This is a genomic window from [Phormidium] sp. LEGE 05292 (assembly GCF_015207735.1).
Classification (GTDB): domain Bacteria; phylum Cyanobacteriota; class Cyanobacteriia; order Cyanobacteriales; family Aerosakkonemataceae; genus Floridanema.
Genome location: NZ_JADEWG010000012.1, coordinates 1 through 57,671, shown reverse-complemented (window position 1 = coordinate 57,671; position 57,671 = coordinate 1). Strand labels below are relative to the sequence as shown.

General features: G+C 38.7%; 38 protein-coding genes and 1 tRNA gene. 15 read left to right on the top strand and 24 right to left on the bottom strand.

Going from position 1 to position 57,671, the window contains the following annotated elements; genetic code table 11:
• Nucleotides 1-268: 268 nt before the first annotated feature.
• Nucleotides 269-1,366, top strand: coding sequence for an NAD(P)H-dependent flavin oxidoreductase (locus tag IQ264_RS05695; protein WP_193979480.1), 1,098 nt, complete (start codon nucleotides 269-271; stop codon nucleotides 1,364-1,366).
• Nucleotides 1,367-1,521: 155 nt separating this feature from the next.
• Here IQ264_RS05695 and IQ264_RS05690 read toward each other — a convergent pair whose 3' ends face one another.
• From IQ264_RS05690 to IQ264_RS05675, 4 genes are all read right to left on the bottom strand, one after another.
• Nucleotides 1,522-2,574 (bottom strand): AI-2E family transporter, encoded by a 1,053-nt coding sequence (locus IQ264_RS05690; protein ID WP_193979478.1) that lies wholly within the window; start codon nucleotides 2,572-2,574, stop codon nucleotides 1,522-1,524.
• Entirely contained in the window at nucleotides 2,567-3,190 is a 624-nt protein-coding gene (locus tag IQ264_RS05685) for a DUF3611 family protein (protein WP_193979476.1), read from the bottom strand. Before IQ264_RS05685 ends, IQ264_RS05690 begins: the two co-directional genes overlap by 8 nt.
• A gap of 257 nt (nucleotides 3,191-3,447) precedes the next feature.
• On the bottom strand, nucleotides 3,448-3,705 hold the full coding sequence (locus IQ264_RS05680; protein WP_193979474.1) for a hypothetical protein: 258 nt from the start codon (nucleotides 3,703-3,705) through the stop codon (nucleotides 3,448-3,450).
• A 61-nt stretch (nucleotides 3,706-3,766) separates the two neighbouring features.
• Entirely contained in the window at nucleotides 3,767-5,491 is a 1,725-nt protein-coding gene (locus tag IQ264_RS05675; RefSeq protein ID WP_193979472.1) for an alpha/beta hydrolase, read from the bottom strand.
• A 222-nt stretch (nucleotides 5,492-5,713) separates the two neighbouring features.
• Here IQ264_RS05675 and IQ264_RS05670 point away from each other — a divergent pair, with 222 nt between their 5' ends.
• The 9 genes from IQ264_RS05670 to IQ264_RS05630 all read left to right on the top strand — a co-directional run bounded on the left by IQ264_RS05670 (nucleotide 5,714) and on the right by IQ264_RS05630 (nucleotide 17,310).
• Nucleotides 5,714-6,223 (top strand): DUF1269 domain-containing protein, encoded by a 510-nt coding sequence (locus IQ264_RS05670; protein ID WP_193979470.1) that lies wholly within the window; start codon nucleotides 5,714-5,716, stop codon nucleotides 6,221-6,223.
• A 138-nt stretch (nucleotides 6,224-6,361) separates the two neighbouring features.
• The gene (locus tag IQ264_RS05665; protein WP_193979469.1) at nucleotides 6,362-7,633 is read left to right on the top strand and encodes a methylglyoxal synthase; all 1,272 of its coding nucleotides are present in this window, start codon (nucleotides 6,362-6,364) and stop codon (nucleotides 7,631-7,633) included.
• A 194-nt stretch (nucleotides 7,634-7,827) separates the two neighbouring features.
• A complete protein-coding gene (locus IQ264_RS05660; protein WP_193979467.1) occupies nucleotides 7,828-9,360 on the top strand; it encodes an efflux RND transporter periplasmic adaptor subunit in 1,533 nt (510 codons plus the stop codon).
• Nucleotides 9,361-9,451: 91 nt separating this feature from the next.
• Nucleotides 9,452-12,877 carry an efflux RND transporter permease subunit gene (locus tag IQ264_RS05655; protein ID WP_193979465.1) on the top strand — a complete coding sequence of 1,142 codons (3,426 nt, stop codon included), beginning with the start codon at nucleotides 9,452-9,454 and terminating at the stop codon, nucleotides 12,875-12,877.
• Between the two features lie 57 nt (nucleotides 12,878-12,934).
• Complete coding sequence (locus tag IQ264_RS05650; RefSeq protein WP_193979463.1) at nucleotides 12,935-13,078, top strand: hypothetical protein; 144 nt, start codon at nucleotides 12,935-12,937, stop codon at nucleotides 13,076-13,078.
• Nucleotides 13,079-13,101: 23 nt separating this feature from the next.
• A complete protein-coding gene (locus tag IQ264_RS05645; RefSeq protein ID WP_193979461.1) occupies nucleotides 13,102-13,827 on the top strand; it encodes a potassium channel family protein in 726 nt (241 codons plus the stop codon).
• Nucleotides 13,824-14,087: a hypothetical protein gene (locus tag IQ264_RS05640; protein WP_193979459.1), complete on the top strand. Its 264-nt coding sequence runs from the start codon at nucleotides 13,824-13,826 to the stop codon at nucleotides 14,085-14,087. The genes IQ264_RS05645 and IQ264_RS05640 overlap by 4 nt, the downstream gene beginning before the upstream one ends.
• A 170-nt stretch (nucleotides 14,088-14,257) precedes the next feature.
• Nucleotides 14,258-15,544: a phosphopyruvate hydratase gene (gene eno, locus IQ264_RS05635; RefSeq protein WP_193979456.1), complete on the top strand. Its 1,287-nt coding sequence runs from the start codon at nucleotides 14,258-14,260 to the stop codon at nucleotides 15,542-15,544.
• A gap of 326 nt (nucleotides 15,545-15,870) precedes the next feature.
• Nucleotides 15,871-17,310 (top strand): PepSY-associated TM helix domain-containing protein, encoded by a 1,440-nt coding sequence (locus IQ264_RS05630; protein ID WP_193979454.1) that lies wholly within the window; start codon nucleotides 15,871-15,873, stop codon nucleotides 17,308-17,310.
• A 305-nt stretch (nucleotides 17,311-17,615) separates the two neighbouring features.
• Here IQ264_RS05630 and IQ264_RS05625 read toward each other — a convergent pair whose 3' ends face one another.
• Nucleotides 17,616-18,314, bottom strand: a complete 699-nt coding sequence (locus IQ264_RS05625) for a Uma2 family endonuclease (protein WP_193979452.1) — start codon at nucleotides 18,312-18,314, stop codon at nucleotides 17,616-17,618.
• Between the two features lie 110 nt (nucleotides 18,315-18,424).
• Between IQ264_RS05625 and IQ264_RS05620 the strand changes: the two genes are divergently transcribed.
• A complete protein-coding gene (locus tag IQ264_RS05620) occupies nucleotides 18,425-20,776 on the top strand; it encodes a glycoside hydrolase family 31 protein (protein WP_193979450.1) in 2,352 nt (783 codons plus the stop codon).
• A 64-nt stretch (nucleotides 20,777-20,840) separates the two neighbouring features.
• Nucleotides 20,841-21,104 (top strand): PQ-loop domain-containing transporter, encoded by a 264-nt coding sequence (locus IQ264_RS05615; protein ID WP_193979448.1) that lies wholly within the window; start codon nucleotides 20,841-20,843, stop codon nucleotides 21,102-21,104.
• Here the strand turns inward: IQ264_RS05615 and IQ264_RS05610 are convergent.
• The 6 genes from IQ264_RS05610 to IQ264_RS05585 form a co-directional block, all read right to left on the bottom strand.
• Nucleotides 21,082-21,621: a GAF domain-containing protein gene (locus IQ264_RS05610; RefSeq protein ID WP_193979446.1), complete on the bottom strand. Its 540-nt coding sequence runs from the start codon at nucleotides 21,619-21,621 to the stop codon at nucleotides 21,082-21,084. The genes IQ264_RS05615 and IQ264_RS05610 overlap by 23 nt on opposite strands.
• Nucleotides 21,622-21,631: 10 nt before the next feature.
• Nucleotides 21,632-22,066 (bottom strand): acyl-CoA thioesterase, encoded by a 435-nt coding sequence (locus IQ264_RS05605; protein ID WP_228061314.1) that lies wholly within the window; start codon nucleotides 22,064-22,066, stop codon nucleotides 21,632-21,634.
• Between the two features lie 71 nt (nucleotides 22,067-22,137).
• Nucleotides 22,138-22,299: a hypothetical protein gene (locus IQ264_RS05600; RefSeq protein WP_193979444.1), complete on the bottom strand. Its 162-nt coding sequence runs from the start codon at nucleotides 22,297-22,299 to the stop codon at nucleotides 22,138-22,140.
• A 221-nt stretch (nucleotides 22,300-22,520) separates the two neighbouring features.
• Nucleotides 22,521-22,736: a DUF2949 domain-containing protein gene (locus tag IQ264_RS05595; protein ID WP_193979442.1), complete on the bottom strand. Its 216-nt coding sequence runs from the start codon at nucleotides 22,734-22,736 to the stop codon at nucleotides 22,521-22,523.
• Between the two features lie 133 nt (nucleotides 22,737-22,869).
• Nucleotides 22,870-25,947: a PAS domain-containing protein gene (locus IQ264_RS05590; RefSeq protein WP_193979439.1), complete on the bottom strand. Its 3,078-nt coding sequence runs from the start codon at nucleotides 25,945-25,947 to the stop codon at nucleotides 22,870-22,872.
• Between the two features lie 195 nt (nucleotides 25,948-26,142).
• Nucleotides 26,143-26,862 (bottom strand): DUF928 domain-containing protein, encoded by a 720-nt coding sequence (locus IQ264_RS05585; RefSeq protein ID WP_193979437.1) that lies wholly within the window; start codon nucleotides 26,860-26,862, stop codon nucleotides 26,143-26,145.
• Between the two features lie 840 nt (nucleotides 26,863-27,702).
• Between IQ264_RS05585 and IQ264_RS05580 the strand changes: the two genes are divergently transcribed.
• Nucleotides 27,703-30,228, top strand: a complete 2,526-nt coding sequence (locus IQ264_RS05580; protein ID WP_228061319.1) for an EAL domain-containing protein — start codon at nucleotides 27,703-27,705, stop codon at nucleotides 30,226-30,228.
• Nucleotides 30,229-30,555: 327 nt separating this feature from the next.
• Here the strand turns inward: IQ264_RS05580 and IQ264_RS05575 are convergent, their stop codons facing one another.
• The 10 genes from IQ264_RS05575 to obgE all read right to left on the bottom strand — a co-directional run bounded on the left by IQ264_RS05575 (nucleotide 30,556) and on the right by obgE (nucleotide 53,922).
• On the bottom strand, nucleotides 30,556-33,486 hold the full coding sequence (locus IQ264_RS05575; protein WP_193979433.1) for an NHLP bacteriocin export ABC transporter permease/ATPase subunit: 2,931 nt from the start codon (nucleotides 33,484-33,486) through the stop codon (nucleotides 30,556-30,558).
• Between the two features lie 39 nt (nucleotides 33,487-33,525).
• Complete coding sequence (locus IQ264_RS05570) at nucleotides 33,526-35,706, bottom strand: NHLP family bacteriocin export ABC transporter peptidase/permease/ATPase subunit (protein WP_193979431.1); 2,181 nt, start codon at nucleotides 35,704-35,706, stop codon at nucleotides 33,526-33,528.
• A gap of 177 nt (nucleotides 35,707-35,883) precedes the next feature.
• Nucleotides 35,884-37,509, bottom strand: coding sequence for an NHLP bacteriocin system secretion protein (locus IQ264_RS05565; protein ID WP_193979429.1), 1,626 nt, complete (start codon nucleotides 37,507-37,509; stop codon nucleotides 35,884-35,886).
• A complete protein-coding gene (locus tag IQ264_RS05560; RefSeq protein WP_193979426.1) occupies nucleotides 37,506-40,118 on the bottom strand; it encodes a CHAT domain-containing protein in 2,613 nt (870 codons plus the stop codon). The genes IQ264_RS05565 and IQ264_RS05560 overlap by 4 nt, the downstream gene beginning before the upstream one ends.
• A 21-nt stretch (nucleotides 40,119-40,139) precedes the next feature.
• Complete coding sequence (locus IQ264_RS05555; RefSeq protein WP_193979425.1) at nucleotides 40,140-42,941, bottom strand: beta strand repeat-containing protein; 2,802 nt, start codon at nucleotides 42,939-42,941, stop codon at nucleotides 40,140-40,142.
• Nucleotides 42,942-43,128: 187 nt separating this feature from the next.
• Nucleotides 43,129-43,749 (bottom strand): Nif11-like leader peptide family natural product precursor, encoded by a 621-nt coding sequence (locus IQ264_RS05550; protein WP_193979423.1) that lies wholly within the window; start codon nucleotides 43,747-43,749, stop codon nucleotides 43,129-43,131.
• Between the two features lie 183 nt (nucleotides 43,750-43,932).
• Nucleotides 43,933-44,526: a Nif11-like leader peptide family natural product precursor gene (locus IQ264_RS05545; RefSeq protein ID WP_193979421.1), complete on the bottom strand. Its 594-nt coding sequence runs from the start codon at nucleotides 44,524-44,526 to the stop codon at nucleotides 43,933-43,935.
• Nucleotides 44,527-45,101: 575 nt separating this feature from the next.
• Nucleotides 45,102-48,512, bottom strand: a complete 3,411-nt coding sequence (locus IQ264_RS05540) for a type 2 lanthipeptide synthetase LanM family protein (protein ID WP_193979419.1) — start codon at nucleotides 48,510-48,512, stop codon at nucleotides 45,102-45,104.
• Between the two features lie 167 nt (nucleotides 48,513-48,679).
• Nucleotides 48,680-52,363 carry a PAS domain S-box protein gene (locus tag IQ264_RS05535; RefSeq protein WP_193979417.1) on the bottom strand — a complete coding sequence of 1,228 codons (3,684 nt, stop codon included), beginning with the start codon at nucleotides 52,361-52,363 and terminating at the stop codon, nucleotides 48,680-48,682.
• Nucleotides 52,364-52,887: 524 nt separating this feature from the next.
• Nucleotides 52,888-53,922, bottom strand: coding sequence for a GTPase ObgE (gene obgE / locus IQ264_RS05530; protein ID WP_193979415.1), 1,035 nt, complete (start codon nucleotides 53,920-53,922; stop codon nucleotides 52,888-52,890).
• Nucleotides 53,923-53,960: 38 nt separating this feature from the next.
• Here obgE and IQ264_RS05525 point away from each other — a divergent pair, with 38 nt between their 5' ends.
• Entirely contained in the window at nucleotides 53,961-54,131 is a 171-nt protein-coding gene (locus IQ264_RS05525) for a hypothetical protein (RefSeq protein ID WP_193979413.1), read from the top strand.
• Between the two features lie 448 nt (nucleotides 54,132-54,579).
• Here the strand turns inward: IQ264_RS05525 and IQ264_RS05520 are convergent, their stop codons facing one another.
• The 3 genes from IQ264_RS05520 to IQ264_RS05510 form a co-directional block, all read right to left on the bottom strand.
• Nucleotides 54,580-55,134, bottom strand: a complete 555-nt coding sequence (locus IQ264_RS05520) for a Dps family protein (RefSeq protein ID WP_193979412.1) — start codon at nucleotides 55,132-55,134, stop codon at nucleotides 54,580-54,582.
• A 274-nt stretch (nucleotides 55,135-55,408) separates the two neighbouring features.
• Nucleotides 55,409-56,821 carry a serine/threonine-protein kinase gene (locus IQ264_RS05515; protein ID WP_193979410.1) on the bottom strand — a complete coding sequence of 471 codons (1,413 nt, stop codon included), beginning with the start codon at nucleotides 56,819-56,821 and terminating at the stop codon, nucleotides 55,409-55,411.
• Between the two features lie 96 nt (nucleotides 56,822-56,917).
• Entirely contained in the window at nucleotides 56,918-57,322 is a 405-nt protein-coding gene (locus tag IQ264_RS05510) for a DUF4359 domain-containing protein (protein WP_193979408.1), read from the bottom strand.
• 116 nt (nucleotides 57,323-57,438) lie between these two features.
• Between IQ264_RS05510 and IQ264_RS05505 the strand changes: the two genes are divergently transcribed.
• A tRNA-His gene (locus tag IQ264_RS05505) sits at nucleotides 57,439-57,511 on the top strand.
• The last annotated feature ends 160 nt before the right edge of the window (nucleotides 57,512-57,671 follow it).

Below are 57,671 nucleotides of genomic sequence, written 5' to 3'. Positions count from 1 at the left end.
AACTCTTTATCTAATGCCTCTTTCCCCGGCATTGATGCGGTCGTTTGGTAAGTTTTATTTTATAACTATATTGCTTATTGGTAATATAAAAGGCTTTGAGAATAATTTTCAATAAGTAATTATGCTTAATATTCTAAGTAAATTGTTGCGCTTTAGCGCTAAAGCGCAACAACTTACCATCAATCAATAGCTTTTTAACTATTTAGCTGTAAAATCAATAAAAAGTATTTATACCCAAGCTAGCCGATCTATTCAACACTAGAAACTTATGCAAACATTACCTTCATTACAAATTGGTCAACACATTGCTCGTTACCCGATCGTCCAAGGAGGAATGGGTATTCGCATTTCTGGAGCAAATCTCGCCGCTGCGGTGGCTAATGCCGGAGGAATCGGGATCGTCTCAGCGGTAGGATTAGGGCTCAACTCGCCTTACTTCGACATTAACCAGCCGAACGCTAGACAGAGAAGAGAAGAGTTTTTTGCAGCGAATCGACTGGCGCTGATTGATGAAATCAAAAAAGCCCGCGAACTTAGCCCGAATGGAATTATCGGTGTCAATGTGATGGTAGCGGCACGAGATTATGAAACTTTGATTCGCACATCGGCAGAACAAGGGGTAAATTTAATTATTTCTGGTGCAGGTTTGCCGCTTCAGTTGCCGGAATACACTTTAGAATATCCAGAAGTGGCGTTAGTGCCGATCGTCTCCACCACTCGTGCAGCTAGGGTGATTTGCCGGAAATGGGAACAAAAGTACAAACGGCTGCCGGATGCCTTTGTCGTGGAAAATCCCAATAATGCTGGGGGACATTTAGGCGCGAAGTACGAAGAACTGGACGATCCAGCCTTAGAAGCAGAACAGGTGATTCCTGAACTGGTAAATTATTTGACTAACGAACTTGGTAAACAGATTCCAGTGATTGCAGCGGGCGGTGTTTGGGATCGGGCCGATATCGAGAGGATGCTAGAGTTAGGGGCAAGTGGGGTGCAAATGGGTACTCGTTTTATTACTACAGACGAGTGTGATGCTGATATTCGTTATAAAGAATTTCATTTGCACGCGCAACCGGAAGATGTAGTAGTAGTGAAAAGTCCAGTGGGATTGCCAGGACGGGCGTTACTAAACCCCTTTGTGGAAAAGGCAATGTCCGATTCTGCACCATCAGAAAAAGGATGTAAGTTAAACTGTTTACAAGTTTGCCGTTTCCGAGAAGCTGGAGAACTTTATTGCATTGTTCAGGCGTTGGACAAAGCAGCGCGGGGTGATGTGGAAAATGGTTTGGTTTTTTCCGGTAGTAATGCTGGACGTGCGGAACGGATTATACCTGTTGCTGAGTTGATGGCAGAGTTAGTCAGAGTTTGAAGCTAGTAACTCAAATCAGGATAGAAGTGAAGGCAAGATGAAAAACCAGAACCCTTGTTTTTACGGTTTTTCCCTTCTGCCTTCTGCCTTCTGCTATATATTAAGGTCAAGCCGCACTCTGAACACTAATCGTGAATTATTTAATCTAAAGTTTCTTAGTCTTCTTCTAGTTTTGGTTCTAATTTTAGTTCAGGACTATCTTTTTCATCAGTCCAAGTTGCAATCATAGCAGCAATCGGGATTGAGAGAAAAATACCCAAAACTCCAGCGACTCTTTCGCCGACAAATATGGCAAAAAATAACAATACTGGATGTAAATTCAGCGAATCTTTCATGATTTTGGGAGAGATAAAGTTATCTTGAATTTGTTGTAATACAATACAAGCTACTAAAACTTTTACCGCCATCCAAAAGCTTTGGGAAGATAATACTAATGTGGTGACTATCAGCACTCCCAAAGTTGCACCAATTCCGGGTATAGCGTCCATAATTCCGATAACTAGCGACAAAATTAAAGAATATCTAATTCCCAAAATATTGAATACAATTAAACTGGCAATGGTGAGAAATGCCATTAAGGTTAGTTGGGCGCGAAAGAAGCCTAAAAAGCTTTTTTGGGTTTTGTAGGCAAAGCGATCGCGTACATCCAAAGGTACTAGTTTTAAAACTGTATGCCAAATTCTGCTGCCATCAAATAACATATATAAACAAATGACAGCAATAATGATAAACAGAAGAAAATTGGAAAATAAAGCTTGTACAAAACCTAAGCCAGTAATTAAACCTGACTGGAGGGTTTTCAAAATTCTATCCAAATTTTCTTCTATTCTCAAATTTCTTAATGATGGGATAACAGGTTCAGCAGTATCGATAAATTCTTTAATTCTTGCTACCAATCCTTGTCCCTGATTTAAAATTTCTAAACCGACAGTGACAACAAAAGTTATTATCAATAATAAACTAACGAGAAAAACTACTGTTACAGCTATTTTTCGCGGAACTAAGCGAGAAAGCCAGTTAACTGGATAATTAAGTAAAGCTGCGGCAATTGACGCTGTAGTAAACACAAAAATCAGCGTACTAAAGTAAGTGATTAACTGTATAAATGCCCAACCACAAATAAACAGAAGCAAAAACATTAGTAAAGAACGAACTCGCGATGAGTTACTGAGTTGTTGCCAAATACTATTTTTAGGCGGTTCATTCATTGTCGTAGTTTTCCTTGATTTCCATAGCTGGGCGTTGGTTGACTCGATGTAACAACCAGAGGGAGACAATTAAGCCAATTATTTGGGCTGCGATCGCACTAATTACCGCTTGCAATCCCATCATTTGTAATGGCGTAATTGGCACTCTTGCCATCACAGCTGCCCCCTGAGTGGGAGTAAATATTGTAGATGATCCTTGAGGCAATGATAGTAGCTTAACCAACAAATTATTCACTTGGTACATAGCAACAATTACCGCAAAAATCATTCCCGCTAGATTCACAAGTAAGCCAATTGATAAAGTGCGAATTACTTCTACTCTAGAGGGACGTATATCAGGATTTGGTAATCTTTGCCCAATTCTCGTATAACGAAAACACCAATAGAGAGTGAAAATTAGGGCAATTAACGAAGCATAACCAAAAAAGAAGGCTACGCTTCCAGAACCACCCAATTTATTAGGATTTCTGGGAATAAACAGAAAAGATATTGCGAAACTAATGGGAATAAAACCAAAAAACATTTGTAACCAAAAACCTGTCCAGCCAATTAGTCGCATTTCTGTAGCAATGCGCCGCACACTTGGAGGAGAATTTGATTCAAGTAAGTTAAGCATTTGTTATTAATCAATGCTCTAGAAGTTAGGAAAGCATTCTACCTTGTTTACCTGGCAGATTTTACCATCTTGCAATGATATTTAATCAAATTTTACGATTGAGGAATAGTTAAGGAAGCTATAGGGGTGCGTTATTAACACACCCTACTAATACCAATTCTCTATGAAGATGCGCTTAATTCACCCCACCCCAAACCCCTCCCCGTCTACGGGGAGGGGCAATGATTAAGCAGAATTTTACGGAGAATTGGTATAACTTACATTCCTGGCGCGTCGTACTCTAATTCTCCTTTTTCTAGCTTTTCTTGCACTAAACTTCTGTACAATTCAATTTCCCGATAAAATTGATCGGTAGAAACTTTTCCATGAGCATAAATTTCTTTTTTAATGTTTTGATACTCATGGGAAGTAATTTTGCCATCTGCCATTGCTTTTTCAATGATACCTTTGAGTCTTTCTAGTTGTGCTAACTCTTCGGCAGTTGGTTCTTTAGCATTAGGACGATCGATTTCCATTTTTTCCTCCTAACTTCTTTAAAGTAATTTATCAAACAGTAATTTAACTAACAGATTACCGCTAACGGCGATCGGTAGTTACAGGTTTAGGAATGATTGGAATTGGTGGTTTGCCACCAAAAGATTGTTCTAATTGTTCGGGAGTTAAAGAACGAATTAGATCTAATTTAAGCGGTTCTCGACTAACAGATTGAGCATAAGCCGCATTAATAATATCTTTATATTCTGAGCGATCGTTGAGGTAAGCTTGCATAAAGGCTAGGCTTAAACCTTTAATATAATCTCGTGCTAATTTAGGGTCTCGACCAGACAATAAAAATCCCAAAGTGTTCGGTGCTGGTTGGTTATCTGTACCATCAAATTGATCGGCAGCAGCGTGTCCACTGGGAATAACCACTGATAGATATTTTTCGGGATTTTTCATCCAAATAAAAGGTTGAATTTGTTCTTGAACTACCGAAGTAATAATATCAGCACTACCACCTAAAATCATGGTCGGAATTTGAATATTACTCATACCTTCAGGCCCAAAAACTATACTAGTTAAGGGATTAAGTGCAATTACAGCTTTAATTCTCGGGTCTCTGAAATTCTCAGTTACAGGAGGCAAATCTGTTGCTAAACATTGTAAAAATATAGAAGCATTGAGACTGACTTTTCTGTTGCTACAAGCTTGCGCTATTCGGGCTTGATTGAATTTAGCTCCTGCCAATGCTAAAGCAGTATAACCTCCATAAGAATGTCCTATTACCCCAACTTGTTGCAGATTCATTTTTCCGGCTAATTCCCCTTGGGATAACCTTTCTAATTGATCGAGAGTATACTTAATATCTAATGGGCGATCGACAAATTCCATAGGATCGGTACTGCTGCTACCTATCCCTAAAAGAAAAGCTTCTCTCTTTGCCGCATCACTACCAATATGTTGCGGTAAAACAGCTACAAAACCATGAGAAGCTAAATGTTGCCCCAAATAAGCAAATCCTTTTGGATCGGAACCTAAACCATGAGAAATTACCACCACTGGTGCTCTTTGAGATAACCCTTCCGGGATGTATAACTCAACACGAAAACTATGTTGAGAATTAGTTCCCACTAAAGGTTGACGATTCCGAGTTAATTGTAATGTACGGTGGTAAAAGCGAAATCTTCCTGGTTTTGTCAAATTACCAAGTGAGGGAATATTAGGACTTGATTGTGCTTCTTGTTCTGTTGCTTGGGAAACAGCAGCTACAGCTGCTTTTTGATAATCAAAAAGTGTGGTAAACTGCGCTTGTAATTCTAATAATTGTCTAGCATCCATGTAAATTTCCGACGTAGGAAACTTTCGCATAATATTAACTATCGTCATCCCTTCTGGGTCAGCCGCTGATAAAATTAAAGCGGCTCGCAGGGCATGAAATCCATCTAATCTGCTTCCTGTGCGAATCACATTTCCTAATTTTTGCAGTACATCGACTCCAATTGGTGCGTATGTTAATTGGGACATTACTACAGGAGTAACATCGAAACGTCTTTGCAAGAATTTTCGGAAATTGGCTAACCCATCTTCTTTGAGGAACCTAGCATAAAAACTTAAATCTCGATCGACTTCGCCAGTTTTAGCAAATTTTTCCAAAGAATTTACTGGTAAGGAAAATTCAAATACGCCATAAGATATAACAATTTTTTCTGCACCTAAAACTGGTTTAGGTCTTAAGGCTGTTGCTCCAATACCTAAAGTAAAAACACAACAGATAGACAAAAAACTTAATAAATTTTTCTTTCTTTCTGTTGAACTAGCCACTGGCTTAACAGACTGAGGCTTTTTATTTCTTAAGGTGGATGATGTGATGAGAAACATACGATAAAAAATATAATGGCTTACATTACTATTGCACAATATCAGTAGTACACAGCTATTAACTTCACACAAACTTAAGAAAATAGTTGAGAAATTTTAAGCCAGGAACAAAAACTAGATTTTCAATCTTTGTTTTCCCCATTAAACAGGAGTTTTTTGAGCATCATGAGTGAATTAATTGTACTTGGTTTTGATGACGAGTATAAAGCCGAAGAAGCTCGTCTTACCTTAGCTAAAATGCAAGTTGAGCATTTAGTTGATTTAGAAGATGCCGCAGTAGTAGTTAAGAACAAAGAAGGCAAAGTTAAGCTCAAACAAGCAGTAGACTTAACAGCTACAGGGGCAATTAGTGGTAGCTTTTGGGGTTTGTTAATTGGGACTCTTTTCTTAATGCCGATTTTGGGTGCCGCAGTGGGTGCTGCTTCCGGTGCTCTTGGTGGTGCTTTATCTGACATTGGTGTTAATGACCAATTTATGAGAGAATTAGCACAGTCAATGCAACCTGGCACTTCGGCACTGTTTGTTTTAGTTAGAAAAGCAACACCCGAAAAGGTGTTACCAGAACTACAGAAATATAATGCCAAAGTATTGCGAACTTCTCTGTCTAATGATGCAGAAAAGAAATTGCAAGATGCTTTGAGTGGTACTAGCACTACTCCCGCTACTGCTTCCTAAGCTAACTTAAGAAGCAAGTTTCGGGTTGGCAAACATATTCTGCCAATCCGAATTTTGTTTTATAGATGGATTGCATATAATATAGGATAGAGTTTTTTATTTAGCAACTATAATATACTAAATTTACCAATATTAATTATGCCTGCAACAATTGCCTTAATTGCTCATGATGCCAAGAAAGATGATCTAGTTAACTTTGCTAGAAAACACGCACCTTTGCTAGGGCGTTACAAATTAATTGCCACAGCTAATACAGGAGAACGCATTGCCGCAGAAACCGGGTTGAATGTAGAAAAACTGGCTGCTGGTAGTAGGGGCGGAGATGTACAAATTGCCGCCGAAGTGGTAACAGGTAATGTGATTGCGGTGATCTTCTTAGTGGAGTCTTTTTATGTCCAACCTTATGAACCGAACGTACAGACAATTTTACAAGTTTGTCAGGTTCATAATGTTGCCATAGCGACTAATTTATCAACCGCAGAGGCGATCGCAACTTCCCTAGCCAAAACCTTAGTTGCCCATTTAATCTATAATCCCGTTGCTGGGCAAGGTAACGCCGAACAAGAGTTAACATTAATTCGGGAATTATTAGAACCACATTTACATTTACAAATTCACTTTACCGAACCAGAAGTCGATCCTGTTAGTTTGGCAGAAAGAGCGATCGCCACCAAAGCCGATATAATAATTGCTTCCGGTGGAGATGGCACAGTTTCCGCAGTTGCCGGAGCCTTAATTGGTAGTGGCATTCCATTAGGAATTATTCCCAGAGGAACTGCTAATGCCTTTGCCGTTTCTTTAGGAATTCCTAGATTATTACCAATTAGAAATGCCTGTCAAATCATCTTAGCCAACAACACTCGTACAGTAGACGTTGCTAGATGTAATGGCTTACCAATGATTTTATTAGCAGGCATAGGTTACGAAGCTGCAACAGTAGAAAGAGCTAGTCGAGAATTAAAAGATCAGTGGGGTGCAATGGCATACTTAATGGCAGGTTGGCAACTACTTGATGAATCAGTTCTCTTTGACACAGAAATCGAAACTGAAGAAGGAAAAAATTATAATTTTCAAGCAACAGCAATTACAATAGCTAATGCCGCACCACCAACTTCCGTATTAGCTCAAGGTGCAGGACAAGTAATATTTGATGATGGATTACTAGATGTTACGATCGCCACGCCGGAAAACAAATTAGACGCAGTTTCCGCCATGCTAAGAATGTTTGGTGCAGCAATTACTAGAACTGAATTTGAACATAAAAATGTCATTCATGGACGGGCTAAGTGGCTTAAATTAACCACAAATCCCCCGCAAAAAGTAGTAGTAGACGGAGAAATTATTGGTACAACACCGATCGAAGTTGAGTGTATTCCTGGTGGGTTAACAGTTTTAGCTCCCAAAGCTTGACACCCAAACCTCAAGTTCCTATAAAATTCATATCTTTATTCTTTACCCTAATTAGATCCCCAAATCTCTAGTGCAGTTGTATTAGAGTAACTGCAAGCTTGAGAAATTCTTTAAAATTATCTATACCGAGCAAAAAACTTGTATAATTCAATCCTGTTAATGGGGCATAGTGACAAATTTAATCAAAAATAAACATGACAAAACTTCATATTGCAACTACTACTACGAAAAAAGCTAATGTATCATTCCCGATTCAACTAATAAGTGCAGTCTTACTAGTTTCTCTAACAAGTACAGCCTGTAGTGAAAAGAAACAACCTGCCGCCACAGCAGGAGCACCACCAGCTGCGGTTCCTGTCAAATTGCTAAAAATAGAACCTACCAAGATAGAAGAAACAACCCAATACCAAGGTCAACTGCAAGCAGTAAAAAGAGTTTCATTAGCACCGCAAACCAGCGGTCGCATTCAACAAATAAATGTTACCCAAGGACAAAGCGTTAAAACTGGGGAACAAATAATGCTATTGAGTCCCGAAAAAAGTCAAGCAGATGTGCAAGGGGCACAAGCGCAAGTTCAAGCACAGAAAAGCAACTTAGCCAACGCCCAAGCCCAAGTCACAGGGCAACAAAGCAGCTTAGCAAATGCCCAAGCCCAAGTCAAAGCACAACAAAGCAACTTGGCAAATGCCCAAGCCAGAGTTACCGCCGCCCAAGCAGATGTAGCCCGTCAACAAGCACAAGTAGAAGCAGCGAGAGCCGAAATTCAAGCTAGGGAAGGAGAGTTGCGGCTAGCGCAGGTAAATTACGATCGCGCCAAATCCCTAGTCAATCAAGGAGCATTACCCAGACAAGAGCTAGACCAAAGAACAGCCCAACTAAATAATGCCAGAGCCGCCGTCAACGTTGCCCGACAACAACTAGTAGCCGCTCAAAAATCCTTAAGTAGTGCTCAAGCCAACGTTACAGCTGCTCAATCCACCGTAACTCAAGCCCAAGCCAACATCAGATCGGCCCAAGCTACCGTAACTCAAGCCGAAGCCAACATCAAAGCTGCTCAAGCTACCGTAGCTCAAGCCCAAGCAGGCGTATCCCAAGCCGAAGCCAATGTCAAAGCAGCAAACACAGCCCTGGGCTATAACAAAGTCGTTGCCCCCATTAATGGTGTAGTCGGGACTATTCCAGTCAGAGTAGGAGATTTTGTCAATACCGGACAGCAAGTTACAAGTATTATTCAAAACGACGCTTTTGAACTGCAAATTCCCGTTTCCGTGCAACGCACCCCGCAACTAAAATTGGGTTTACCAGTACAAATTATTAATCCACAAAATAACAAACCTGCCGTTATTGGAAGTATTAGCTTTATTTCACCGCAAATCGATCGAGCAAGCCAAACAATCTTAACTAAAGCTGTATTTCCTAACGTTAAAGATTATCTGAGAGATCAACTAACAGTAACAGCGAAAATTGTTTGGAACGAAGGCACAGGAATTTTAATTCCCACTGAATCTGTCACTAGAATTGGCAATCAACCTTTCGTATTTGTGGCACAGGAAAGTAAAGATAAGGACGGGAAATCACAAATGACCGTGAATCAAACAACCGTGCAATTAGGGCCAGTTCAAGGAAATAATTTTCAAGTCAAAGAAGGTTTACAAACAGGGCAAAGTATTGCTGTCAGCAATATTCTCAGATTAAGAAATGGTGTACCAATTACTCCCGAACCTTAAGTGCGATCGGATTTCGGCAATTAATCCCTAACAGCTAAATCGAGTTTTTACTCAAAACTCCAAACTCCAAACTCCAAACTCATTAAAAAACATGGCTGTATTCTCAATTTCAGATAACTTCATTAAACGACCAGTACTGACCACAGTTTGTACAATCCTCATTGTACTAATCGGTACTATTTGTATCCCACTATTACCCATCAACAACTTACCAGATATTGCACCAATTCAAATCCAAGTCAACGGCACCTACACTGGTGCTGATGCTCAAACAGTAGCAGACACCGTAACTACCACACTTCAAAGGCAAATTAACGGTGTTGAAGGTTTACAATTCATTACTTCTCAAAGCACCAGTTCTGGCGCAAGTTCGATTCAAGCATTCTTTGGTGTCGATACAGATAGAAACATTAACCAAGTTAACGTTCAAAACCAAGTAACCCTCGCCCAACCCCAATTACCAGATATAGTCAGACAAAATGGGGTAGCAGTAAGAGCATCATCAACTAGTATTTTGTTGGTCTATGGTTTCAACGCCGAAAACAACAAATATGACGATACTTTTATCAGCAATTACTTAGATTTGTACGTTACAGATACTCTGCGAAGAGTTCCAGGTGTAGGAGATTTGACGATTTTAGGTCAACGCCAATACTCCATGAGAATTTGGCTCGATCCTAATAGAATGGCAGCTAGAGGATTAACCCCACCTGATGTAATTTCCGCTTTGCAATCACAAAATGTGCAAGTAGGGATAGGTAGAATTGGTAGCCAACCCGCACCAGCCGATCAGTCATTTAGTTTTCCAGTGAGAGTGCAAGGAAGATTCCAAAATGAAGCAGAATTTGAAAACTTAATTATTCGATCGGAACCTAACGGCAGTTTACTAAGACTAAGAGATGTTGGACGAGCAGAATTAGGGGCAGAAAATTACGATTTACAAGCATTAGTAAATGGTCAACCTGGTATAGGTATTGCGATCTATCAATTACCAGGAAGTAACGCGGTAGATATAGCCGCAAAAATTAAAGAAATAATGGCGGGGTTAGAAAAATCTTTTCCCCCTGGATTAAAATCTCATTTAGTTTATGACATTACAGAGTTTATTGAAACTTCTTTACAAGAAGTGTTTAAAACTCTGATCGAAGCGATTTTGTTAGTAATTTTAATCATTTTTATCTTCTTACAAGATTGGCGAACTACGATTATTCCTGCTGTAGCAATTCCGGTGTCTTTGTTAGGGACAATGGGATTTACTTTAGCCTTTGGTTTTTCTTTGAACACCCTAACTATGTTTGCTTTGATTTTGGCAACAGGTTTAGTGGTAGATGATGGAATTGTGGTGGTAGAAGCAGTTGCGGGGAAAATGGAACAGGGAATGAGCCCGCGTCAAGCTGCTTTACAATCAATGAATGAATTAGGAGGGGCAGTTGTTTCTACTTCCTTAGTGTTGATAGCTGTATTTTTACCTGTGACGTTTTTCCCTGGTGCAACAGGGATTATGTATCAACAATTTGCCTTAGTTATTATCTTTTCCATTATCGTTTCTACCTTTAATGCCTTAACTTTTTCTCCAAGTATGGCAGCAATATTATTGCGAACTAAACAAGGAGAAGGTAGAGGGCCTTTAGCTTGGTTTTTCCGGCAATTTAACCGCGTGTTTGAGAAAATTATGGCGGGTTATGCCAAAGTTGTTAAACTTCTAATTAAGTTGAAATTAGTTGTTTTTGGTATTTTTATTGCTTTGTTAACAGGTACGGTTTTGCTTTATATGGCAGTGCCAAGCGGGTTTATCCCTGAAGAAGATCAAGGTTTGTTTTTGGGGATTATTCAATCACCGGAAGGAGTGGCTTTAAACTATACCAATAGAGTGGCAAATACAGTTTATCAAGAACTGAAAGAAGTACCGGAAGTAGAAGGATCGTTAATTGTAAGTGGGTTCGGTTTAGATGGTAGCGGGCCAAGTAGAGGCACGTTTTTTGTCAAGTTAACAAATTGGGCAGAAAGAACTAAAAAAGACCAAAGTGTGAGAGCAATTTTGGCGAAGTTAAATCGCAAATTTGCTCAAAATCAACAAGCAATTATTCAGGCATTTAACTTACCTCCTGTACCAGGATTTAGTGCTACGGGTGGTTTTGAGTTTCAGTTGCAAAATACATCGGGGGGACAATTAACTTTTGATCAATTCCTGAAAAGTGCGAATGAAATTATTGCTAAAGCAAACCAAAACCCGAATTTAAGTAGAGTTTTCACGCAGTTTACTGCTAATACTCCGCAGTTGGAAATTGATATTAACCGGGATAGATTAGCTAGTTTAAATATTGATTTTGTCCAAGCAATGACGACTTTAGGTACTTATATTGGCGGTCGTTATGTGAATGATTTTAGTATGGGACAACGGAATTACCGGGTGATGGTGCAAGCAGACGAACAGTTTCGGAGTAGGCCGGAAGATTTAGGACAGGTGTATGTACGATCGCGCAATAACCAGCTAGTCCAACTTAAAGAGTTCGCCACAATTAGAGAAATTGTTGGCCCATCAGTAATTTCTAACTTTAACTTATTTCCTAGTATTAAAATCCAAGGCAACCCAGCACCAGGTAGGTCTTCTGGAGAAGCAATTCAAGCGATGGATCAGGTGTTTCGATCGTTAGGAATTTCCGGTTTATCTTATGAATGGTCTGGACTAACTCGTGAGGAAATTCAATCAGGTGGTCAAGTTGCTATAATTATGGCTTTGGGTCTAGTTATTGTCTTCTTAGTATTAGCAGCACAATACGAAAATTACATTGATCCTGTAATTATTTTGCTCACAGTACCGATGGCAGTTTTCGGGGCAATGTTATTTATTTCTCTTGACCCTAGAGAGTTAGTCAACGATCTTTACTGCCAAATTGCTTTAGTAATGTTGATTGGGTTAGCATCGAAAAACGCAATTTTGATCGTAGAATTTGCCAACCAATCAAGAGAAAGTTTCGGGATGACTATTCCCCAAGCTGCGGCGAATGCGGCGAAGGAACGTTTTCGCCCAATTTTGATGACAGCTTGTTCAACTTTGGTGGGTTTTTGGCCTTTGGTTGTCGCTTCTGGTGCTTCCGCTGCTAGTCGTTGGTCTTTGGGAGTGGCAGTTTTTGGCGGGTTTTTTGTCGCCACTATTATGAGTTTCTTCTTAGTACCTGTTTTGTATGTGGTAATTAAGCAAGTGGCAGAATTTGTCTTTGGAGGGAAGAAGAAGAAAAGTAAGGTTGCACCAGTAACGGAAGCACCAATTGAAGGCAGAAGCGAAGAGGAACAAGAGAGTGAAGAAACACCTGCTAATGCTGTTAGTTCCGATGCAGATAGTCGAGGGTCTGTAGTATTGGGTAATGGCGACTCACCAACTATTTACTATCCACCATCAAATACTTCTTCAAGTGATACGACAATTCAACCAGAGGATCATCAGGAAATGCCTTCTTCTCCGGCTGCCGAAGATTCCGAAACAGTGAAGCCCCAAGGTGATAATAAACCCCTGTAAGTAATGGGTAGTGGGTAGGGCAAAAGTAACCTGCTACCTAGCATCAATTAGCAAAAATTGCCAGAAAGTAAAGTATTTATTAATGGTTTTATCGCCACTGTTCCAGTAATTATTGACTCTTGCATCAAATTTTGGATCTTTAGTTATTTGACAAGGTACTCACCTTCTGTTTCAGCTATTTTTGAAAGAATGAATTCTTAGGAGATGCAAAAAATGGGGGAATTATGCAATATAGCCAATTAAAAATTTTAACAAAAAATAAATACAATCGATTACTGTTTGTTCAGTTATTAGGTTTATTCATGTTTCCTTTGGTTCAGAATAATCAAATAGTAAACATTGTTTTTACGCTAGTCTTTTTCTTTAGTTTTTTAGGAACTATTATTTTAATAATTACCGAACTAGAACATAGTAAAAAATTTTTTTGCTGGTATTTAATACTGGCGTTAATAGCATTAATTTGTTATTTTATTGGATCGTTGAATTTATTTCTTCAAGACAAAATACTAGTTATTTTTACGATTAGTAATGTAATTGTATTGTTTTTTATGGCTATATCAATAAACTTAATTGTTCGAGAAATATTTCCGACTCGGAAGGTAACAGGCGACACCATTAAAGGCGGGGTGTGCGTTTACTTGTTATTGGGTTTATTATGGGATAATATTTATCAAATAATTTATAGTTTTAATTCTAACTCATTTAACGGAATAGCGAGTTCACATAGCCAAGCAGATCTGCTTTATTTTAGTTATATAACCTTAACTACTGTGGGCTATGGTGATATTACTCCAGTGACTAGTATTGCTAGAGTTTTAGCAAATTTAGAGGCAATTGTGGGAATAATGTATCCGGCTATTTATATTTCTAGATTGGTAGGAATTTACAGTAACGAACAGGGAAAATCCTCTGGAGAAGAAAAGTTAAAAGAAAAGGAGAAAAACAAATGAATTTGAAACTGATAGTTTTTTCCAGTTTAATAACTGCCATAATTGGAGCAATGTTAGGGTTTGGTGTGGGTAAAGTTTTCGGCCCAAAATATAGCAGTCAAATTTACCAAAATATCCCCGCCAAGTATGCTGTAGTAGGCGGTGTAGCGGGATTTATTATTGGTGGATGTCAAGAATCAATTAGACAGCTGAAAAAACAGCGAGATGAGGAAGAAGCGGAAGGCAGTGGTGCAGGGGTGCAGCGGCGCAGGGGAGAATAAATTAATTTGTAATTTGGCTTTGAGAGTAAAAGTATTTGTCAATACAGAATCGATCGCACCATGCAAACATAGATTAAAAGAATACAAAACTACTGATAAGGAAATCAATTATTCTGGTTTAATCGTTAAGCGGATAGTACCACTTGATATAAACAGAGGACATTGATTTTATGGTAGCGATCGCATCCATTCATGGCAGAGAAATTCTCGACTCTCGCGGCAACCCAACCGTTGAAGTTGATGTCGTCCTAGAAGATGGTAGCAAAGGACGGGCAGCAGTACCTTCTGGCGCTTCTACCGGAAGTCGGGAAGCTTTGGAACTAAGAGACTCAGAACCACGCTACCTGGGCAAAGGCGTACTCAAGGCGGTGAAAAATGTCAATGAAATCATCGCCCCTGCCCTCAAAGGCGCGGATGCCAGCGATCAAACAGCAGTTGATAACAAAATGCTGGAAATGGATGGCACTGAGTACAAATCTAACTTGGGTGCAAACTCGATTTTAGGTGTATCGATGGCAGTGGCAAGGGCGGCAGCAAATTCAGCAAAATTACCGCTTTATCGCTACTTAGGCGGCGATGATGCGGTATTACTGCCTGTACCTATGTTTAATATTCTCAATGGTGGAGCCCATGCTGATAATAACGTAGACTTTCAAGAGTTTATGATCGGCCCTGTGGGAGCACCAACTTTCAGCGAATCTTTACGCATGGGGGCAGAAATTTATCATGCGTTAAAGTCGATTTTGAAGAAAAAAGGTTACGGTACTGGAGTAGGTGATGAAGGTGGTTTTGCCCCTAGTTTGAAAAGCAACGTGGAAGCAATTGAGGTAATTTTAGAAGGGATTGACAAGGTAGGATTAAAAGCTGGGGAAGATGTGGCGATCGCATTAGATCCTGCTACTAGTGAATTGTACCGGGAAGAAGACGGCAAATACGAGTTTTACAAGTCTGATAAAAGTCGGAAAACTACCGAAGAAATGATCGATCTTTGGGAAAGTTGGGTAAACCAATATCCGATTATTTCTATTGAAGACGGTTTAGGCGAAAAAGATTGGTCAGGTTGGCAACTTTTGACCAAACGCTTAGGCGGTAGAATTCAGTTAGTAGGAGATGACGTATTTGTAACCAACCCGGCAATTATCCGAAAAGCGATCGCAGATGGCGTAGGCAACGCTGTTTTAATTAAAGTTAACCAAATTGGTTCTATTACTGAAACTTTAAACGCCATTAAAGAAGCTACTGCCGCCGGATATACTAACATGACAAGTCACCGTTCTGGCGAAACTCCTGATGATTTTATCGCAGATTTAGCTGTTGCTACTGGTTCAGGACAAATTAAAACTGGTGCGCCTTGTCGCGGTGAAAGACTGGCTAAATATAACCAACTACTTCGCATTGAAGAAGAGTTAGGAAGTAAAGCAGTTTACTCCGGTTGGTCGAAATTTAAAAAAGGGTAAGTGAGAGAAACAAGCAAAGAGAATTAAATTGACATACTCCCCCGTGAAGCATTGCTGTGACGGGGGATTCTTCCAAAGTCACCTTTTGGAATTACTGCTTTAACCATAGACAGAAACAGGTATAGCAAAAGGCAGAAGGCAGAAGGTAAGACAAAAGAAAATCAATGATTTGAGCATGATTTGGGCAATCAAGAATGGCTTAATCGCCTTGGCGGTTGCTATACTTCTCTGGATTTGAAATGGCTTTACAGCCTGTCTTTTGACATTTATTTAATTTCATGGACTTATAGTGATTAGTGCCTCTATCTTTACTTTGGCAAAAAGCAATGAGTAAAATTAACGCTGCTTTAAACTCATCACAAGTTGCTGAACCTCCCAGCAATCGCTTTTATCGCACGGTTTGGCGATGGCACTTTTATGCAGGTTTATTTGTGATTCCTTTCATGGTGATTTTGTCAATTACAGGCATAATTTACCTGTTTAAACCACAATTAGATGCTGCGATGTATCACGATCGAATGTTCGTGAAGCCTGCGGATGTAGCGATGCCTTATACTCAACAAGTGGCAGTTGTGCAACGAACTTATCCTGATGCCAAAGTAACAAAATTTACGCCCAGTGTTGCTGCTAACCGTAGTGCTGAAGTAACAATATCTACTAAAGATGAACGAACGTTAGCTATTTTTGTCAATCCCTATACAGCGAAAATTTTAGGGCAGCGGGATGAAAATAATAATCTCCAAGCGATCGCTCGTAAGATTCATGGTGAATTAGCGATCGGAAATTTGGGAGATTATTTAGTAGAACTTGCTGCTTGTTGGGGACTGGTGCTGCTGATTAGCGGATTGTATCTATGGTTGCCTCGTCACAGAGTAACTTTTTTGGGGACACTGATTCCGCGTCTATGGAGTCACAATCGGCGGGTGTTTTGGCGGGACTTGCACGCTGTTTCTGGATTTTATGGCATATTGCTGATTGGCTTCCTGATCGTTACTGGACTACCCTGGACAGGTTTTTGGGGACATACCTTTGCTCGTTTGACAAGCTACTATCCAGCCCAAATGTGGGATAATGTGCCTAAATCGACGGTACTCACAGGCTCACTCAATCAGCAGGGTAATCAAGTTGTGCCTTGGGCAGTTGAACAACTACCGATGCCTAAATCAAGTACACATGAACATGAGCATAATACAGGAAACCACGAAACATCTGCAAAACGAATCCCGGCTGACAAGTCGGTAAATTTAGATACTGTTGTGGCTTTAGCCAAAGCCAAAGGCGCACCCCCTGGATTTAGCGTGAGTTTTCCAGAATCCGAAACGGGAGTATATACAGTTTCGGCATTTCCAGACGATCCGACGCAAGAAGTCACTATGCACATCGATCGATACAGTGGTGCGGTACTAGCAGATGTGCGTTGGAAAGATTATGGGTTAGTACCCAAAGCAGTGGAAATGGGAATCTCTATCCATATCGGCAAATATTTTGGATTGAGTAATCAACTGTTGATGTTGATTGCATCATTAATTTTGATTGTGTTATCAGTTAGTGGTGGGGTGATGTGGTGGCAGCGTCGTCCTTTTAGAACAGGTTGGCTGGGTGCGCCTACAATGCCCGCCCATGTTCAGCAATCGATAGTACCTCTAACAATTGTCGCTGTTTTAGGGATTGTTTTTCCGCTTGTGGGGCTTTCACTCATTATTGTCCTGCTGTTGGATTATTTGGTATTGGCTCGTATTCCTGCCCTCAAGCGTATTTTTAATTGAGTTATATCAAGTTCGCTTGATTATCCATAATTCCCATTGTACCCTACCCCCATCCCCTCCCCGTAAACGGGGAGGGGTGTGATACTAAATCCGGGTTGATTACCCCCTTTATACTTAATCCAGATTGATGACTTTTTTTGAACCACGTTCGCGTAGCGTGCGCGTAGCGCGTAAGACACGGTAGCGTAGCGATTCGCGATAGCGAATTAGAACACGAAGAAAGAAGAAGAAAGAAACGAAAGAAGATAACGGGGGTAGTTAAGCCGGATTTGGTGTGACTAATGGTGTTCATCTGTGGTAATAAATTAAGAATTTGTGCTTGCATTTGCCAACTCTTGCACAAAAAAATTATGTTCTGCTGAACTCAAACCTGTTTGTAATACAGCTAAAACTTGCTGCATATTTCCTAACACTAATGCCGATACTGATAACCATAAACCAGGAAAAACTTGACTACAAATTACACCATTTTCATCAGGCATTAACGATACATAGTCACCATTTTGTAACCTAAACCAATCGATTTTTTGCTCAAATACTTGCCAAACAATATATTCCTGTACACCGTTGCGACGATAAGCACGTTTTTTATCTCTTAGATCGATCGCCGCAGTACTAGCCGCAATCTCAGCAATTAATTCTGGTGCGCCCTCAATATAACCATCTGCACTGAAGCGAGACTGCCCTCCTGATAAATGGTTAATTAATAATACTGCATCCGGTTGAGGTTCGTTATCTAAATCTAGTAACACTGTTGGATTATCACCCAGTCTCACTCCGGGAGTAGCGACTTTGTAATTTCCCAACCAAATCATTAAATCAGCGTGTGGTTCAGCATGAGGTTCAAATCTTAAGGGAGATGCCATGTAAACAATACCTTCTATTAATTCAGCTTTTTTTAAATGGGGCATAGCATGGTAACGGCGTTCAAATTCAGGACGGATTAAGCGATCGCCATTTTCCAAAGGTGGAATAGATAATCCTGCACGTAGCGGTTGAGACATGGTAATTTTACTGCATAAAAATCAATGTTGATTCTATTATCAACCTATCGATAGGTGATCGAATTCCCTGGTTGGTTGTTAGATGCTTTTAGCTGCTAATAATTTAAGTTATGCCACAATACTTCGGGCAATTACCCATAAATGAACAAGCATGGTCATCTATTGGGGCAGTGCAAACTGTCAAACGTGATGAACGTGGCGTTTTATGTGAGTGTGAAGGCGCAAGTTTGGCGATCGCTATCCTAGCACCTAACCTTGTCCGAGTAAAAATGTCACCCATGGGTGACATTTTTCCCCGTCGTTCTTGGGCAGTTACTAAGGACGATCGCGAATGGTCATCCGTTCAATTTGAAATTCGCGAAACACCAGAAAAAATCGTACTTGAAACCGACCAAATCCGAGTTTATATTCAACGCCAACCTTGTGCGATCGCGTGTTTTGATAAATATGACCGTCCCTTCGCTCATGATGCACAGTTAAACATGGGTTGGCGCATGGGTAGCGTTGCAGCTTGGAAAAAAATCGAACCTAACGAAAACTTTTATGGTTTTGGGGAACGCACAGGTTTACTCAATAAATTAAGTGAAATTAAAACTAATTGGACGGTTGATGCTTTAGATTACGGCATTCTTACCGATGAAATGTATCAAGCAATTCCCTTTTTTATTGCTTTGCGCCCGGATGAACAAGAAACAGGGTTTGCTTATGGTATTTTCTTTAACACTACTTTTTGGAGTCAATTTAATATTGGTGCCCAACAACCAGGAATTTTGCAGATGGGAACTCACGCGCCAGAGTTAGATTATTACATTATTTATGGCCCGGAAATTCCCGAAATTCTCCGCACTTACACCGAACTAACTGGACGAATGCCAATGCCGCCGAAGTGGTCTTTAGGATATCATCAATGTCGGTGGAGTTATGAATCAGAAACAGTAGTTAGGGAATTAGCAGAAGAATTTCGATCGCGCAAAATTCCCTGTGATGTAATTCATTTAGACATTGATTATATGCAGGGTTATCGGGTGTTTACTTGGAGTCCGAAACGTTTCCCGGAACCAGCAAAATTAATTGAAGATTTAGCAAATAATGGTTTTAAAACTGTCACCATTATCGATCCGGGTGTGAAGTACGAACCAGAAGCAGATTACCATGTTTTCGATCGAGGAATCGAACAAGATTGCTTTGTCAGAAAAGCTGATGGAAAACTGTTTCATGGTTATGTTTGGCCTGATAAAGCAGTATTTCCTGATTTTCTCAATCCTCATGTACAAAACTGGTGGGGAGACTTACAAAAATCTCTCACAGATATTGGGGTAGCGGGAATTTGGAATGATATGAATGAACCCGCTTTAGACGATCGACCTTTCGGAGATCCAGGTAATAAAATTTGGTTTCCTTTAGACGCACCCCAAGGGCCAAAAGATGAACGCACAACCCACACCGAAGCACATAATTTATATGGTTTATCGATGTCTAAAGCTTGTTTTCAAGGGTTGAAAAAACATCGGGAAAAACGTTCTTTTGTCTTGACGCGATCGGGTTTTGCTGGCATTCAAAAATGGTCTTCTGTTTGGATGGGCGATAATCAATCTTTGTGGGAACATTTGGAAATGTCCCTGCCAATGCTTTGTAACATGGGATTATCAGGAGTCGCATTTGTTGGTTGTGATATTGGCGGTTTTGCTGGCAATGCAACGGCGGAAATGTTCGCCCGTTGGATGCAAGTAGGTATGCTTTACCCATTAATGCGCGGACATTCAGCGTTAAGTACAGCAAGACATGAACCTTGGGTTTTTGGCGAAAGAGTAGAAAAGATTTGCCGAGAATATATCGAGTTACGCTATCAGCTAATTCCTTACATTTACACCCTGTTTTGGGAAGCTGCAACTACTGGCGCACCAATTTTAAGACCGCTACTTTATCATTATCCTAATGACCAGAAAACTTATCATCTTTACGATCAAGTATTACTCGGTTCTAATATCTTAGCTGCACCAATTTATCGACCTGGGGTGGAGTGTCGATCGGTCTACTTACCCGCAGGTATTTGGTATGATTGGTGGACGGGTGAAAAATATCAAGGTTCAACCCATATTTTAGCAGATGCACCATTAGAAAAAATGCCGCTTTTTGCGCGTGCAGGGGCAATAATTCCCATGTCTCCCGTCATGCAATATGTGGGAGAAAGGGCGATCGATCCTTTAACTTTACGAATTTACCCAGGTGCAAATAGCGAGTTAAGTTTCTATGAAGATGATGGGGAAAGTTTCGCTTACGAAAATGGCATTTATGCCACTACAAATTACAAAGTTTACCATCAAGAACAACAAATAATTGTAGAAATTGCCGCACGACAAGGAGAATGGAAACCACCAATTCGAGAAGTAATTGTACAAGTAGTTGGTGTTGGCGAACAGCGTTTTCAAGATGATGGAACTCCCAGAAGATTAACTTTCTAGTTCGTTGTTCCCACTTCAGTGGGAAAAGCGCCCAATCGCTTACAACAAAGTTTTTTGAGGTTGTATGAAGGAGATTGTTACTTTTTTATTCGGGTTGGGATTTTTGTTTAATGCCAGTTTGTTTATTCCCCAAGCAATTAGAATTTTGCGAACTAAAAGCGCCAAAGGTGTCTCTATAATTACTTTTCTTGGATTTAATTTAATCCAATTAAATAGTATTCTTTATGGTTACTACCAAAAGGATTTAATTTTGGCTTATGGTAATTTAATTAGTTTTATCTGTTGTGGAGTTGTTACCTGTTTAGCTATATTTTATCGTTATAGGTAGATTTTACATACTCAACAGCTAATGGAGTAATTTTTTTGGTAACTTCATCAATTACAAAATGATCAAATTCAGTCCAGATTCTCGGTTGTCCAAAAATAGCAGGCTGCAAAACTCTCCAAAATAAATTATTTTCACATAAATGGGCATGAATTAAGGCGCGATGCCCAAAGTTTTGACGTTCATAATCTTTGTTAAGTACTTCGGGGTTAGCTGTCTCGACATCTTCAACAAAAACCGAGGGTTTATTATGCAATCCAGCAGCAAATAATGGGTCTTCATCTGGTAATGATTCTGGATCTTTTTCCCAATCTGAACGAATAACTTCGGGATATTCGGAACTTCGCCGCCAACAGAAAGGGATTTTACCCATTTGGGTGTGAGGATTTCGTAAATATAGGAAAATTCGATCGCACTTCAACACCTCACCCAACGCAGGTAATAAAGCAGAAAAAACTGCTTCTGGTGTGTTGTTTTTGCTAAAAACTTCCTCTATTTCACTAGGTAAATTTTGCTGCATAACTAATCGTTTAATCTTGTTGCAAAAATGCTGTTAATACTTCTGATGGAATAGGTCGAGGTCGCATAGTTTCAACATCCACCCATACCCATAAAGCTTCCGCTTTTACAACTAAATCTTCTTCCCCCAAAAGGCGTATTTCATAATGCCTTCTGCTGCGAGTTCCCCGCATTTCTTTTACCCAAGTAGTAATTTCTAAAATATCGCCAGAAGCAGCAGGACGCAGATAATCAATTTCTACTCGCCGCATCACAAATACGCCGCCTAATTCTCGGTAAAGTGAAACTGTAAAACCTAAATGTTCGGAATGTTCGATCGCAGCTTGTTCTAAATAATGTTGATAAACCGCATTATTAACATGACCAAGGGCATCCATTTCATAATGTCTTACCCTTAGTTGGGTCGTAAATTTTTGCATAGTCATTAGTTGTTGGTCATTATTCATTAGTTAAGCAAATTAATACTATACTTTGACAAATGACAAATGACAAATGACCGATAACAAATGATAATAAACTAAATTAATAATTTTTTAAAGCTGTACTTAAATACTTTGGCTGATTGCCGCAACATAAGCAAGCGTCCATAAGGGGAATTATCGGTTTGCCACAAAATGCACAATTTCCGGCTAAAAAGTTGTTGATTGCCAGTTCGGACAAGTCGCCACAATTCAAACATCCCCAAAACTCATCAAGGCTTTTGACCGCAAAGGAGGTGCATTTGGGGCAAGTTTCTACTTTCCAAAATACTTTTTTCATAGTGAATTTAACTCTGCCGTTAGCAGCATATCACTATTTAATACATCTTCCCTAAGATAGATTTATTTTTTTTCGCTGATTTTATATTACTTTGATAATAAATTTTATCTACATCTCAAAGCAATATCAATAGTTGAGAATTTAGTAATGCAAAGACACGGGAGTTGCGGCTGTTTCTAGCCAATCAAAGATTTTTTCTAATTGATTGAGACTGACTAACCCATACTGCCAAAGTGTCATGGGTAAAGATGTGGTAGATTGTTCGCAGTGTTGCAAGGCTAGGGAAAGGGAGTTCGCGGGTATTTTCAACTCCTCTTGTAAAAAGTTAACTAGTTTTCTCAACCGAATCGCTTCCATTTTTTTATTTAAGTATATTTTGCTCAATAGGATTTTTTGGTTAGCTATCAATATAGGAAGCGATCGAGAAAAACTAGGGAAGACAATTATTTCAGAAAAAATAGATTTGTTTATCCTTAAAGATAGCATAATTTTAACTAAATCTTTCCGGATCGGTCAGGCTTTTTTGTGTAATTATTTGTTTTTGAACTTTTTGCTTCAGGGGGATTTCCAGAGTAAATTTTGTGCCTTCACCCGGTAGAGAACAACACCGCAAACTGCCTAAATGTTTTTCAACTACTACTTGATAACTAATTGCTAATCCTAAACCTGTACCTTTACCTACTGGTTTAGTAGTAAAGAAGGGATCAAAAATTCGCGCTTGAATTTCTGGCGACATTCCTGAGCCATTATCCTTAAAAGTAATCGCTATTCGCCCAGAATCAACTAATTTAGTAGTGATTTCAATTTGACTGGGCTTGGCTTTAATTTCAGTTAGCGATCGCTTTTTGTCTCGTTCTTCTAAAACATCAATAGCATTAGCCAGCAAATTCATAAATACCTGATTTAATTGTCCTGCATAGCATTCCACTAATGGCAATTTACCATAGTTTTTCACTACTAAAATTTCTGGATGTTCGGGTTTAGCTTTGAGCCGATTTTGCAGCAATTTTAAGGTGCTATCAATTCCATCATGAATACAAACTTTTTTGATTTGTGCTTCATCCATCCGAGAGAAATTCCGCAGCGACAGCACAATTTCTCTAATACGTTCCGCCCCTACTTTCATGGAATCGATAATTTTGGGCACATCTTCCATTAAAAAGTCTAAATCAATTGATTCAATTTTGGACTGGATTTTTGCTGTAGGTTCAGGATATTCCGTTTGATATAATTCCACCAATTCGAGTAAATCAGAAATGTATTGCTGTGCGGGGGTAATGTTCCCATAAATAAAGCTAACTGGGTTATTAATTTCGTGTGCGACTCCTGCTACTAATTGTCCGAGAGAGGACATTTTTTCTGATTGAATTAACTGAGTTTGGGTGCGTTGCAAGTCTTGTAATGCTTTTTCTAATTGTAAAGCCCTTTCTGAGGCAATTTTGGCGGATTTTTGGCTGTTGTGGTAAAGTTCGGCTTGGGATATGGCGATCGCTAAATTATCAGCTATCCCTAAAATTAATTCGATTTCACTTTCTTGCCAAACTTTTTTTCCTGTGTGATGAGAACAACTCAAAAACCCTACTTTACCACCATTGGTTTGAAAGGGAACTGTCAAAAGAGATCGACAATTAAAGGATTGTAGAAGTTGCTTTAGTTTCTGATCTCTAACTGCTTCTGTATCATCGACAATGATTATTTCTTGTCGCAAACTTTTCACAGCAATTGGTTTAATTAATGAGTCAGGATAAATACCCAAAAAACTAGGTAAACTGGGATTTCTGGCTTCTTTAACTGCTTGCCAAACTGCTGTTTCAGGTTGTTCAATATTTCCACAGTTGCTCAGAGAACCTAAAAAAGTTTCATTGTCTGATGCTAAGGAATTATCGCCTAAGTACCAGACAAATGTACAAGCGTCAATTTCAAATAATTCACGGACACTAGTCACTACTGTTTCTAAGATTGTATCTAAATCTAGAGAAGCCCGAATTTGTTCAGCAATTCTATTGAGCAGTTCTAGGCGATTTGCTGATTCTTCAATTGCTGATTCGGCTTGTTTGCGTTCAGTAATGTTTTGCAAAATTAGCAATCCAGCGAAGATTTCTCCTAATGAGTTTTTTACTGGTACAGCTTGTGTCAAGTAAATAGTATTGTAATAAGATATTTCATCTTTTAGCATTTCACCTGCTAAAGCTGCTTGGTAAAATTTAGCGAATAGTTGATATTCATTTGCAGGCCAAATATCATCAGGAAATTTGCCTTCTAAATCAGCTGGAGAAAGTCCAGCTTTCGCCAGTTCAGAACCACCTGTGACTAAAAAGCGGCGGTCGCGATCGAATAAAAATACCGATCCATTAGGAATATGTTCGATTAATGTGCGATAAAGTTCTTCACTTTTTCGCAGTGCTATTTCCTGTAGGCAGCGTTCTTCTTCTAGGCGTTTGCGTTCAGTAATGTCGATCGCATAGCCAATCATTCCCACAACTTCTCCTTGTTCGTTATTTTCCCAGGAAATGTTGACGAAAATATCAACAATTTCTCCTCCTTTACGACAAACTTTGAGTTCTCCTTCGTAAACACCTTGCTGTTGTAAAGTCGGAATAATTTGGGTTGCAAAATATTCCTGTTCTTCTGGTGGATAAAGAAAAGTTATCGACTTACCTATTGCCTCGGTTGCACTATAGCCATAGATACGTTCTGCTGCTTTATTCCAACGATTAACTATACCTTTAAGATCGGTAGTAATTACTGAATCAGATAATTGATCTAAAACTCTTGCTTGTTGTTTTAAAGTGACTTCTTGAAGTTTTTGCGTAGTAATATCCTGCGTAAAACCAACTAAACCAATAATGTTTCCTTGGGAGTCTCGCCAAACATTTTTGCGTGATAAAAAAACCTGCTGATGATTTTCATAATTGAAAGTTTCTTCGATAATTTGCGGTTCTCCTGTCTCCACGATCTGGCGATCGTTTTCTTGAATTTGTTGGGCAAATTCTAAAGGAAATATTTCTGTGTCATCTTTGCCGATAAAATCGCTGGCTGTTTTGCCAATATTGGTAGCTGCTACAGAATTAATTAATACATACCGCCCTTGAATATCTTTAACATAGAATATTTCTGGGATTGATTCGATTACGGTATGCAAGAGATTAGTGCTATTTTCAATTGCTAGGGGATCTTCTTGAGAAATCCCAATTATTCCCGCAATATTTCCTTGTTCGTCGCACCAAGGTTGAATTGTGGTGAGATAACTTTTTTCCCTTCCATTTACATGAAAAGTTTCGCGAATTATTTGCTGCTGATAATCATTAATTGTTTGCTGCTCTTTGTTAGTAAGGTTTGTGGCTATTTCTGTAGGAAATACTTGGTAAGTATTTTTACCGATTATTTCTTCTTTAGGTATTTGAAAATTTTCTACAACAGCCGAATTAGCTAATAAATAGCATCCAGAATTATCTTTAACCCAGATAGGAAAAGGCAGACTGTCAATAATTGTTTCCAAAAGTCCTTGAGTTTTCTTCAAAGCAGATAAAGCTTCTATTTCAAGACTCTCGGTTTTGCTGGGAACCATTACTACTGACCTCTGGTAAGTAAAAATTACTGGTAGTAAATTAATTAATAAATATTCACCTATGTTAATTAAATCAGTAGTAACTAAGTAAAAACAACCGCGATCGCACGGAAAACCCGTAAAGTCAAACTACGGGTTTACGTAATCGCGCATCAAAAAATCACAAAACTACCCTTTACTTTAGATGTCCAATAACTATTTGCTATATCCGACTAAAGGTTCTTGTGCCAGTTTTTGCAAATTCACAGAATTCAATAGCTGTTCCCATTTAGCTGCTACAGCTGTATCAGTAGGACGGGAACGACGTAACTCAGCTACAGTTGCCATAGCATCGTACCAGAGATTATTCGCTTTATAACTATCAGCAAGGTCTAAAGAAGCACCTTGTTTTAGTTTATTCTCTAAATCCTGGTTCACTGCGACTCGTTTAATAGAACCTTGCACATAAATATCCGATCGGCGATTTTCTCGATCGGGAACTATCGCAAAATACCAACGGTAAGTTTTGCCAACTTCCAGGGTTTTGGTTGGTTCATTTCCGGGAATTGTAATTCCAACTACTCCTGAATTTCCGTCAGTTGTAAACTGTGTTTCATATATCTGGCGTTCATTTTCGTCTATCAACACAAATTCCACCATTTGCGGCTTCTGAGTTTTAGGGACATAGAAAAAAAATGTGGGAGCTGCCGATCCAGTCAACCCTTGATTATTGTCTGGAACCAAAGCTACTACAGGTGTTTCAGAAATAAACATATCGGAACGGGTACCACCACCCACTCGTCTTCCTGGTAAACCTTCTCTCGCTTGGCTAACATCTTCTGCTAATACTTGTTTTGAGCCGCTACTGGAAAAAAAAGTGAATGTTGATAACAAACAAAGGGCTGCGATGATTTGAGGCAAAATTACGCTACGCATAGAAACCAATTGTTAAATGAAATAACTTTTATGGTTAATTGGAAAAACTTGTTCCCAGGTTAGTATTTTTCTGTGGAAACAGTCTTGTGTTCATTATAAGCACATTCTTCTGGCAAATGGTTCCGTAAAAACACACAATTGTTAATTTTGATTATTTCTGTATATTTACAAGATCGGCTAGCTCAAAACGGTAATAATTGCTATATTTTTCTATACAGGATTTCAGTTACATAATCCTTTACTAGTTACAACTTTATTTTCTATCATCTATCTTAAGGGACAAATTTTTACAATAGATAATTAATTGTTTCAATTTATCACCTACCTCGAATTTAAAAAAATTTGTAGGATTTAAATTTTATTAAGTTATTTGCCGCTCTTTTTAAAATTTTGATTAAGCTAAGTAAAATTTTTACTGATTTAGTTATCTAATAGTGTTACAAGTTAATAAAGAATCATAAAATAATTTTATCTATATGGGTATAAAATCTCTGGTAAAATTCTCTCTAAGATCTAAAATAAAGTAATAACCCAAGTAACTAGTAACTTGCGTAAGGTATGTTATTGCGCTGTCTTCGCTCTTATGACAACTAGGATAACGAGCGAAAACAGCAGAAAAACTTACCTAATCACAGGATTAATTATATAACTAGCAACTTGCGTTAATAGGGTGTAAGAGAGAAATAAAAAGGCGATCGCAAGAAATCCTTGTTGAGTTACGAAAATCCGCTTGAAAAGTGATACTTGGTAGTGCTTTTGCTTAATTTTGTGCCTGCTAAACTTTTTCAGAAACTACCTCAGCTATTGTCTAAAAACACCGTTCATGCTGGGGTCAAAAAATTGGCCTACAAATCATTTCTGATTTTTCAACAACCTGTTTTGATTACTAGCTTACTGGTTACGGGTTCGCTGTTAGCAATCAGACAGATGGAAATATTGCAGCCGTTGGAGTTAATGGAATTCGATCGCGCCACCCAATTAAAACCGGAGAAGAAGCCAGATCAGAGAATTTTGATTGTAGGAATTACCGACTCAGATATCCAAGCACAAAAGAAATGGCCTCTGTCAGATCGAACATTGGCTAGGCTAATAGCAAAGTTGCAATTGTCTCAACCAAAAGTTATTGGTTTAGATTTATACCGGGAAATACCGTATCCGCCCGGTCATGCTGAACTGGTTAAGGAATTACAAGCGCAAAATGTAGTCGTAATTACTAAATTAATAGATAGTGAAAATGAAAGTGTCAAGCCGCCTCCTAGTGCAGCAAAGCAACAAATTAGTTTTAATGATTTTGTACTCGATCCCGATGGAGTGATTCGGCGAAATTTTATATTTGCTAGCGTCAAAGGCGAAGCATACTACTCTTTTGGGTTACGAATCAGTTTAAAATATTTGCAAGAGCGTAATTTTGCTTTAAAAGCAGAGCCTCATCAGCTTAAATTGGGTGAGAAAGTTTTCCCCAATTTAGAGGCTGACTCTGGAGGATACCAAAATATTGATACAGGAGGTTATCAAATATTATTAAAATATCGAGCTAGAAGTCAAAATATAGCGCCCCAAGTAACATTAACTCAAGTTTTAAATGGAGAAGTAGATCCAGCTTTAGTAAAAAATAAAATAGTCATAATTGGTACGGTAGCACCCAGCCAAAAAGATCTACTTTTCACTCCTTATACGGCAACCGATCGCGATAAAGCCACCATGCCCGGAGTGCTGATTCATGCTCAGATGGTAAGTCAAATTATCAGCATTCTGGAAGATAATCAACCTTTATTTTGGTTTTGGCCTCAATGGTTAGAATGGTTTTGGATCTGGTGTTGGTCGCTCATAGGAGGAATAATAGTTTGGCGCTTTCGCCGACCATTATTCTTAGGAATTGCGACATTAACTGCGTTAGTAACTTTATTGACTGTTTTCTTTGTTAGTTTTTTGCAAGCAGGATGGGTGCCGCTAATAGTACCAGCATTGGGATTATTAGTTACAGGCAGTAGTGTAGCAACTTATAAGTTATTTCATGATACTTTTTATGATAGTTTAACTGGTTTACCAAATAGAAGTTTTCTTATCAAAAAAATAGAAAAAGAAATTACTCGCGCTCAACAAAAAGATAATTCTTTAGTTGCAGTAATATTTTTAGATCTGGATCGCTTTAACATGATTAATGATAATTTTACCCATCAAATTGGCGATCGATTATTAATTGCTGTAGCCAAAAGATTAAAATCTTGTCTAAGTCGTCAAGATACAGTAGCTCGGATTGGCGGCGATGAGTTTGCTGTCTTATTGACAAATATTAGTAATGTTACTCAGGCAAAATTGGTAGCCGATGAAATGCAACATCAATTGACTTTGCCATTTAAGCTGAAAGGTGAAGAAATATTTATTTCGGCTAGCTTTGGTATTGCTTTTAATCAGATAAGTTGCGAGCAATCTGATGATGTAGAATTATTAGTTAATCGCCAACCAGAAGAACTGTTGCGAGATGCTCATACGGCAATGTATCGGGCAAAATCATTGGGTAAAGCACGTTATGAAGTGTTTTCTACGGGTATGCGTAACCAAATAGTTTCGCGTTTGCATTTAGAAAATGATTTACGTAGAGCGATCGCTGCTTTAACTGCGGGAACGAGTCAAGAATTTATCGTTTTTTATCAACCAATTATATCATTTAAAACGGGTAGAATAGCAGGTTTTGAAGCTTTAATTCGTTGGCAACCTCCTGGTAAATTCATTTCCCCTGCTGAATTTATTCCTTTGGCTGAAGAAACTGGTTTAATTATTCCTTTGGGTGAATGGATTTTAAAAGAATCTTGCCGTCAGTTAAAAATTTGGCAAGAGCAATTTTCCCTGCAATCATCTTTATCCTTAAGTGTGAATCTTTCCACGCAACAGTTTTCTCAACCCGATTTAACTGAACGAGTTGAACAAATTCTCAAGGAAACAAAGGTAGATGGACATACTTTAAAACTAGAAATTACTGAAAGTATGGCAATGCAAGATGTGGAGATTACTATTGCTACTATCTTACGTTTAAAAGCTTTTAATTTACGTTTTAGTATTGATGATTTTGGTACTGGATATTCATCTTTGAGTTATTTACATCGCTTGCCTGTAGATACTTTAAAAGTCGATCGCTCTTTTGTGAGCAGGATGGAAGATAGTAGTGAAAATTTAGCGATCGTCGAAACTGTAATCATGCTCAGTCATAAATTAGGTATGGATGTAGTTGCTGAGGGAGTAGAAAAAGCCTCACAAATGGAAATATTGCGAGAGTTGGAATGTGAATATGGACAAGGATATTATTTTTCTAAACCACTAAATAGTGAAGCGGCAACGGCATTATTAGCTGAACAACCTCAATGGTAAATTGAAGGCAGAAGGCAGAAGAAAGTTTTGAGTTTTGTTAGCGTAGCGGTGCGTAGCACGTTTTGAGTTTTGAGTTAGGGAGCAAGTTTTAAGTTTTGAATTTTCCACTGTTATATGACTAATACCAAATCCGGGTTATTTACCCCCTATATCTCCTCCCTCTTTTCTCTGCGTCCTCTGCGTCCTCTGCGGTTCATTAATAAAGAGGGTTTTTCACCCGGATTTAGTATTACGCAAGTGTCTAATAAATATAATGAACCACAGAGGCACAGAGGACACAGAGGAAAGAAGGAAAAGATAGAGGGGATAATTAACCCAGATTTGGTATTACTCTAATTGTCGGGCTACTAATTTAGCAAATAGTCCTGGTTGATTTACTAATTCGGCAAAAGAACCGACTTGTAATATGCGACCTGATTCTAAGACGTAAATGCGATCGGCGTGGCGAATTGTACTCAAACGATGGGCAATAATTATTCTTGTAGCATTCATTTTTTCTAAGCTTTCTGTCACTATTGCTTGAGTGTTATTATCAAGATAACTGGTAGCTTCATCTAAGAGAATAATAGGTGGTTTAAAGATGAGCGATCGCGCAATTAATAACCTTTGTCTTTGTCCTCCAGAAAGATTTGTACCTCCTTCACTAACGATCGTTTGTATTCCCATTGGCATTTGTTCAATATCTTCAGCTAATCCCGCCATTCTTGCTGCTTCCCAAGCTTCTTCAACTGTAACTAATGCGCCACCAGTAATGTTTTCCAAAATTGAACCTTGGGTAACTCGACCATTTTGTAAAACTACTCCTAATTGTCGCCGCACTGCTTGTAAATCTAAATTAGCTAAATCTTGTCCATCATAATAAACTTTGCCATTTTGAGGAGTTTCAAAGCCTAATAATAAGCGAAAAATAGTTGATTTACCACTTCCAGAAGGGCCAACAATAGCGATAAATTCTCCTGGATTGGCGTGGATGTTTACTTCATGAAGAATAATTGGGCTATCTTCTCGGTAACGGAAAGTAATATTTTCTAATCTTATTTGTCCACTCAAAAGACCGGGATTAGCTCTGTGTTCATCAAATTCTAACGTGCCTTGTAAAATCGGTTGCGATCGCTCCCATAAAGGCGCAATTTCTATCAGTTTAATTAAAGTATTACTTAAAGAAGTCACCCCGCCAAAAAATATCCCAAAAGCAGAATTAAATGCTAGAAATGTTCCCAGTGTTAAGTTACTTTCGCCCGTTAGGGAACTTTGAATAGCTGAAAATCCAAACCAATATAATAAAATTAAACTAATTAAAGATAGTAATTCGTTGAGTACAGAAACGATATCATTAACTTGAATAATTTCCTTAGTTAATTGGTTTTGTTCGCTATATCTTTTTGCCCAAGCTGCAAAAGCCCGTGATTCTGCTACTGCTACTCGCAATTTAGGTACACCATTAATTAGTTGTACTACTAATCCTTGAATTTCGCCACTTAATTCCTCTTGCCGTCGCTCTTTACCTAATAACAGAAAACTAGAAATAATGGTTAAAATTACTGCTAGCAAAGTCACTGCTATAGCTACTAAAGTTAGTTTTAGGTCGTAAATAAACATTAATCCTAAATTTAACAAAGAAAATAAACCACTTAATAAAGTGCGTTGAGTAGCACCGCTAAAAATGCTATATATTTGGCTAATAGACATAATCCGTACTAGCAAATCGCCAGTGGTGAATTGCCTAATTAATGACGGATTTAATCTTAGTAATCTATCCCAAATAGCTATTTGAAGAGTGCTATTAATTCCGTTACTAACTCGTAAAGCAACTAATCCTTGATATAGATTAAATGCAGTTTTGCCAAAAGATACTGCTAATAAAGCTAATGCTAGTTGTAATAAAAGTAGGCGGTCGCCATCAGGAATTGCTTGATTAATTAAAATTGCTGTGGCTTGGGGAACCGCCATCCCCAAAATTGTACCCACAATTCCCACAATGATAATTTTAATTGTTTCAGTTTCATATCCTTTGATGCCAAATTTAAACACTTCAAATGCTTGATTAATTACTTGCGGTAAAGGACGATAAAATATATAAGCTTCTGAGGCTAAAGTAGAGGCAATATTTCTATTAACTAATGTGCGAGTGCGAGTTTCTGGATCGAACAAAAAATAACGATAACCTTTGCTTTTATCAACTAACAAAGCTACTGGACGCTTATCAGTGGTAAAAGCTAAAAGTGGGTTATATTCTTGTTTCCACCATTCCCCATTTAAGGAAACACGCCGGATGCGAATTTTCCAGGCTATGGCGATCGCCTCTACCGGATCTATTTGCTGTAAATTTACTGATTTAATTGGGTGACGAATTGGAATTTCCATTGCTCTAGCAACAGCCCCAGCAGCGATTAATAAAGGCGTTTCTTCTGGCTGTATTTGTTGCGGTTGTAAGGCGGAAGCTAAGGAATTAAAAGCATTTTCGGTTACTTGATGATTTAACAGTTGTAGTTGCTGAAATTGTTGAATTTCTGCTTCTAATTTCTGTTGATGTTTGATTTCAAGATAGCGGCAAGCATAAGAATGAAATAAAGCTAAACTCTGAGATAACTCTTCCGCAATTTCCACAGTTTTAATTATGTCAATTTCAACAAGATTAAGTGATTCTACCCAGGTAGAAGCAGCGAGGGGAAACGGGGGAGATTTAGGATCTAAGCTTAATTCTTCTATGCCCATCCAAGCTGTACTACCTTGATGAACTTTCACCCAAAAAATTGTTTTAGAAGATGCTTGTAGTACTTGCCCTTTAGATAATTTATCCGGGCTAGAATCTGTGGATTGTATTTGATTTTTTGAATTTGATATGCCCGGAGTAGCAACTAATTTACTGATGCGATCGATCCAACTTTCTAATAAAAGAATTACTTCTGTGTCACCTGCTGCTATCTGGGAAATTAAATCGGCAAAATCTAGTTCTAAAACTACACTTTCTTGAATAGCAACTGCTAAAAGTCCATAGTTAAAAGATGGAAAATTTTCGTCTAACTCTACATTTTCCGGTGTTTCTTCTCCCCATAAAGCAACACCAAATAATGCTTCTCCCGCACTAACACTAAACAGATAACGTCGATCGCCTATAGCTTCTCCTGCTACAATTTTGGTAACAAAAATCGCCATTGTACCAGCTTGAACTACCCAAACCTTCTGGGGATTATCTAGTAGTAAAGGTTGGTTGCCTTTAAAGTTATGCAGTAATTTAAATAAATCAGAATTTAACATCGCTAATAGCTATAAATTGCTAATAGCTAATAATTGTCATCAGCTAGTAGCTAATAGTAAGTTAGCATAAGTTCCTCCCTGTTGCTGTAATTCTTCATGGGTTCCTCTTTGGGCAACTTTACCTCTTTCCATGACAATAATTTCATCACAATCACGAATTGTGCTGAGGCGATGGGCGATGACAATGCAAGAACAACCACGTCGCCGCAGATTGCGATCGATAATTAATTCAGTTTCCGCATCTAAAAAACTTGTAGCTTCATCTAATACTAAAATTCTCGGATTCATGACTAGCGCCCTGGCAATTTCTAAACGTTGACGTTGCCCGCCACTCAAATTAATTCCTCCCTCAGCAATTTCGGCGCTATATCCTCCTAAACTGGATAAAATAAAGTCATGAATTGCTGCATCTTGACAAGCTTGCACCAAGTTTTCTTCACTTATAGTTGAATTCCAAAGCGTTAAATTTTCTCGTACAGAACCTTTGAATATAAATATATCTTGTTCCACCATTGCCAGTGAATTTGCTAAAACTAAGCGGGGAATTTCCAGGCGAGAAATACCATCAAATAAAATTTTGCCTGACCAAGGAACATACAAACCTGAAATTAGTTTTGCTATGGTAGATTTACCAGAACCACTACTACCAATTATCGCTACTCGCTGTCCAGGTTTTAAGGATAAATTTAAGTTTTCAATCAAAGGAGTTTCTAAGCGATTATAGCCAAAAGAAATATTATGTAATTCAACATAACCTAGTAATTTAAAAGATGGAAAGTTATTAATAGTTAATTGATTTACTGTTTCTTCTCTGATAACTTCTGGATCGACAGGGTTTTGTAAAACATCATCAAGGCGATCGAGATCCGCTTCTAAAATTTGTAAGGTACTGCCAAAATTAACTAAACTATTTACTGGCGCTAAAAAGCTGCTAATTAAAGTTTGATAAGCTACCAACATTCCAATTGTTAAACTACCATCCATTACCCGGAAGCCGCCAACTACTAAAAGAGCAGTTGTTGCCAATGAGCTTAAAATTGTTGGTAATAAAGTTAAAGTTTGGCTTTGTAAAGCTAATTCCTGTTGGGCGTTAATTGTTTTAGCGTGATAACCAGCAAACTTAGCAAATAAATCAGATTCTAAACCAGAAGCTTTTATTGTTTCAATTGATTGTAAACTGTCAATTGTTACCCCAGACAGTTTACTACTTTGTTGACTAATTTTTAAGTTAGCATCTAGACGAATCCGGCGTAATAATTGCAATGTGATAATATTAATTATAGCAAAACTGATAGTCATTACTGTTAGCACCCAATCGTACATAAACATTAAAGCTGCGTAAAATATTAACATCATGCTGTCAATTACAGTAGTGGAAATACTGTTGATTACACCGACAACTTTATTATTGATGGCGGCGCGATTGCCAATTTCACCTGCAAAACGTTGGGCATAAAATCCTACTGGTAAGCGTAAAGTATGCCAAATAAACTGCCCTGTCATTACCATAGAAAGCTTAATTGTTAGTCGCCGTAAGTAGATTAGGCGTAATCTGGATAATAGACTTTGCACGATCGCAGTAATCACCATTCCAATTAATAAAGGTCGTAACCAATCTTCTCGACCTTGCACCAAAATTTCATCAGTAAAAACTTGACTAAAAGCGGGTACTGCTAAACGGGGAAAAGTCAAAAACAACCCTGCTAGAATAGACAACAAAACTGCATCATAAGAATTTTTTAGCCGAGAATGTAAAGCCAAAATTGTATTGCGTTTTTGTCCACCTTTTTGAAACTCAGTTCCCGGTTTTATTTCCAACACAACTCCCGTGTATGCCTGGGAAAATTCCTGTTTTGTTACTTTGCGTCTACCACTAGCTGGGTCATTGAGAAAAACGCGATCGCGCTCATACCCTTCTACGACTAAAAAATGGTCAAAATTCCAAAATACTATATAAGGAACTGGCATTTCTTTTAAAGTTTCTAAACCTTTTTTATAACCTTTAGCTTTCATTCCATAATGTCTAGCAGCTTTCAATAAATTAGCGGCATTCATACCATCACGAGATACTCCACACTCTTGCCGAAGTTCCGCTAAAGGTACAAATTTGCCGTAATAACTTAAAATCATTCCCAAAGCAGCAGCACCACATTCTACAGCCTCCATTTGTAGTACTGTCGGAGTCTTGACAATGTTTGATTTTTTATTTTTGATTGCCATTGTTTTAAATTATATAAATTACCTAAAAGTTGGCTTTGCTACACATAGTTGATCCCCCCTAACCCCCCTTAACAAGGGGGGAACAAGACTGGGTTTTAAGTTTCTTTTAAAGGGGGAACAAGACTCGGCTTTAAGTCCCCCTTATTAAGGGGGATTTAGGGGGATCTTTTTCTGATATCACTTAATCCCACTCCATTCCCGCAAAAATGGTAAAACAAACTCAATTGGTGCGCGTTGTTGTACAGTAACTTGTGCTGAAGTCGTGGTACCAGTAGACATTTTTACATCTAATGGCCCTTGGGAAGAAGACCATTCATAGCCACTAAAATTACGAGGATTTTCCTTTAATTCTGCCCAAACTTCTATCTGTGCTTCTTTAGATTGAGACAGCAAACTTTCTACTATTTCTGGATTACCAATTGTACTAGCAGCACCTTGTTTAGTCACCGGAAATGGCGAAACTGAAACCACATTTCCCACAATTCCTCCAAATCTTTCCCGTTTTACAAGACTCGGTGTAATTTGAATTGGCATCCCTGGTTTAATTTGCTTACCATCTCTCACAGCAAAATAAGTAACTGCTAATAGCGGTTGAGCAGATTTTTGAATTTGAATTGAGCCAATACGACTCCCCGGACTCACAACTTGACCATTAGTAACAGTAAGTTCGAGAATACATCCCTCATAAGGGCTTGTAATGACGCTGTTTATTTGAATTTGTTGGTCAAAAGCTTTAACTTGATTCTCAACTTCTAGAATTTGATTTTTGCGATTATTGGTAGTATCTAAGTTTTGTTGTTCCAGAGTTTTTGCTTTAGTATCTAACTCGTTTAACTGCGTTCCGATTTCGGAAATTTTATTCAAATTATCGACATATCTTTGTTCAGCTTCCGTTTTGTCAAGTTCCAGCTTTTTTAGCTGAGATTGAATTTCGCCAATTGAATTCAAATTTTCTAAGAAAGCTTGTTCCGCTTGGGTTTGATCGACATCTAATTGTTTTAATTGAGCTTGAACTTCTGCTACATTTTGCAAACTATCTCTGTATTGTCGTTCTGCTTCTAATACTTGATCCTTGGGAATTGCTCCTTGTTTTGCTAATTCCTGCCGGATTTCTAGCCTTTCTTTCAGCACAGGAGCTTGGGCTTTAGCATCTTGTAGACGTTGTTGTAAACTTTCTCGTTTCTGTTGAATTGCACCGCTTCTTTTACTCCGAAGAACTGGCGTTAAAGATTGTAAGTTTTGCAGACGTTGTTTTAAGCTTTCTCCTTGTTTAGTAATGGAACTTGTACTTTGATTTTTTAGTAATGGTGTAAGAGATTGAGCATCTTGTAAACGTTGTTTTAAGCTGGTTTTTTGCTGATTTAATTCTATTTTTTCTAGTTGATTTTTTTGTAATGCGATCGCACTAGCTTCCCGGTCTTGCTTTTGTAATTCCGCTAATTTCTGCATTTCTAATTCTCGTTTTTGTTTTAATTCCAAAGGCTCAATAGTAGCTATCATTCCTTGAGGATTGGGCAGACAATCACCCTCTTTAACTTTTAATTCTTGCAACTGTCCCGAAATGGGAGATTGCAATTCTACCACTTGGCGCGATCGCAATAACACCCCTTGACCAGCAACCGTAATCGGAATTCTACCAAAAATACTCCAAACTAAACCAACTAATACCAATCCACCTAATGTCACCAAAGGAATCCAATCTTGAGGACTAATTACTTTAATTAACTCATCTAAACGCTCTGGAGTAGATAAATAATTCAGCGATTCTCTACGAAAAATTTTTCTTTTTTCTGGACTATTCATAACCAATTTCCTACTAAAACAAACGCTGACCAAAAATAGGGATGAGAAAATTGGCTATCCTGCAAAAATAACTGTTGAGTACGACGTAAAGCTTCGGCTTTTGTAACTTTGTTATTATTTAACTCTTTGTAAAAATGTGACATAAATAAAGCAGTCGCTTCATCATCAACACTCCACAAAGTTGCCAAAGTACTTCGTGCCCCTGCTCGCACAGCAATTCCCGTCAATCCTAAAGTTGCTCGATTATCTCCAGCAGCAGTTTGACAAGCACTAAAAACTAATAATTCTATTGGGTTAGTAACGCTCTGATTGCTACGTAAAAGCGTGTCTAAGTCCTTGGCATTAATCTTTTTATCCCAAGTCAAAATAAAAGTATCAGCTGCTTTAGAACTAAATTTACCATGAGTTGCTAAATGAATGATAGGAAATTTATCGCTTTGAACTTTTGTTTTAAAATTAGATGCTGTAAAAGATTGATTTAGTAGCTTTTCAGTATGAATTTCTTTAGCAATATCATTCAATTCGGTAGATACATTAGGAAGTGGGGCAAATCCTTGACGCGCTTCGCTTAATCCCGCCGTTAGCACTCTCATATCATGATATTGTAAAGGTTTGGCATCTACTAATTGTAACCCTGGCGCGATCGCCACACTGTATTTTTGCACTAAATACTTTTGTCCATCATAAATCCCTGCGAGCGAGATATTTCTTAAGGAACCATCTAAGACAAATACTAAAGTTTGTATACCACTATTTGCTAAATCATTTTCAATGGGATGAATTAACCAATCGTAGAATTTTTTAGCTTCAATAAAATAATTTTTTTGCGAAAGTCGTAGTCGAGGAATAGTCAGAGCATCGTTAGCTCTTGTTATTGTTGCTTCAATTTCTTTGCTAGGTAAAACAGTTGTGTATCGCCGCAAAGGTTTTCCTGGCAATGCTGCAATTACTTCTATCCGTTCGTTTATACTCGAAGTATTGGTATTACTTAAAATAATTGTAGAAATAACCGCAGCTTTCGGATCGATTTGGTCAATTTTAACAGCTTGGGTTTTTAAACAAGCATCTCGGAAAAAGTTATCCAGTTCAGCTAATTGTAAAGAATCAATTAAAGTCCGTGCTCTTTGCAAATCAGATTGTTCTACAACTTGTCCTACTGGTAAGAGTAAATCGACTAATTCTCGATAAACTGGTTCTATGGTATCTCGAAAATCAAACTGAGCTTCTGCGGAAATTGCTACTAAATCGCTGCGAATAGATTGCAGAGAATTAACAGCTTGATTATAAGCTGCGATCGCCTCTTGACGATTCCCCTGCTGTTTATAAATTCTCCCTAATTGCCACTGCCAACGAAAGTTAATATCAGTAGCATTAATACTTTGAGATAACAGTAAAGCTTTTTTCGTTAATTGTTGAGCAAAATCCCATTGTTGGTTTTCTTCATACAACCTACCGAAGTTTCCAACAGCATAAGATAATGTCCGTTGATCTTGTAAAGTTTCAGCTTGTTGGACTGCGGTTGCTAACATTTTACCAACTTCCGCATTACTAGGAAGTGATAATTGATTACTTGCTTCTTTCCTCAGCTGCATTAACTTTCTCGCTAAATTAATCCGCGCATTAATTGCTTGTCTGCTCAAAGGTAACTGAGTTAAACTAGCTTGAATTTGCGGTAACAATTCCAGTGCTTTTTCCCCTTCTTTCTGATTAACTAAAACATTTAAATAATTTAGCATAGCTTGAGTTTTAATATATGGAGAAGTAGTAGTTTGCACTGCCTTTTGATAGTAATCCAAAGCGGTGGGTAACTCTTGCGCTAGTCTTGCTGTTTCTCCTAAACTTAATAGCATTGACGCGATCGCATCAGCTGCTTTTAAATTTTCCGCAATTGCTAAACCTTGTTCTAAAATTTTTTGCGATCGATCTAAGTCCCCCACTACTCGCAAAGCATCTCCCAAACTTTGCAAACATTTAACCTTTACTAAACTATCTGGTTGCTGTTGCAATGTTGCATTTAACCTATCCAAAACTTTAATTGTCTGACGATATAAACCCAATCTTTCTAAAGCTTGGGATTGATTAATTTGATTTCGAGTTACCCCAGTAAAATCACCAATCTCTTGATAATTAATTGTAGCTTTTTGCCAAGTATCCAAAGCTTTTTCCGGCTGACCGATCGCTAATTGTAAAAGTCCTTGAACTTCTAAAGCTTGCGCTAATAATAGTTGACGTTCTTTGCTATTAGCTTGTTTGTCCAGCAGATTTAAACTCTGAGTAATTGCTGATTGAGCCTTAGACCACTCTCCAGTTTGTTGATAAACTAAAGCCAAATTTCTCGCCACTCTCGCTTGACCCAACTCATTACCTTGAGCCACATAATTATTGTTTAGTTTTTCTAAAAGAGCGATCGCATCCCCAAACCTTCCCTCTGTATAAAATTTTTCTGCTTGCGCTTCCCAATCACTCACTGAATTATCAACAATTAACTGCTTTAAACTTACTTCGCTGTCTGGAAAAAGCGAAAGTGACATCGCATTTTTCCCCCACCAAATCACGCCGAAAAAAGATAAAATTCCCAAACATATAATTAATATATTCTTAATTTTCATTAACTGATTCCCTACCCCAAACTAGTTTTGAACTGGTAAAATATCGCAGCTAGGATGAATTAAACTAAAACTTTGAGGCGTTGTTCTTCCTCCTTCAGCAGTCAACACCACTCTGCCATCAGCCCCAACAACCCAACCTTGAGCTTCCACAATTTGCTCATAGTTTCTTGCCGCCCTAACATGAGAATTACTCCTGCTATTTGTACGTCTCTGAGAGTTAACATTTTGATTCATATCAGCAACTCTTGCCCATTCCACCATTACCGCTTCATTAGTTGCCGGATTAACAGGATTAGGTGGTAAACCACCCCGACCTGTCACCACAAAAGAACTACCCTCTGCTTGTTGTGATGTACAAGCATTTTGAGCAACTAATCCAGATACATCAATCAGATTTGTAGGTAAATAAACTAACCCAGAATTCACATCAACTTCAGGCGAATTGATTTCTACTACTCCATTTAATTCAGGATTTCCCCCGGTAGCTGTAATATCGCTATTGGGAGTTTGTTCTAATCGATATTGTGGCCCAAAAATACCAGTTGCGTTAATACTTACTCGACCGCCCTGGCTATTAGTAGCATTAGCTGTAATATCACTATTTCCTAAAGCTACTAAATTATTTGTTGTCAGGCTAATATTTCCCCCTGGTTCTTCACCTGTAGAATTAGTACTAATTAAGCTATTACCACGTAACAATAATAAATCTCGTGCTTGCACCCTGATATTCCCAGACCCAGCTGTGCTATCAGCTGCCAATCTCCCTGTATTATCAAGTTGAACTTTTGCCGCATTCACTTCCAAACTACCCGCCGCACCAGAACCCGCACCACTTACAAATAAGCCACTATTAATTAACTGATCTCCTAAAATTCTGCTGCCACTGATATTCACATTTTCAGCATTCACAGTTAACATTCCCCCAGAGCCAGTGCTAAAAGAATTTGCTCTCACTGTTCCCCCACTTTGCAGGTTCACTTCTCTAGCATTAATCGTTAAATCTCCCCCAGTTCCAGAGCCAAAATTATCAGCAGAAATTCTCCCTCCATCTTGAATCAGCAATCTTCTCGTGTTCACTGTTAAATTCCCTACATTACCAGTAGCATCTCCTGGGTTTCCATTTCTACCTCTTTCTGCGGAGACAAACAAACCACTGCTACCTAATACTGCATCAGCATTTGGATCAACGCCAACTAGTTCGACAGACTCAGAAGCATCAATTACTAAATTCCCGGCATTTCCATCTGCACTGGTAGAACTAGCGATTTGTCCTCCATTTTGAACTGATAGTCTTCTGGTTTGAATCGTCAAATTACCCCCATTGCCTGTAGCCCGAATATTGGTGAATTGGTCAAACTCAACTGTTGCGGCAATCCCTGTTAAAAAATCAGTTTCACGGGTTGCACCAATGATTTCTACAGACTCCGCAGCCTTAATAGTCAGATTTCCCGCCTGACCTGCGGTATAAGTGCCACTACTTACGAACGCTCCATCTTCAATTAGTAGTCGTTCGGTTTCAATGGTGATATTTCCAGCATTACCAATCGGTATACCATCCCCATCAATCTTGTAAGTTTGATTAACTATGTTGCTAGGTATAGATTCGTCTGCTGCTATACCAGTCACTTCTACTAATTCTGAGGCTAAAACTGTTAAGTTTCCTGCATTTCCATTGCCATTAGAAATATTACTTAGACTCGCGCCATCTCGAATAGTTAATCTGCGAGTTTTAACTGTTACATTACCAGCAGTTCCAGTTGCAGTTCCCCGGGTAGTAGCAGAGATCTGAGTATAGGTATCAAGGGTAGGAACCGAAAAAAACGGATTAAGTCCACCAATAAGTTCGACTGAATCAGTGGTGGTGACATCTAGATTTCCCCCAACTTCTGAACCTTCATGGACATAATAAATGATTGCGCCTTCTTGGAGAGTTAAGTTTCTGGCTCGTACTTGAATATCGCCGCCTCTTTGCCCACTGGTATCAACAACGGCATTTTGAGATAGGTTAATGTCACCAAAGTTTTGTACTCGATCGTAATTCAATGCCCAACCTTGTGCGATCGGACTTAAACCCACAAAACCATTATCACCAACACTACCTAACTCAATTCTTCCTTCAAAAGCTCCCATAGTGCCGCCTTCAATCAGCACATCACCACCTATCAACGCAAAAGTTCTTCCCGGAGCTACTCTTAATCTAGGTACGGGATAATACGGACGGAGTGGAGCGATATTGTTCCCTTCATCTGTACTTTGATTCACTATTCGACCCGGATTTGTGCCAAATTGTAACCCGATCGGAACATTAACACTCAGCAATGGTGACGCTTGCGGATTAGTTGCACTAAATTCTAAACCATCCCCAAAACTAATTTTGCTAGCCGTACTGCCAATAAATGAACCATTAAGATCTAATCTTGCACCCTGCCCAAAAATAATTCCATTGGGATTAATTAAAAATAAATCCGCATTACCCAGAACACCCAAAGTTCCTAAGATTTGCGAAACATTATTTCCTGTTACTCTAGTCAAAATCCTCGTCACCCCATCAGGGTTAGCAAAATAAACCCCCCGCCCAGCACCAACATTAAATTCTCGAAAACTGTGAAACAAATTATTACCGCGAACTGCTCCCCCATTAATTCGATCGCTAGGAAGATCTTTGATTGCACTGGGAGTAACAACAGAGCTTTCATTCCCTAAAGTCGCATCAGGAACAATCTGAGCTAAACTAACTTGAGTTGATAAAGCAATTCCACTAAAAGTTAAGTAACCTAACTGACTCAACCGCCAGCCAAATCTTTTCCAAGCACAAGTTTGCATTTGATAAACCACCTTGAGGAAAAAGTATAAAAATTTAACAATTTTGTAAAGTTATCTATATTACACAAATTAATCAAGTCGGCACTATTATAACTAGTCAATCATGATTAAGGCTGTAAGCATAAAAAAATGTAGAGACATTTAATGAAACGTCTCTACGTTTATGCAAAATAATACACCAAGCATTTTAAAGAAGAAGGTTTGTGATGTTACCAGATGAGTAATTCGACCATTTATTTCGATCCGATGTATTCTGTAACAAACTTAAAGCCAGCCCATCATAAGCAATACCAGTCAACTTGTACGGGCTATATTGCCCATCGAGATCGATCAGTGATACGGTGTTATTGCCTTCCCATACCCAAAGTTCCATTGTTTGCAGTGCTGTTTCTATCTGAGCGCGTGCTTCAGTTGATTGGTCAACTAAATGAAAACATTGTTGGTTAACTAAAATACCAGTCTGATGCCAGTAACTATTTTTAGTGGCTGCTCTCGCACCACCTGCAACTGCTTCCAACTCTTCTTCATCCAGTTCATAATCATCTAATTCATCAAAATTCGGGTCTGTTTTTTGCCCAGCCCAATGTAGAGCAAATTGCAAATCTGAAATTGTAAACTCGTAGCCATATTCTCCAGCAATTTGCCGAAATTCTTCGGTGTTTTTGGCATTTTCCAAAGAAGATTTTAATGTTTGTTCTTGTTCAAGATTTTGGCATAGTTCATAAATATTTTGTTGAGCTTTGACAAAACGATATTCATCGACGGGTAAATCTTCTGCATTGATTGGCTCGATCGAGTTTTGCAACATCAGTAATTTTCTCCAAAGTTCAACATAAAGTTTCTATAGATAGGAGATCTATAGGCTGTAAACTTAATTAATTGTCATAGATTTTAAGATGATAACCTAAAAAAATTATGTTCTGTTGAGATAATAGAAAATTTCTCAATTTTCAGCAAATAATCATGATTAAATTTTGCTTATTCTCCACAGTTATAAAATTTTTTCCCAAAAAGAGTAATCTAACGTACTGATATCTTTAGTAAAAGCACCGTTATTCGTGATATTAGATATTACGAATGAACCCAATTTTCCATGAGTATCAGTGACCTTCACTGAATTATTGCCAAGCCATTCCCATTTGTCCATATCTCGTAGCGCTTGGACTACCACCTGTCGTTGTTCAAGGGATTGTTGTAACAAGTAGAAACATTGACCATCAACATCAATCCCTGTTTCATGCCAATAGCTATTCTTGGCTGCGGCTCTAGCACCGCCTGCAACTGCTTCCAACTCTTCTTCATCCAGTTCGTAATCATCAAATTCATCAGAAATTCCGTAAGTATTTTCTAAAGCCAAACTCAGGGCAGTTTGCAAGTCGGAAGCTGTAAATTCATAGCCATTTTCAGCTGCTATGGTGAGGAAAGAACTAATATCTTGTATTTCCTCTATTTGGGATTTGAGCTCGCTATTATTTTCTATCTCTGTACATAAATTGTAGATAGCTTGTTGAGTTTTGACGAAGCTGTACTCTTGGGCAGGTAATTCTTCTACATTAATTGATTGAACCGAAAGATGTGACATCATAACTTTTACTTGGAAATCGAACGTTTTGAGTTATCCAGACTGAGTGTAATCTGTTATTAAATCAATTAAATCAGATGTGATTGAAGTAAATTTTATCCTCACTCATGGTTTTTTTCAACCATAGGTAAAGCTTAAACGAAATATTTTTAAATAAGGATAAATTGTCTGTGAAAATTTCAATAAGATTTCAACATTTTTGTCAAGAATCTTCCGTAAATATACGGCTAAATACCAAGAAAAAAATTTTTTGTAATTGTAATTCTTTATACACTTTAAAGCTTTCGTATTTAAATACAGGAAAATTAAGTATAATTCTGTAATCTAATTAAAGGATTAACCTCTGGTGATGACTGTCTAATACAAGACTTTACTTAATCTTTACTAATCAAGTAATCACCACAATTGTTAGGATGTTTCTGTATTTCCTGTTCCCTCTTCCCTATTTCTTTTACATCAAAATACCATGTCCTAACCGATATGTCCGTTGCTAAAGTGAATTTTCTAGGTACGTTATTGCGATTTAGCCCTAGATAAGAGCACTAAAGCGCAACAATGTATCTTTTTTAACCCCTAAACTAATCCCACAACAAAACGGAAGGTAACAGTTCTGGGTATGCTAGCCGGAGTAATTCATAGCCAATTCCCGATGTTCCCTGAAAAAAGCTAGGGCTAAATACGGAATTGGGCAAATTGGGTAATTTATATCCTCCTGATTTTTCTGCCCAGTTGACTGCCCAAGTAGTTCTTTGTTCGGCAATTTCTTTCAAGTCGGGACGGGATAATTTTTCAGCGGCTACCTGCAACAGTTCGATGCGACCGAAATTCCCACAACAAACACAATCCACATCCTGCAAACTATACTTTTGAGTTGTTTGCAAAGCAATTTCTATATCCTGTTCTATTTGATTTGTCTTTAATACTGACAAACCTCCTAACCTGGCTAATCCAATTCCAGTTGCACCATGACACCAACTCACCATGAAACCAGGTTGACCATTTTGTTGAGCAAATGCGCGAAAATCAGGCCAATTTGAAACTGTAGGAGAAAATACACTATGTTCATAAGTAATACCATCAGTGGCTGCTGTCAAAAAGGCTTCTGTTTGAGTTACTGCATAAAGCCGTAATAGAGCATAAGCAATGCCAGCTGCACCGTGAGAAAAACCTGTGTAATATTTCTGTCCTAAAATATTCCACGCTTTCCCAGATTTCAGATTTTGAATTGGTAAATTTGGAGAATAAAATTGTTTTATTGGTTCTGTTTGGTGGGCGAGTAAATGTTGACCGCAATTAATAGCTGTTGCTAAAACCTTTGGTTCTTTTGTTGCTGCGTATAATGCCAATAATCCTAGAATTGCTCCGGCTGCTCCGCCAATGATATCAAATTGTTTGTCAGTGGTAATGAGTTCGGGAGTAATTAATTGAGCAATAGCTAAAGCATTTTCTAAAAGTGTAGGTTCTTGAAGAAAGTGACTAGATTTTACTAAGGCGTAGATCATGGAACCTAGTCCTGTACCACCGCCAATTCCTAAGCGCACGAATCTGCGAGTAGATTCAAAATCAGCAGTTTGGAGAAATTTCTGTATTGATTGAAAAGCTGCTAAACTTAGCTCATGAAATTGTTGTGTACCTCTGACATAATCTAAGGCTGATAAAAATAATGCAATCCCGCCGTTACCGTTGTAAAGGTCTTCTGGCAAAGGCATTAGTTGAAAGATTTCGACGTTAGGAATATAGGCAAAACTAATCCATTTTACGCTGCCATCTTTTCCCCAAATGGCTCGTTGTTCAATTTCTTTGGCAATGCGAGTTGCTTCTTGAATTAATTGCTTTTTGGTTAAGGGGTAAAGTTGCGATAAATCTGTGGGAACTAGGGTGGATAAATTGGTGATTATGGGGTTATTACTTAAATTATTCCGCACTACTCTGGCATAAAATGAGCCTTTAATTATCTCTATTTGTTGGGCTAAATTGGTTTCATTTAAATTTTGTAATTGTGAGATTACTTCGTGATAACTGGATTTTTTAAAATATTGTTCAATGGGTTGTTCTAAACCAATTGTTAAGTCTTGACTGTCAGGATAGGCGGCAAAGTAGGGAATATCCATTTGCTCCATTGCTTTCAGTTCCGCATGAAATATTGACCAAGCATTTGGTTTTTGATTGGCAACTAAAAAAGCACGAGCGAGTATGTCTAGTTCAATGCTGCGATCGATCCCATCGCGGAGAAATTGGGGTGCAAAAGTTTTTTGTAAAATTGTCCAATAAATTTTGGTGGCGCGAAAGATAAACCTCACTCTCTGATTTTTCATTAATAATAGTGGCGTATCAGGTGCTAGCAAAATTTCACGTTTTTCAATCAAAAACTGATACATTTGCTCAAATCCAGTGATTATCTCTGATAAATAATCATTCGGAGAGAGGGGAAAATTATTTAAGATTGGTATATTGGGAGGAATAGAAAATTGCAAATCTTTGGTTTCTCCCTGTTCTTCTGGTGGTGCAGTTACTTGCGCTTCAATACTACCTAATGCACTGGTATCATAAGCCAGACGTTTGTTTTTTCCAAATTCCCAACGGGGTAATAACCCTGTGCGTAAAACTGAGTCAGCAAAGTGGAAATTTACAGTTGTTTCGGCTTCTGTTTCTTCTTGCAATTGGGTTAAAGGATTGGCTTCTTGGTGCATGATAGTTTCCATGTCAATTAACACCAAATGTTCTCCGTGAGCGATTAAATTTTCCCGGTGGCAGTCAACTACTCGCAGTGCATAAAGCAGGCATAATAACATTCCAGCGCGTTGATAAAAACGCTGGGCTGCGGCTTCATCTTCACAGGGTAAATGTTCTACATATTCCACCCAGCCATGAGTTTGGTAATCGCAGACTTTTAAAACTTTAAATGGCAAGGCAATTCCTTGCTGATTGCACCATTCTAAAAACTGAGTGTAAGCTACTTCTGCTCCTAAACCTTTGGGTTTGTAAACTAGCTGCAATCCACTTTGAAAGGTGAACGCAATTACGCTATCGCCAGAATTATGAGGATCGGAAAGAGCAGGCTTAATTTTAATAATTTTGCCTAATTTATAGAAGGAATTATTTTCTGGTTGAAATACTTGCTGGATATCATTTAAGTTGGTTTGCAAGCGGTGTAAAAATTTGGCTGTTGCTTCTACCCAAAAATCAATTGCTGTTGCGATTAAGCGTCCTAGCACAGGATAATTTTGGAAAAAACTTAGCATTCCGTCTTGCAAAAGTTTGTGGATAAAAGCATCGTATTGAACTTTTATTTGTGCGCGATCGCCAGTTGATTGCCGTAACAAATTCAGCAAATTTTGACCTAAAGGACGAGAACGAGCAAATTCATATTCTAAAGTTTTTCCACTCAGATTTAATAGTTGATTCAGTAAATTGCGTTCTAATGTAAAATAAGCTGAATGAGAAAGCAATTCTAAAGGCAAAGATGTTGGATAATTTAGAGAATTTAATAATTTCTGCCTTGCTACAGAAATCGCTGGAAGTAATACTTCTTTAAAGGGTAGTTTTATTCCTGGATCTAAAGGTAATCGATCGATTTGATTAATGGCTGGATAATTATACTCATCTTCAGAAGCAAAATTATGCCGATCTTTTAAGTCACAGGCAAAAATTTCTGCTCTTTTTTCTGGATCGTTAGCGAATAACCAAGCAGCCTGGATAATTTCATGTAAGGTTTCTGCCCAAGTTGGCAAAACTTCAGGATCTATAGGCGGAAGCGCTCGCACTATTTTATCTGCTTGCTTTAAATTCAAATCATCCCAGATTAACCGTTTGGCAAACTTTTCCCAGTTTCCTTGAGCCACCACTTGACACCAGCGATCGAGGCGAGGATGATGTTGTGATTCCTGAGTATCTGTATCATTAACTGCAAACGACTCCACTGAGAAGCGCTCTGACAGAGAGCTAGCTTGGGCTACAATTTTTGCTAAGTCGGATTTTGCGATCTTCATAATGTTACGGTATTTGGTAATCGGTAGCTGGTAGTTGGTAGTAAGTATGAATAAAACAGTTGATTACCGACTACCAAAAAAGAGCCAAAAAGAGAAGCGTCAGCCTATCATAGTCTTTGCAGAAAATCTCACCAGCTTTATTATTCCCAAATTAGCATACTCATAAATCAATTTAGTAAACTAACAATTGCCTGAATTAATTGCTCTATTTCTAAAGGTTTAGCAATGTGTAATTGAAACCCGGAAAGAATTGCTTGTTTTTGATCTGCTTCGGTGGCGTAAGCAGTTAAAGCAATAGCAGGAATTTGTTTAGTTAGGTTTAGCGATCGCACCTGACGCATCAGACTGTAACCATCCATCTCTGGCATTCCAATATCACTAATTAATAAATCTAGAGTTAATTCTTGTAGCAAAATTAATGCTTCTTGTGCCGAGGCTGCGGTGATTATTTTTGCGCCATATTCCTGCAATACAAAAGCAATTAATTCTCTCGTATCTGCTTCATCATCCACAATCAAAATTTGCTTATTTTGCAAGGTTAAATTATGATTTAATATCCTATTGTTTTGGTTGATGGCTGTAGTAACTGGTATTAGTGGCAATCGCATTGTAAAAGTTGCACCCAATCCTTCTCCGGGGCTTTCTGCTTTGATAGTACCACCATGAAGTTCTACTATTTGTCGAGCGATCGCTAAACCTAAACCTAAGCCCCCAAATTGGCGCGTGATCGAACTATCTGCTTGTCGGAAATACTCAAATACATAAGGTAGAAATTCAGGAGAAATTCCCTTACCTGTATCTTTAACTGTAATTTGAGCACCAGAGTCAATTACTTCTAACTTGACATTAATTAATCCGCCTGTTGGGGTAAATTTTACGGCATTACTGAGTAAATTCCAGATTACTTGTTGCAGTCGGTTAGCATCACCCATCATCCAAACTGCGGATGGTAAATCTGTGCGAATTTCAATCATTTTAGCTTCTGCGGCTAAACGCACTGTTTCCTTCGCTGCTTCAATAGTCATGGCTAAATCTACTGGATATACTTGCAGTGTTAATTTGCCTTGTAATATCCGCGAAATATCTAATAAATCTTCAATTAATTGGGTTTGTAACTTAGTATTGCGTTCAATTGTTGCCAGAGCCAAAGCAGTTTTTTGCTGGTCTAATTTTCCAGTTTGTAATAGTCTTGTCCAACCGAGAATCGGATTTAAGGGAGTTCGCAATTCGTGAGAAAGTACTGCTAAAAATTCATCTTTCACACGGTTAGCTGCTTCGGCTTGTTCACGAGCAATTTTTTCTCGTGCTAATAATTGTTCGCGTTCGGCTTCGGCGCGTTTGCGATCGGTAATATCCAAAAATGCTCCTACCGCACCTCTGGGTTTACCTTGTTCATCCAACAAAGGAGAAGCATACCCATATAAATTAAACAATACTCCATCGCCGCGTAAAATATCAACTTCTACACCTTGCAATTGGACATTGTGAATCGCCGCATAACGTAAAGGTATTTCGTCTGGGGCGAGTTCTTTGCCGTTACTAAAAACTTTGTAACCAGGGTGAGAACTACCTGTTGGTGGTGTGAAGGAAGCATGATCGTTGACCTTAATTCCCAGAATTTTGGCAAAGGCAGGATTAGCACGGATCTGTTTGAATTCAGGATCGTCGCTAATTAAAATGCCGATCGGAATTACTTCAAATAGAGTTTGTAATTCGCTAATTCGATTTTGTAAATTGCGGTTTAACTTGGCAATTTCGGCTTCAGCTTGTTTGCGATCGCTAATGTTGCGAAAATATAGCACAATTCCCGCATCGGAGGGATAAACTCGCACCGAAAACCAAGAATTAAAAGGTGGGTAATAATCTTCTAATTCTAACGGTACTCTTTCTACCATTGCTTGTTGAAACAAACGACCAAAACTTGTTGCTGCTAACTCTGGTAACTCCTCCCAAAGATTTTTTCCCAGCAACTCTTGGGCAGATTTTCCTACAGTCCGAGTACCTTTATGGTTAATGTATGTGAAACGCCATTGCCGATCGAAAGCGACAAAACCATCAGTAATACTTTCCAAAATTTCACTAATCTCTTCTTTAGCACTTTCCGCTTCTACCCTAGCGGTTTGTTCTCTTAACAATAATTGTTCTCTTTCCGCTTCTACTTGTTTGCGTGAAGTGATATCTTGTACCACACCCAACATTCCCATAACTTGCCCGGAAGCATTGTACTGCGCTCTTCCCTTGACCGCAACCCAACGCTGTTCTCCATCAGGATGAATTACTCGATATTCGATATCATAATCACTGTTTTCGGCAATAGCTTTTTCTACTGCTAATTTTGCGCGGTCGCGATCTTCTGAATGTAATAAATTTCGCATCTCTGTCCAACTCATATAAGTTCCCGCTGGAATGCCAAACATTTCCGCCGCTCTGGAGGAAAATGTCACCATATCTGTTGTTGCATCCCAACTCCAGTCGCCCATTTTGGCAGCTGTTAACGCCAAGCGTAAGCGTTCAGCATTTGTACGTAATAATTCTTCCACTTGTTTGTGATCGGTGATATCCATATTTACACCAATCAAACGGTACGGTTTTCCTGAAGAATCTTTGAATACTTGTGCTTTTCCTACTACCCAGCGCACAGTCCCATCAGGAAGTAGAATCCGAAACTCAGTATCAAAATCAATTCCTTCAGTTGCGGTACGTTGGGCGGCAGCATCAGCATGGGCGCGATCGTCTGGATGTACCCGTTTTAACCAATGCTCATAACTACCTTCAAAACTGCCAGGAGCCAAATGAAATAAGGCTTCCATTTCTTCCGACCAAGTTAATTTTCCCGTAGTAAAGTCCCATTCACAAGTACCAATTTTGCCCACCTGATTTGCTAATACTAAACGTTCCTGACTAGCGCGGAGTGTTTCTGCGGCTTGTTTGCGCCCAGTAATATCACGACAAATTGCTTGAATTGTCGGTAAATCATTGAGAGTAAATAAGGTAGCACTAACTTCTACAGGAATTAGTTCACCTGCTTTAGTACGGTGAATTGATTCTAAAACAATATGTTTGTGTGTTTGTACTTTTTCAATCAGAACTTGTGGAATCACCGTTGGGGAACCTAAAATATCGGTAACGCACATGGTTAACAGTTCTTCTCTGGTGTAGCCTAACCGCTTACAAGCTTGCTCATTAACTTCGATGAACTTTCCTGGTAGATACTCAGGCGTAAGATGATACACCAATACCCAATCTTCCATGCCATTGAACAAGGTAGTAAAGCGTTGCTCTCTTTCCTGTAATTCGGCTTGTACTTGTTTGCGTTCCGTAATATCTACAGAAATTCCGATTAAGCGTTCTGGTTCTCCTGCTGCATCAAAATATACAGTTCCCTGACTATGCAACCAACGCACCTGTCCATCAGGACTAATTACCCGAAATGGTTGAATGTAGGTAGTTTCGCCAGCTAAAGCTTGTTCGTGAGCTTGGATGATGTTTTGCCGATCGTCTGGATGCACAAGTGCAAAAAACTCTTCTCCTGTACCTGTTTGAATGCCCCAGACTTTTGTCGCATTCTCACAACATACGACTTGATTTGTCTTTAAGTTTATTTCCCAGACAATCATCTTGGCAGAGTTGAGGGCTAACTGTAAGCGTTCTTCAGTTTGGCGAAGATGATCTTCAACTTGCTCTAATTGCGTTGCGCGATCGCTTTTGTCTTTAATTTCCGCCAATTCTTGTTGCAGTGCCTTCTTTTCTTTCTGACACTCTCTTTCCGAATCTTCTAGTTGTTGAACTCGCTGTTCTAGTGCAGCAATTCGATCGACAAGAGTTTTAGTCATCAATTCTTCTTGTTCCATTTTTCTAACCCAGATGGCAATTGCTGCACTAAATCAGCAGATCCTTCCATTGTAATTTTCCATTAATTTTTATAAGTCCTACTCTACCTTTTGGCAGAATTTACCAAGCTTTACTTCTGCTTTATGTCTGAAGGTAGTTTTTTTTTTAATAAACAGTGCTATCGCAGAAGTAAAGAAGGTTTATACAATCAGCTTTCTACCTTTTTCCAACTAATTGGTTATTTCTGTCGCCTTGCACTAGAAACTGGTTTCTTATGCGTAATCCCATTTCACGTTAAGGTTGATACAAATAATTTGTAGGGGCGGGTTTAGCCAAAAGGTGAGAATCCCAGCAATAAAATTGAAATCAAAACCCGCCCTTTCCCTTACATCTGTAGCAAACATTTAGGTAATTGATATAAGTCCTAAATTACCTAAAAAACTGGGTAATACTTGATTTATCAATAATCCCAGTCCCGTAGGACAGGCATCTTGCCTGTCATCCTCAGTCCCCATTTACCACAAGTACAAAAGCGCCGCTCAAACTATGATGGAAGAAGTTGAGTTTCTGATTCTAATTGTTCGGTTTGTTCCAACATTTGCCAAATTTGTTGTAACAAAATTTCCAGTCCAGAACGGGTAGCAGAAGAAATCAGAAAAACTTGATTTCCACTCAATTCTTGCAATTGCTGACGCAGTTGTTCTAAATCAGTTTGTGCCGGATCGATCGCATCAATTTTACTCAAAGCTAAAAGTTGCGGATGTTCCGCTAAACCCCGACCATAAGCTAATAATTCTTCTTGAATGGTGTGATAATTTGCGATCGGATCTTCCGCAGTCGCATCAATTAAATGCAGCAATAAACGAGTGCGTTCAATATGACGTAAAAAATCATGCCCTAAACCCACACCTAAATGAGCACCTTCAATAAGTCCGGGAATATCAGCAAAAACTGCGCCATCTCCATCCGGTTTCTGCACTACACCTAAGTTCGGAACTAAAGTTGTAAACGGATAATCAGCAATTTTCGGTTTAGCAGCAGAAATGGTAGAAATCAAGGTAGATTTTCCTGCATTTGGTAGCCCAATAATTCCCACTTCAGCTAACAGTTTTAATTCCAAACGGAGGAGTCGCTGTTCTCCAGGTAAACCTGGTAAAGCATATTCAGGAGCACGGTTACGATTACTGAGAAAATGCTGATTTCCTAAACCACCTTTGCCACCTTGCGCCACACAAAGAGTTTGCCCAACTTCCACAATATCTCCCAAAATTTCGTCTGTTTCGGCATCATAAACGACTGTACCGCAGGGAACTTGGATGATGCGATCGCCACCATTCGCCCCAGTGCGATTATTTGGCCCCCCACGCGAACCATCCTCAGCCTTAAACCGATGATTGTATTTAAAATCCAGCAAAGTCTGCAAGTCTGATGTAGCCACAAGAATACAAGAACCGCCTTTACCCCCATTTCCACCAGAAGGCCCACCAGCCGGAACATACTTTTCCCGGCGAAATGCTACAATTCCATCGCCACCTTTACCAGCCTCGACTTCAATTTCTACTTGATCGATAAATTGCATAATTTTCCTTTTTTAACTAACCTTTTGTACTAATTTTTATGGCAAATCCTATAGAATTATTGGCTGGCTTAACTTGTTACTCTTTGGGCGCTATCTCTTATATTTTGTTAACGCAAGTTGCTAGTTATCTGCATCAGGGTATTTTGTTGCGCTGTCTTCGCTTTGTTACAACTGGCATCAGAGCGAAGACAACGCAACAGCGTACCTAATCCCAGTATTAATTATAAGACTTACGCACTAAGATCCCCCAACCCCCTTCCCAAGGGGGCTATTAAGTTCCCTCCTTCCAAGGGAGGCTAAGTCCTAAATTATATAATTAGCAACTTGCATTAGTAGCGCAAGTTGCTAGTTATGATTCGATCCCCCTAAATCCCCCTTAAAAAGGGGGACTTTGAATCTGGTTCCCCCCGTGATGTTAATAGCGAAGCTTCCGCTGGAGCCCCCCTTAAAAAGGGGGGCTCCAGGGGGATCTTTTAGGGGGGTTAGGGGGGATCGAATCGACAATATTTGTAACTAGCAACTTGCATTAGTACTTACCGAAGTAAAACCAAATCCCCGACTTCTTCAAAAAATCGGGGATCTAGAGAAATAACTATCCAGTTGAAAAAGGCTAAAAAACCTACTATATTAGCCTTCTTTCCTTGGAGCCTTCTGGCATTAGTTATGAGATGGAGCAACAAAAGCCAGAGTCAGACTATCATGAGCCAGGAAGTGAGCTAAATGGAATGCTCTATCTTCTGTCTCAAGAAGGATTTTTTCATATAAATAACGAGTAGCGCGATCGCCTAAACTCTCTGCTTGTGCTGCTTGACTTCTAATTACTTTGATTACAGCTTGTTCAGCTTGTAAATCATGTTCTACCATCGATCGGCTAGTAAAAATGCCATCATCTTCAGGAGTGAAGCAACATAACTCAGCGAGTTTGGTGAAACTAGCAACAGGAACACCGCCTAAGCCATTCAAACGTTCACCAATTTCATGAATATGTCCTTCTACTTCTCCGTAACTATCTTGAAAGAATTGATGTAGAGAATAGAATTCACTACCTTCAACTACAAAGTGATGTTTCTGATATTGCAGATACAACGCTTGAAAGCTAGCTAAGGCAATATTTAATCCTTCACAGACAGGTCCAGTAACGGATTTTTCCAATAAAACTGGATTGTCAGCAATCTGATCGACAGCCTGTTTCAAACCTACAGCTTGGGTCATATTTTCCCCTTTTCCTGTTACTTAAGGAGTCTGGTTGCAGCTATTGACAATCTATCACTTTCCTTTTCATAGTCAACTAGGTTTTTAGCAATTGATGAAAATTTTTATCAATAATTAATACTTGATTAAGCTAGAGATTGGCTGGAAGAATAATCAACTAATTTCGCAATGTCTATCTATGTTAGGTAACGACCAAACTTACCAAAAGGAAAAAATAAAAATTTTACTTTTTAGTTAAATGAGAATAATTAACGCTCTGTTAATTTATAAAATTTTAAGATTTACTGAATTTGGATGCCATAATTACCCCATGTCGCCACCACTGAGATCCACCAATCCAACTGCGTGAAGGTAGATGTCCCACTGGGGCTGAAAGACTAAATTTTAAGTAGGAATTATTAGTTTGATGTGTGGGCCAACCAACCGTCTCACAAAAGCGTCCATAATCATCATTAACAGTAGGCAAAATGTATGATTGGATACTGAAGCCGAAGCGTCCTTGACTGTACTTTACCCACAAGCGATCGATAGTTTGCAAATCCTCGTCAGGCAATTTTTCAATGTCACTAAGTTGTAAGTAAGCATGAGTTGATTTCCCGACAGCTAAACACATTACTACCCAAGTTTCTTGGTCAGCTTCTTTCCATTTACCAGCAGCTAATAAATGCTGTAACTTTGTATAATCAACTCCTACCTCCGAGATTAATCGATCGCCTTGGGGTTTGGCAGTGTAGCGGCGGAAAATATTAGTCAAGAGGTTGTTTTTGTAAATTGGTAATGGTTGAGGTTTTGGAGTTTTTAATGGTAGGATAGATATTGCTTGTAAGACATCGCCAACACTTTGGTAACGCTGATTAACGGCGGGTTTAATTAATTTATCTAAGATTCTACTTAGGCGATCGCTCACCTGACTACCTTTAGGTAAAAAATCTCGCCAAACCCAAGTATTATTAGCAATATCAGTTAAATCAAAAGGAGACACACCAGTTAATAAATAAATGCAAGTAACGCCCAAACTATAAAGATCGCTAGCAGGTAAAGCCTTTCCCTTCATTTGTTCCGGCGCTACATATTCCGCAGTTCCTACCGCAGTACCAGTACGAAATAAAGCACTATCAGTAATTAATTTAGCTACCCCAAAATCAATTAAAACTAACTTGCCATCAGTTTGACGACGGATAATATTTGATGGTTTAATGTCTCGATGAATTATCTTGCGATCGTGGACAAATTTTAACACCGGAAGCAAATCATTGAGGAATTCCCAAATTTGAGATTCATTAAACACCCCCTTTTCCCGCAACTCTTTATCTAAAGTTTGTCCGGGAATAAACTCTTGGACTAAATAAAGCTGTTTTTGCTGTTCAAAATGTGCCAATAACGATGGTATTTGCGGATGTTTCCCCAACTCTTTTAAACGTTCCGCTTCCTGAAGAAACAACTGAACCGCTTTCTTAACCAATAAAGTATCTCTACTTTGTAAATAAAGTTGCTTCACCACACAGCGAACTCGATCGGATGTTCCTTCATCTATTGCTAAAAAAGTTTTACCAAAACCACCTTGTCCGATTAATTGCATTGGGCGAAATCGGTTTTTTAATGTTAACAAAGAACCACAACTCAGGCAAAATTGTGCATTATCAGGGTTGACAGGACTAAAACATCCAGGGGTAAGACAGTAAGACATAGTAGCAACTAACAAAGCAATTAACTATACAATTAACATAGTTGAACTTCCAGTTGACAGATTACAAAGGTATCTGAAAATAAAATTTACTAATAACTATTGCTGTTCTACTTGGTAAATATAAAATTTATGCCCAACTCCTAATGTGCCAAAATGGTAAGAAGGTAATAAGTTTGAGGGTAAGAATGGCGAAACTTTAGTAATTGACAACTCCGTTTTGTAAATACTGAACAAGATAAAATTATATCTTTCTGTACTTTGGGAAATGATCTCTTTGATTTCTGATTGATTGGAATTAACCAACCTTTTGCATTCTTGTTTGAGGGACTTTCCCCAAAGTTTGGGTGCTTGGGGACAGACGTTTTGTTGTAAGTATTCACTAAGTTGCTCTCTAGCATACTCCTCGTACTCCGGCTGACTGGGATTGCTGATAGCCAAGGACATCAGTAATCCGGTGACAATGGCAGTACCCAAAGATAGGGGAAGATTCCAACTTTTCATCAATTTACTGTGTCCGTTTGAGTTCAGAGTTAGCTTACCACTGAAAGAATTTTTTCGTTTCTGGGTCAAGGACTTGATCCTTCTGGGAAAAGAGTGCTATGATAAATAATCGCAAGGCGAGCGTAGCCAAGTGGTTAAGGCAGTGGATTGTGGTTCCACCACTCGGGGGTTCGAGTCCCCTCGTTCGCCCTTATTGTACAGTGAATAATTATTTATCGTCGCTGACCAAAAACATGGGTACAAGCCCCGTCCTTGCAGGACGGCTTTAATTGTGTTAGGCTAAACGCCGTAGAGGTTTTCCACGTCAAATGATAGTTCTAGAGTTTAAAGCGCAAGGGAAAACAACTCA

Bases quoted from the DNA above. Each gene is read 5' to 3' on its own strand.
- IQ264_RS05695 (WP_193979480.1), top strand. From the start codon at position 269: ATGCAAACATTACCTTCATTACAAATTGGTCAACACATTGCTCGTTAC.
- IQ264_RS05690 (WP_193979478.1), bottom strand. From the start codon at position 2,574: ATGAATGAACCGCCTAAAAATAGTATTTGGCAACAACTCAGTAACTCA.
- IQ264_RS05685 (WP_193979476.1), bottom strand. From the start codon at position 3,190: ATGCTTAACTTACTTGAATCAAATTCTCCTCCAAGTGTGCGGCGCATT.
- IQ264_RS05680 (WP_193979474.1), bottom strand. From the start codon at position 3,705: ATGGAAATCGATCGTCCTAATGCTAAAGAACCAACTGCCGAAGAGTTA.
- IQ264_RS05670 (WP_193979470.1), top strand. From the start codon at position 5,714: ATGAGTGAATTAATTGTACTTGGTTTTGATGACGAGTATAAAGCCGAA.
- IQ264_RS05665 (WP_193979469.1), top strand. From the start codon at position 6,362: ATGCCTGCAACAATTGCCTTAATTGCTCATGATGCCAAGAAAGATGAT.
- IQ264_RS05660 (WP_193979467.1), top strand. From the start codon at position 7,828: ATGACAAAACTTCATATTGCAACTACTACTACGAAAAAAGCTAATGTA.
- IQ264_RS05655 (WP_193979465.1), top strand. From the start codon at position 9,452: ATGGCTGTATTCTCAATTTCAGATAACTTCATTAAACGACCAGTACTG.
- IQ264_RS05645 (WP_193979461.1), top strand. From the start codon at position 13,102: ATGCAATATAGCCAATTAAAAATTTTAACAAAAAATAAATACAATCGA.
- IQ264_RS05640 (WP_193979459.1), top strand. From the start codon at position 13,824: ATGAATTTGAAACTGATAGTTTTTTCCAGTTTAATAACTGCCATAATT.
- eno (WP_193979456.1), top strand. From the start codon at position 14,258: ATGGTAGCGATCGCATCCATTCATGGCAGAGAAATTCTCGACTCTCGC.
- IQ264_RS05630 (WP_193979454.1), top strand. From the start codon at position 15,871: ATGAGTAAAATTAACGCTGCTTTAAACTCATCACAAGTTGCTGAACCT.
- IQ264_RS05625 (WP_193979452.1), bottom strand. From the start codon at position 18,314: ATGTCTCAACCGCTACGTGCAGGATTATCTATTCCACCTTTGGAAAAT.
- IQ264_RS05620 (WP_193979450.1), top strand. From the start codon at position 18,425: ATGCCACAATACTTCGGGCAATTACCCATAAATGAACAAGCATGGTCA.
- IQ264_RS05615 (WP_193979448.1), top strand. From the start codon at position 20,841: ATGAAGGAGATTGTTACTTTTTTATTCGGGTTGGGATTTTTGTTTAAT.
- IQ264_RS05610 (WP_193979446.1), bottom strand. From the start codon at position 21,621: ATGCAGCAAAATTTACCTAGTGAAATAGAGGAAGTTTTTAGCAAAAAC.
- IQ264_RS05605 (WP_228061314.1), bottom strand. From the start codon at position 22,066: ATGAATAATGACCAACAACTAATGACTATGCAAAAATTTACGACCCAA.
- IQ264_RS05600 (WP_193979444.1), bottom strand. From the start codon at position 22,299: ATGTTTGAATTGTGGCGACTTGTCCGAACTGGCAATCAACAACTTTTT.
- IQ264_RS05595 (WP_193979442.1), bottom strand. From the start codon at position 22,736: ATGGAAGCGATTCGGTTGAGAAAACTAGTTAACTTTTTACAAGAGGAG.
- IQ264_RS05590 (WP_193979439.1), bottom strand. From the start codon at position 25,947: ATGGTTCCCAGCAAAACCGAGAGTCTTGAAATAGAAGCTTTATCTGCT.
- IQ264_RS05585 (WP_193979437.1), bottom strand. From the start codon at position 26,862: ATGCGTAGCGTAATTTTGCCTCAAATCATCGCAGCCCTTTGTTTGTTA.
- IQ264_RS05575 (WP_193979433.1), bottom strand. From the start codon at position 33,486: ATGTTAAATTCTGATTTATTTAAATTACTGCATAACTTTAAAGGCAAC.
- IQ264_RS05570 (WP_193979431.1), bottom strand. From the start codon at position 35,706: ATGGCAATCAAAAATAAAAAATCAAACATTGTCAAGACTCCGACAGTA.
- IQ264_RS05565 (WP_193979429.1), bottom strand. From the start codon at position 37,509: ATGAATAGTCCAGAAAAAAGAAAAATTTTTCGTAGAGAATCGCTGAAT.
- IQ264_RS05560 (WP_193979426.1), bottom strand. From the start codon at position 40,118: ATGAAAATTAAGAATATATTAATTATATGTTTGGGAATTTTATCTTTT.
- IQ264_RS05555 (WP_193979425.1), bottom strand. From the start codon at position 42,941: ATGCAAACTTGTGCTTGGAAAAGATTTGGCTGGCGGTTGAGTCAGTTA.
- IQ264_RS05550 (WP_193979423.1), bottom strand. From the start codon at position 43,749: ATGTTGCAAAACTCGATCGAGCCAATCAATGCAGAAGATTTACCCGTC.
- IQ264_RS05545 (WP_193979421.1), bottom strand. From the start codon at position 44,526: ATGATGTCACATCTTTCGGTTCAATCAATTAATGTAGAAGAATTACCT.
- IQ264_RS05540 (WP_193979419.1), bottom strand. From the start codon at position 48,512: ATGAAGATCGCAAAATCCGACTTAGCAAAAATTGTAGCCCAAGCTAGC.
- IQ264_RS05535 (WP_193979417.1), bottom strand. From the start codon at position 52,363: ATGGAACAAGAAGAATTGATGACTAAAACTCTTGTCGATCGAATTGCT.
- obgE (WP_193979415.1), bottom strand. From the start codon at position 53,922: ATGCAATTTATCGATCAAGTAGAAATTGAAGTCGAGGCTGGTAAAGGT.
- IQ264_RS05525 (WP_193979413.1), top strand. From the start codon at position 53,961: ATGGCAAATCCTATAGAATTATTGGCTGGCTTAACTTGTTACTCTTTG.
- IQ264_RS05520 (WP_193979412.1), bottom strand. From the start codon at position 55,134: ATGACCCAAGCTGTAGGTTTGAAACAGGCTGTCGATCAGATTGCTGAC.
- IQ264_RS05515 (WP_193979410.1), bottom strand. From the start codon at position 56,821: ATGTCTTACTGTCTTACCCCTGGATGTTTTAGTCCTGTCAACCCTGAT.
- IQ264_RS05510 (WP_193979408.1), bottom strand. From the start codon at position 57,322: ATGAAAAGTTGGAATCTTCCCCTATCTTTGGGTACTGCCATTGTCACC.